The sequence below is a fragment of the Aquimarina mytili genome, from assembly GCF_016735115.1.
Lineage (GTDB): Bacteria > Bacteroidota > Bacteroidia > Flavobacteriales > Flavobacteriaceae > Aquimarina > Aquimarina mytili.
The window spans coordinates 1-57,671 of record NZ_JAERQJ010000002.1 but is presented as its reverse complement, the minus strand read 5'-3'; the positions used below and the strand labels follow the sequence as shown (position 1 = coordinate 57,671).

At 33.7% G+C, this 57,671-nt stretch carries 62 protein-coding genes and 1 pseudogene; 42 read left to right on the top strand and 21 right to left on the bottom strand.

From position 1 onward, the window contains the following. Positions 1-402 precede the first annotated feature (402 nt). The 9 genes from JJQ60_RS05055 to JJQ60_RS05015 all read left to right on the top strand — a co-directional run bounded on the left by JJQ60_RS05055 (position 403) and on the right by JJQ60_RS05015 (position 12,038). The gene (locus JJQ60_RS05055) at positions 403-969 is read left to right on the top strand and encodes an RNA polymerase sigma factor (RefSeq protein WP_201917353.1); all 567 of its coding nucleotides are present in this window, start codon (positions 403-405) and stop codon (positions 967-969) included. After that, positions 966-1,652 (top strand): tetratricopeptide repeat protein, encoded by a 687-nt coding sequence (locus JJQ60_RS05050; protein ID WP_201917351.1) that lies wholly within the window; start codon positions 966-968, stop codon positions 1,650-1,652. The genes JJQ60_RS05055 and JJQ60_RS05050 overlap by 4 nt, the downstream gene beginning before the upstream one ends. A gap of 71 nt (positions 1,653-1,723) precedes the next feature. Further along, positions 1,724-3,331 (top strand): S8/S53 family peptidase, encoded by a 1,608-nt coding sequence (locus JJQ60_RS05045; RefSeq protein WP_201917349.1) that lies wholly within the window; start codon positions 1,724-1,726, stop codon positions 3,329-3,331. A 161-nt stretch (positions 3,332-3,492) separates the two neighbouring features. Next, positions 3,493-6,348: a CHAT domain-containing protein gene (locus JJQ60_RS05040; RefSeq protein WP_201917347.1), complete on the top strand. Its 2,856-nt coding sequence runs from the start codon at positions 3,493-3,495 to the stop codon at positions 6,346-6,348. Between the two features lie 139 nt (positions 6,349-6,487). Then, on the top strand, positions 6,488-7,327 hold the full coding sequence (locus JJQ60_RS05035; protein ID WP_201917345.1) for a DUF2490 domain-containing protein: 840 nt from the start codon (positions 6,488-6,490) through the stop codon (positions 7,325-7,327). 42 nt (positions 7,328-7,369) lie between these two features. Then, on the top strand, positions 7,370-8,413 hold the full coding sequence (locus JJQ60_RS05030) for a P-loop NTPase family protein (RefSeq protein WP_201917343.1): 1,044 nt from the start codon (positions 7,370-7,372) through the stop codon (positions 8,411-8,413). A 44-nt stretch (positions 8,414-8,457) separates the two neighbouring features. Continuing rightward, on the top strand, positions 8,458-8,916 hold the full coding sequence (locus tag JJQ60_RS05025) for a hypothetical protein (protein ID WP_201917341.1): 459 nt from the start codon (positions 8,458-8,460) through the stop codon (positions 8,914-8,916). Continuing rightward, complete coding sequence (locus JJQ60_RS05020; protein WP_201917340.1) at positions 8,916-10,253, top strand: DCC1-like thiol-disulfide oxidoreductase family protein; 1,338 nt, start codon at positions 8,916-8,918, stop codon at positions 10,251-10,253. Before JJQ60_RS05025 ends, JJQ60_RS05020 begins: the two co-directional genes overlap by 1 nt. A gap of 108 nt (positions 10,254-10,361) precedes the next feature. Beyond that, positions 10,362-12,038, top strand: a complete 1,677-nt coding sequence (locus JJQ60_RS05015) for an ABC transporter transmembrane domain-containing protein (RefSeq protein ID WP_201917338.1) — start codon at positions 10,362-10,364, stop codon at positions 12,036-12,038. 14 nt (positions 12,039-12,052) lie between these two features. Here JJQ60_RS05015 and JJQ60_RS05010 read toward each other — a convergent pair whose 3' ends face one another. From JJQ60_RS05010 to JJQ60_RS04990, 5 genes are all read right to left on the bottom strand, one after another. Next, positions 12,053-12,547: a GTP-binding protein gene (locus tag JJQ60_RS05010; protein ID WP_201917336.1), complete on the bottom strand. Its 495-nt coding sequence runs from the start codon at positions 12,545-12,547 to the stop codon at positions 12,053-12,055. A 119-nt stretch (positions 12,548-12,666) separates the two neighbouring features. Next, complete coding sequence (locus tag JJQ60_RS05005; protein ID WP_201917334.1) at positions 12,667-13,377, bottom strand: hypothetical protein; 711 nt, start codon at positions 13,375-13,377, stop codon at positions 12,667-12,669. A 182-nt stretch (positions 13,378-13,559) separates the two neighbouring features. Next, positions 13,560-14,468, bottom strand: a complete 909-nt coding sequence (locus JJQ60_RS05000; protein ID WP_201917332.1) for a DUF5777 family beta-barrel protein — start codon at positions 14,466-14,468, stop codon at positions 13,560-13,562. After that, on the bottom strand, positions 14,458-15,006 hold the full coding sequence (locus JJQ60_RS04995) for a YceI family protein (protein WP_201917330.1): 549 nt from the start codon (positions 15,004-15,006) through the stop codon (positions 14,458-14,460). The genes JJQ60_RS05000 and JJQ60_RS04995 overlap by 11 nt, the downstream gene beginning before the upstream one ends. Beyond that, positions 14,999-15,436: an OB-fold protein gene (locus JJQ60_RS04990; RefSeq protein WP_201917328.1), complete on the bottom strand. Its 438-nt coding sequence runs from the start codon at positions 15,434-15,436 to the stop codon at positions 14,999-15,001. Before JJQ60_RS04990 ends, JJQ60_RS04995 begins: the two co-directional genes overlap by 8 nt. Before the next feature lie 435 nt (positions 15,437-15,871). Here JJQ60_RS04990 and JJQ60_RS04985 point away from each other — a divergent pair, with 435 nt between their 5' ends. From JJQ60_RS04985 to JJQ60_RS04970, 4 genes are all read left to right on the top strand, one after another. Then, the gene (locus JJQ60_RS04985) at positions 15,872-16,978 is read left to right on the top strand and encodes a LytR/AlgR family response regulator transcription factor (protein ID WP_201917326.1); all 1,107 of its coding nucleotides are present in this window, start codon (positions 15,872-15,874) and stop codon (positions 16,976-16,978) included. Between the two features lie 256 nt (positions 16,979-17,234). After that, a complete protein-coding gene (locus JJQ60_RS04980; protein ID WP_201917324.1) occupies positions 17,235-17,927 on the top strand; it encodes a hypothetical protein in 693 nt (230 codons plus the stop codon). Between the two features lie 19 nt (positions 17,928-17,946). Further along, positions 17,947-18,663, top strand: a complete 717-nt coding sequence (locus JJQ60_RS04975) for a hypothetical protein (RefSeq protein ID WP_201917322.1) — start codon at positions 17,947-17,949, stop codon at positions 18,661-18,663. Positions 18,664-18,693: 30 nt separating this feature from the next. Further along, entirely contained in the window at positions 18,694-19,419 is a 726-nt protein-coding gene (locus JJQ60_RS04970) for a hypothetical protein (protein ID WP_201917320.1), read from the top strand. Positions 19,420-19,539: 120 nt separating this feature from the next. Here the strand turns inward: JJQ60_RS04970 and JJQ60_RS04965 are convergent, their stop codons facing one another. Further along, positions 19,540-19,833 carry a hypothetical protein gene (locus JJQ60_RS04965; RefSeq protein ID WP_201917318.1) on the bottom strand — a complete coding sequence of 98 codons (294 nt, stop codon included), beginning with the start codon at positions 19,831-19,833 and terminating at the stop codon, positions 19,540-19,542. A 118-nt stretch (positions 19,834-19,951) separates the two neighbouring features. Here JJQ60_RS04965 and JJQ60_RS04960 point away from each other — a divergent pair, with 118 nt between their 5' ends. The 6 genes from JJQ60_RS04960 (at position 19,952) to JJQ60_RS04935 (ending at position 23,635) form a co-directional block, all read left to right on the top strand. Further along, on the top strand, positions 19,952-20,803 hold the full coding sequence (locus JJQ60_RS04960; protein ID WP_201917316.1) for a hypothetical protein: 852 nt from the start codon (positions 19,952-19,954) through the stop codon (positions 20,801-20,803). 148 nt (positions 20,804-20,951) lie between these two features. Next, complete coding sequence (locus tag JJQ60_RS04955; protein ID WP_201917314.1) at positions 20,952-21,305, top strand: c-type cytochrome; 354 nt, start codon at positions 20,952-20,954, stop codon at positions 21,303-21,305. 4 nt (positions 21,306-21,309) lie between these two features. Further along, positions 21,310-21,735: an OB-fold protein gene (locus tag JJQ60_RS04950; RefSeq protein ID WP_201917312.1), complete on the top strand. Its 426-nt coding sequence runs from the start codon at positions 21,310-21,312 to the stop codon at positions 21,733-21,735. A 35-nt stretch (positions 21,736-21,770) separates the two neighbouring features. Then, a complete protein-coding gene (locus JJQ60_RS04945; RefSeq protein ID WP_201917310.1) occupies positions 21,771-22,313 on the top strand; it encodes a YceI family protein in 543 nt (180 codons plus the stop codon). A gap of 1 nt (position 22,314) precedes the next feature. Continuing rightward, positions 22,315-23,220, top strand: a complete 906-nt coding sequence (locus JJQ60_RS04940; RefSeq protein ID WP_201917308.1) for a DUF5777 family beta-barrel protein — start codon at positions 22,315-22,317, stop codon at positions 23,218-23,220. A gap of 70 nt (positions 23,221-23,290) precedes the next feature. Further along, positions 23,291-23,635 carry a hotdog family protein gene (locus tag JJQ60_RS04935; protein ID WP_201917306.1) on the top strand — a complete coding sequence of 115 codons (345 nt, stop codon included), beginning with the start codon at positions 23,291-23,293 and terminating at the stop codon, positions 23,633-23,635. 174 nt (positions 23,636-23,809) lie between these two features. On the opposite strand, the gene JJQ60_RS04930 is transcribed toward JJQ60_RS04935, so the two are convergent. From JJQ60_RS04930 to JJQ60_RS04910, 5 genes are all read right to left on the bottom strand, one after another. Continuing rightward, complete coding sequence (locus tag JJQ60_RS04930; RefSeq protein ID WP_201917304.1) at positions 23,810-24,850, bottom strand: alkane 1-monooxygenase; 1,041 nt, start codon at positions 24,848-24,850, stop codon at positions 23,810-23,812. A gap of 25 nt (positions 24,851-24,875) precedes the next feature. Further along, complete coding sequence (locus JJQ60_RS04925; protein ID WP_201917302.1) at positions 24,876-25,454, bottom strand: TetR/AcrR family transcriptional regulator; 579 nt, start codon at positions 25,452-25,454, stop codon at positions 24,876-24,878. A 251-nt stretch (positions 25,455-25,705) separates the two neighbouring features. Beyond that, entirely contained in the window at positions 25,706-26,398 is a 693-nt protein-coding gene (locus JJQ60_RS04920; RefSeq protein ID WP_201917300.1) for a protein-L-isoaspartate(D-aspartate) O-methyltransferase, read from the bottom strand. Between the two features lie 99 nt (positions 26,399-26,497). Then, the gene (locus JJQ60_RS04915) at positions 26,498-27,073 is read right to left on the bottom strand and encodes a hypothetical protein (protein WP_201917298.1); all 576 of its coding nucleotides are present in this window, start codon (positions 27,071-27,073) and stop codon (positions 26,498-26,500) included. Positions 27,074-27,393: 320 nt separating this feature from the next. Then, positions 27,394-28,311 (bottom strand): DUF6268 family outer membrane beta-barrel protein, encoded by a 918-nt coding sequence (locus JJQ60_RS04910; RefSeq protein WP_201917296.1) that lies wholly within the window; start codon positions 28,309-28,311, stop codon positions 27,394-27,396. 282 nt (positions 28,312-28,593) lie between these two features. Between JJQ60_RS04910 and JJQ60_RS04905 the strand changes: the two genes are divergently transcribed. Beyond that, positions 28,594-29,352 (top strand): hypothetical protein, encoded by a 759-nt coding sequence (locus JJQ60_RS04905; RefSeq protein ID WP_201917294.1) that lies wholly within the window; start codon positions 28,594-28,596, stop codon positions 29,350-29,352. Between the two features lie 68 nt (positions 29,353-29,420). On the opposite strand, the gene sthA is transcribed toward JJQ60_RS04905, so the two are convergent. Together sthA and JJQ60_RS04895 are read right to left on the bottom strand one after the other, a co-directional pair. After that, a complete protein-coding gene (sthA, locus tag JJQ60_RS04900; protein WP_201917292.1) occupies positions 29,421-30,845 on the bottom strand; it encodes a Si-specific NAD(P)(+) transhydrogenase in 1,425 nt (474 codons plus the stop codon). A gap of 14 nt (positions 30,846-30,859) precedes the next feature. Continuing rightward, positions 30,860-32,830 (bottom strand): adenylate/guanylate cyclase domain-containing protein, encoded by a 1,971-nt coding sequence (locus JJQ60_RS04895; RefSeq protein ID WP_201917290.1) that lies wholly within the window; start codon positions 32,828-32,830, stop codon positions 30,860-30,862. Positions 32,831-33,040: 210 nt separating this feature from the next. Here JJQ60_RS04895 and JJQ60_RS04890 point away from each other — a divergent pair, with 210 nt between their 5' ends. Together JJQ60_RS04890 and JJQ60_RS04885 are read left to right on the top strand one after the other, a co-directional pair. Then, a complete protein-coding gene (locus JJQ60_RS04890) occupies positions 33,041-33,394 on the top strand; it encodes a DUF3307 domain-containing protein (protein ID WP_201917288.1) in 354 nt (117 codons plus the stop codon). A gap of 135 nt (positions 33,395-33,529) precedes the next feature. Continuing rightward, on the top strand, positions 33,530-36,796 hold the full coding sequence (locus JJQ60_RS04885) for a P-loop NTPase fold protein (RefSeq protein ID WP_201917286.1): 3,267 nt from the start codon (positions 33,530-33,532) through the stop codon (positions 36,794-36,796). On the opposite strand, the gene JJQ60_RS04880 is transcribed toward JJQ60_RS04885, so the two are convergent. Then, positions 36,793-37,011, bottom strand: coding sequence for a (4Fe-4S)-binding protein (locus tag JJQ60_RS04880; protein ID WP_201917284.1), 219 nt, complete (start codon positions 37,009-37,011; stop codon positions 36,793-36,795). The two genes, JJQ60_RS04885 and JJQ60_RS04880, sit on opposite strands and share 4 nt — an antisense overlap. Positions 37,012-37,071: 60 nt before the next feature. After that, positions 37,072-37,650, bottom strand: a complete 579-nt coding sequence (locus JJQ60_RS04875; RefSeq protein ID WP_201917282.1) for a carboxymuconolactone decarboxylase family protein — start codon at positions 37,648-37,650, stop codon at positions 37,072-37,074. 253 nt (positions 37,651-37,903) lie between these two features. Between JJQ60_RS04875 and JJQ60_RS04870 the strand changes: the two genes are divergently transcribed. The 5 genes and pseudogenes from JJQ60_RS04870 (at position 37,904) to JJQ60_RS04850 (ending at position 43,351) form a co-directional block, all read left to right on the top strand. Next, positions 37,904-38,782, top strand: coding sequence for a LamG-like jellyroll fold domain-containing protein (locus JJQ60_RS04870; RefSeq protein ID WP_201917280.1), 879 nt, complete (start codon positions 37,904-37,906; stop codon positions 38,780-38,782). 26 nt (positions 38,783-38,808) lie between these two features. Further along, on the top strand, positions 38,809-39,891 hold the full coding sequence (locus JJQ60_RS04865) for an adenylate/guanylate cyclase domain-containing protein (RefSeq protein WP_201917278.1): 1,083 nt from the start codon (positions 38,809-38,811) through the stop codon (positions 39,889-39,891). A 255-nt stretch (positions 39,892-40,146) separates the two neighbouring features. Continuing rightward, positions 40,147-40,680: pseudogene (locus JJQ60_RS04860) on the top strand (DUF4494 domain-containing protein); the annotation flags it as partial. A gap of 330 nt (positions 40,681-41,010) precedes the next feature. Continuing rightward, on the top strand, positions 41,011-42,945 hold the full coding sequence (locus tag JJQ60_RS04855) for an eCIS core domain-containing protein (protein ID WP_201917274.1): 1,935 nt from the start codon (positions 41,011-41,013) through the stop codon (positions 42,943-42,945). 100 nt (positions 42,946-43,045) lie between these two features. Further along, the gene (locus tag JJQ60_RS04850) at positions 43,046-43,351 is read left to right on the top strand and encodes a hypothetical protein (RefSeq protein WP_201917272.1); all 306 of its coding nucleotides are present in this window, start codon (positions 43,046-43,048) and stop codon (positions 43,349-43,351) included. A 79-nt stretch (positions 43,352-43,430) separates the two neighbouring features. Here JJQ60_RS04850 and JJQ60_RS04845 read toward each other — a convergent pair whose 3' ends face one another. The 5 genes from JJQ60_RS04845 to JJQ60_RS04825 form a co-directional block, all read right to left on the bottom strand. Then, positions 43,431-43,823 carry a YchJ family protein gene (locus tag JJQ60_RS04845; protein WP_201917270.1) on the bottom strand — a complete coding sequence of 131 codons (393 nt, stop codon included), beginning with the start codon at positions 43,821-43,823 and terminating at the stop codon, positions 43,431-43,433. After that, positions 43,816-43,986: a hypothetical protein gene (locus JJQ60_RS04840; protein WP_201917268.1), complete on the bottom strand. Its 171-nt coding sequence runs from the start codon at positions 43,984-43,986 to the stop codon at positions 43,816-43,818. The genes JJQ60_RS04845 and JJQ60_RS04840 overlap by 8 nt, the downstream gene beginning before the upstream one ends. Positions 43,987-44,201: 215 nt before the next feature. Next, entirely contained in the window at positions 44,202-44,381 is a 180-nt protein-coding gene (locus JJQ60_RS04835) for a hypothetical protein (RefSeq protein WP_201917266.1), read from the bottom strand. 148 nt (positions 44,382-44,529) lie between these two features. Next, positions 44,530-45,984 carry a glycosyltransferase gene (locus JJQ60_RS04830; protein ID WP_201917264.1) on the bottom strand — a complete coding sequence of 485 codons (1,455 nt, stop codon included), beginning with the start codon at positions 45,982-45,984 and terminating at the stop codon, positions 44,530-44,532. A 180-nt stretch (positions 45,985-46,164) separates the two neighbouring features. Further along, positions 46,165-46,812, bottom strand: a complete 648-nt coding sequence (locus JJQ60_RS04825; RefSeq protein WP_201917262.1) for a hypothetical protein — start codon at positions 46,810-46,812, stop codon at positions 46,165-46,167. Between the two features lie 404 nt (positions 46,813-47,216). Between JJQ60_RS04825 and JJQ60_RS04820 the strand changes: the two genes are divergently transcribed. The 15 genes from JJQ60_RS04820 to JJQ60_RS04750 all read left to right on the top strand — a co-directional run bounded on the left by JJQ60_RS04820 (position 47,217) and on the right by JJQ60_RS04750 (position 55,703). Then, positions 47,217-47,369, top strand: a complete 153-nt coding sequence (locus JJQ60_RS04820) for a hypothetical protein (protein ID WP_201917260.1) — start codon at positions 47,217-47,219, stop codon at positions 47,367-47,369. Between the two features lie 74 nt (positions 47,370-47,443). After that, positions 47,444-49,402 carry a tetratricopeptide repeat-containing sensor histidine kinase gene (locus JJQ60_RS04815; RefSeq protein WP_201917258.1) on the top strand — a complete coding sequence of 653 codons (1,959 nt, stop codon included), beginning with the start codon at positions 47,444-47,446 and terminating at the stop codon, positions 49,400-49,402. Positions 49,403-49,414: 12 nt separating this feature from the next. Beyond that, a complete protein-coding gene (locus JJQ60_RS04810; RefSeq protein WP_201917256.1) occupies positions 49,415-50,083 on the top strand; it encodes a response regulator transcription factor in 669 nt (222 codons plus the stop codon). A gap of 105 nt (positions 50,084-50,188) precedes the next feature. Beyond that, positions 50,189-50,359: a hypothetical protein gene (locus JJQ60_RS04805; protein ID WP_201917254.1), complete on the top strand. Its 171-nt coding sequence runs from the start codon at positions 50,189-50,191 to the stop codon at positions 50,357-50,359. 190 nt (positions 50,360-50,549) lie between these two features. Then, the gene (locus JJQ60_RS04800) at positions 50,550-50,777 is read left to right on the top strand and encodes a DUF4177 domain-containing protein (protein ID WP_201917252.1); all 228 of its coding nucleotides are present in this window, start codon (positions 50,550-50,552) and stop codon (positions 50,775-50,777) included. A gap of 9 nt (positions 50,778-50,786) precedes the next feature. Further along, on the top strand, positions 50,787-51,074 hold the full coding sequence (gene yidD, locus JJQ60_RS04795; protein WP_201917250.1) for a membrane protein insertion efficiency factor YidD: 288 nt from the start codon (positions 50,787-50,789) through the stop codon (positions 51,072-51,074). Positions 51,075-51,078: 4 nt separating this feature from the next. Continuing rightward, entirely contained in the window at positions 51,079-51,216 is a 138-nt protein-coding gene (locus JJQ60_RS04790; protein ID WP_201917248.1) for a hypothetical protein, read from the top strand. Positions 51,217-51,223: 7 nt separating this feature from the next. Next, on the top strand, positions 51,224-51,481 hold the full coding sequence (locus tag JJQ60_RS22370) for a DUF4236 domain-containing protein (protein ID WP_201917246.1): 258 nt from the start codon (positions 51,224-51,226) through the stop codon (positions 51,479-51,481). Positions 51,482-51,483: 2 nt separating this feature from the next. Continuing rightward, positions 51,484-51,846, top strand: a complete 363-nt coding sequence (locus JJQ60_RS04780; RefSeq protein WP_201917244.1) for an excalibur calcium-binding domain-containing protein — start codon at positions 51,484-51,486, stop codon at positions 51,844-51,846. A gap of 79 nt (positions 51,847-51,925) precedes the next feature. Then, positions 51,926-52,276 (top strand): hypothetical protein, encoded by a 351-nt coding sequence (locus tag JJQ60_RS04775; protein WP_236669045.1) that lies wholly within the window; start codon positions 51,926-51,928, stop codon positions 52,274-52,276. A 3-nt stretch (positions 52,277-52,279) separates the two neighbouring features. Further along, on the top strand, positions 52,280-53,545 hold the full coding sequence (locus JJQ60_RS04770; RefSeq protein WP_201917240.1) for an ABC transporter permease: 1,266 nt from the start codon (positions 52,280-52,282) through the stop codon (positions 53,543-53,545). A 4-nt stretch (positions 53,546-53,549) separates the two neighbouring features. Continuing rightward, on the top strand, positions 53,550-54,464 hold the full coding sequence (locus tag JJQ60_RS04765; protein WP_201917238.1) for a hypothetical protein: 915 nt from the start codon (positions 53,550-53,552) through the stop codon (positions 54,462-54,464). After that, entirely contained in the window at positions 54,461-54,844 is a 384-nt protein-coding gene (locus JJQ60_RS04760; RefSeq protein ID WP_201917236.1) for a hypothetical protein, read from the top strand. The genes JJQ60_RS04765 and JJQ60_RS04760 overlap by 4 nt, the downstream gene beginning before the upstream one ends. Positions 54,845-54,886: 42 nt before the next feature. After that, complete coding sequence (locus JJQ60_RS04755; RefSeq protein ID WP_201917234.1) at positions 54,887-55,396, top strand: thermonuclease family protein; 510 nt, start codon at positions 54,887-54,889, stop codon at positions 55,394-55,396. 34 nt (positions 55,397-55,430) lie between these two features. Next, entirely contained in the window at positions 55,431-55,703 is a 273-nt protein-coding gene (locus JJQ60_RS04750; RefSeq protein ID WP_201917232.1) for a hypothetical protein, read from the top strand. A 503-nt stretch (positions 55,704-56,206) separates the two neighbouring features. Here JJQ60_RS04750 and JJQ60_RS04745 read toward each other — a convergent pair. Continuing rightward, the gene (locus tag JJQ60_RS04745; RefSeq protein ID WP_201917230.1) at positions 56,207-56,908 is read right to left on the bottom strand and encodes a hypothetical protein; all 702 of its coding nucleotides are present in this window, start codon (positions 56,906-56,908) and stop codon (positions 56,207-56,209) included. Between the last annotated feature and the right edge of the window lie 763 nt (positions 56,909-57,671).

Sequence of the window (57,671 nt, the reverse complement as noted above, 5' to 3'; positions counted from 1 at the left end):
AAATTAGGTTAGAATCAATACATATTTATCAATAGGTTTACTTTATAAATATAATACATTTACTATTAATATATAATAGTTTAACTTTTGGTTAATAAAATTATAACATGTTTACTAGGATTTCTACAAAGTGTTAATCTCTTCTAAAAATGATACATATTATTCCATCTGTGGTAGGGTAATTTCTTTTTTAGCTGTTCATTTATAAATCAAAAAATAATAGTACTAAGTGTAACAAAAACAGAGGATAAAAAGCATAACATTTTTTTTTAGTTTAAATATGTCACGTTTTTCTTTTTATGACCTTATAGTGATAAATGAATAAACAATTGAACTGTTTTTTTCTTAGTCATTATAGTTTTAATAACTCTATATCCTTTGTAGGTAAACACCAAACTAAGAATGGAACATAAAAACTTTGGATTAACTCAAGCATCATTCGAAAAGCTCATAGCTGATCTAAAAAGGAATGATACTTATTTTTTTGAACAGGTATTTCTTAAACAGTATAAAGAAACTATGAATTATCTATGTCGAGAATATAAATCTAGCCATGAGGATGCATATGATGCAACTATGGATGCTCTGATTGAATTTAGAACACGATTTGTTGACGGAAAGTTACAGTATGGAAACTTACGTTTTCTATTTACCAAGATAGCTTCTCAAATGCTATTTAGAAACCTTAAAAAAAATAATACAACAATAGATGGTACAATATTACTTGCTGCAGAAGAAGATATTGAACCAACAACATCTATTGAAGAATTAGGTCGACTTAATAAAGCATGGCAGATACTAGGAGACTCTTGCAAACAATTACTAACATGGCATTTCTATGGAAAAATGAAATTGTCTGAAATTGCCGAAGAAGCTCAAAAAAGCCCCGCAACGATAAGAAAACAAAAAGAACGTTGTATCAAAAAACTTAAAGACCAATTTGGTCTAAAAACAATATTAAAGTCATGAAGAATAAATTAAAAAGACTTTTAGACCCAAATATCTCAAAAGAAGAAGAGGATCAAATTTTTGAGGAGGTTCTAAAAAGAAAACACGATGAAGATTTAAGAACAAAGTGGCAAAAAATGCTTTCTAATGATTACGGCATCACAAGAAACAGTATTAACTTAAAAAGGAAAAAAGATACTTCTAAGTACATAAAAGTAGTTTTAGCTGCAGCTGCTTGTATTGCATTAATAGTTACTCTACAATTATTTACCTCTGTAGAATCTGACCCTTACGTAATAGCCCAACAATATCTAAATGATCAAGAAATACTTCATCCTGGTGCTTCTAAGGGCATTACCGATGAAAATCATAATAGAATATTAGCTATACAGGCTTTTAATACTAAACAATATTCATTATCAATCAAATATTTTCAAAGTATCAAAGCAGAAACTAAGGAGGATAAATATTATCATGGGTTGGCATTTTTATTAAATGATCAATATATCGAAGCGATACAACTATTTGAGATGATTAACAGTAACAAAGGTCCATTTAGGCAAGAAATAAATTGGTATCAATCCTTAGCTTACGTATTAAACAAAGAAAATACTAAAGCCGGGATACTATTGAAACGAATTAAGAACTCTGATTGGAATCATATAAAAGCTCAGGAATTACTAAAAAATATAAATAAAGAGTAAGTAACAAACAATTTCTAGTTCATGTCAAACCTTACTCCTATCTAAATTAAAACCGCGATATCTTTAAAATTATGAAAAAATTGAAGTTTTTTTTAATCGTTATTTTAGTATTAATAGTTATATCACCGATTTTAGGTCAACAAAATAATAGTATTTTTAATACTATAGTTGAACCAGTTAATCAATATAGAGATGATGACGACGATGATGATGACGATGACGACGATGAGGATGAAGACATCATCAAACATCCTTCATTATATTTTGTAACACTATCCCCTACTATTAGTCAAGCGGAAGTCGATATTTTATTAGATGAGTTAAATTCTGAAGAAATTTGGTACCGACCAGAAATTAATCTTAGATTGTGGAACACCGTAAGTTTTCCGTATATCTCTGCACAGGGACAAACAGTAACAAATATAGATGGACAAGTACAGGGAGCCGAAGGAAAGACTGAGATCGATGGTGCTACGTTTAATATTGGACATATTATTCCCGCGCAACCTTTAGATATCCCTGGCTTTTGTTTCGATACTATACTTCCTCAATATGCTACTGGAACCAACCCTATTAAAATTTCAATTTTTGATACTGGTATTGTTCAAGCCTCTGGAAGCTTTCCTGGATACTCATTCTCAATCCCCCAATATACTGGATATGACTATATAGATGATGATAAAATCCCAGAAGATCTTAATGGTCATGGCACTCATATCGCGGGTCTTATACATCATTTATTAAGCGCCCAGGGACCTGCTTCTGTAGTATCATTTGATATACGAAAAACTCATGATAATCTAGGACGTGGATTTATCTCTAATCTTATTCCGGCCATCTTGGATGCTGTAAACGAGGGGGCAAATATTTTAAATTTCAGCTTTAGCTACCAAAATAAAAATGTAAACCCAACAGGTAGACCTCTAAAATTAGCAGTAGATTATGCAGAACAAATGGGCGCTATGGTAATCGCAGCGGCTGGTAATACAAATGAAAACAATGATACCGATCCAATTATATCATTTCCTGCCTCTTATCCCAATGCTAACATCTTGTCTGTAGCCTCAATAAGTTGTAAAGACAATAAGCTAAGTAACTTTAGTAGCTATGGCCAATATTCTGTGGATGTAGCATTACTAGGCGAAAATATTCCCGGTCCTGGGTTAAACGGAAATGTAGCTTATCAATCGGGAACTTCATTCGCTTCAGCAAATGTAACAGCTTTGGCAACAATACTGGCTACACATCAAACCACATTTGATTATCAAAAAATTAAATGTAGTTTGATCAATACCTCCACAACATCATCAGATTTTTTTGAAAAAGTGGTAGCTAATGGGATTATTAATTTCCCAGCTGCATTTAATCAACTAAGTAATGGTTGTACAACAAGAATTAATACATCCAATGGAGCTGTCGTCCCAAAACCTAAATTTATGTTTTACCCTAATCCTTTTAATGAAACATTACAACTAGAGATAGATAAAAATATAGAAAAAAAGGCAACTGTTTCAATTTTTAACCAAACGGGGATATTAGTATCAAAAAACCGATATATTCTAGAGCGAGCAAGCAACATAATTAATATTGCGCAAACTCAACAACTACCTCCTGGGACATATTTTGTAAAGGTAGTTACCGGGAATAATGCACTCACCCAAATTGTTGTAAAAAGATAAAACCTCAATATTTTTTTATTAAAAAGGGATATACAATATAAAGTATATCCCTTTTTAAATATTTAATAATTTACGGATAATCGCAAAAAATTAACGTTTCACTATATTAGTAGTTCAAAATTTAGTATTGTAAATAAGCAGTGCCTACTTAATTCTTGATTATGATTTTGAAACCTTGTATGGTTATTACAGTTGGTTGTTTTTTTCTCGTTTCTTTATCATGGGCAACACTCCCCGATGATGATTATTTCAGAAAACACTATGAAATCATAAATCAAAATATTGTAGAAGGACGCTACCAAGATAATCTTGAGTTGATTGAAGAACTAATTAAGCAGCATGAATATCAAGAATTGGACTGCTATTATAAAGGAAAAATTTTACATAAAATTGGTGTGTCTTATTATCAACTCAATCAAGAATTAAAGGCCATACAACATTTTAAAGATCAGGTGTTAAGTATTTGGGGAAGTTGCCCTCAAGTTCCTCCAGCAGAAAAAGCAAATACCATATATAATATTGGTATTTCTTACCAATACCTTAATAAGATGGAATCTGCTAAGCTTTATTTAGATAAGGCACTCTATATCTTCGAGAATGATCCGCAATACCCTCATTCTAAACTAGCACGTAAGTATCATGGTATAGGTAAATTTTATAAAAATCTAAATGACATTTTTCGTGCAGAATTGTATTATAAAAATGCAATCAATTTATATAAACAACAGCAGCAAACCGAGATAAAACAATTTGAAGTATTAAACGATCTTATTGTGATGAATAATAATTTTAAAGAATATGGAAAAGCAAAAGAATCTCTTTTAAATGCACTATCTATTCATAAAAAATTCCCTGATTTAATACCGGAACTCAATCTGGCATGGGTATATCTAAATGCTGGTACTACGCATCTTGAATTAAAAGAGTATAAAGAAGCAGAGCAAATGGCTCAAAAAGCTATTGCAATATTAGATAATGATAAAGAACCATATTATCATGCGATTGGACTAGAGTTAATTGCCATGATACAATTAGAAGAAAAAAAGTATGATCATGCTGAAGAAAACCTTTTAAAATCACTTAGTTTAAGAAGAATAATGGTTCAAAAAGGAGAGAGTGAACAATCTCTTGTTCATGCCTTTGAAAATCTTAGTGATGTATTAATTACTAAAGGGGATCATGAAAAAGCTAGTGCATATCTTTCTGAAGCCTTTAACATCATACTTCCTGCGGGTCATTTTGATGAAAATCAATTGCCAATCATTAGTAAATCAAAAGCGCTTGATGATTCTCATTTAATTCGATTGATAGCATTAAAAGTAAAAATATTTAAGACTAAGTTTGAAGCATCTGGTGACATTGCATTTCTAAAAAAAGGTCTTATTGCGAAGCATAAAATCGATTCTGTAATCAACCGTAACTTGTTTTCATTTCAATTCGAACAATCTAAATTAGATTTTTTGAATCTAAAGTTTGAACATTATGGGAAAGCTGTTGAGGACGCTTTAACGCTGCATCGAATTACTGGAGATCGTTTTTATCTTGAAGAAGCTTATTATTTTTCTTCAAAGACAAAAGCTATTGTATTACAATATGAGTTAAACCAAGCCAATGCTTTTCAATCTAATGTATCTCCAGAAGTTGCGAAAAAAGAAAAAGCCCTACGTGAAGAAATGCACATTCAACAGGCATTATTAACAGAAGCAACTATTAAAGATCAGGATTCTCTTCTTCAAACATACACCAAAGCGCAATCTGCTTTGGACAGCTATCTCAATGAAATCGAACAAAAAGAGCCAGCTTATTTTAAAGAAAAATATGCATTTATTCATCCGCCTAAATTAAATGAGGTCCAAAAAGACTTGCCTAAGGATATGGCTGTGATCGAATATTTCGTCTCAGAGAATAAGATTTATGGATTCTGGTTAACACGAAATAGTTTTTTTCCTGTTAGTATACCTTATACTCAAGAGATTAAAACCGCTTTAAATAATTTTATTAATCAGTGTCATGATCCTAATACTAAGGTTTCGCAAAAGATTTCTGAAATGATCTATGAGAAGTGCCTCAAAAAGGGACTTAAAGAAATCGATAAGGATATAAAACGACTATGTATTATACCCGATGGGCAATTACATAAATTACCATTCGAAGCCTTAATCAACGGTAGTAATCCTGCTAAAAAATATGTGATAGAGGATTATGCAATCTCCTACTCCTACTCTATAGCTTTATTATTTCGTGAACATCAAGACGTTGCACTACAAAACTATATCGGTTTTGGTGCCAAATATAGTAATCAACTCAATAAAAAATTGAAAGAGAGCAAGCAGTTTTTTGGGAACGAAAGCCTGATGCAGCTTGCATTATCTCATGAAGAAATAAAGAGAGGCGCTGCTATTTTTGACGGAAAAACATTTATCGATAATGAAGCTTCTTTAAAAAACTTTTTAAAGCATAGTCCTAAGGCCGATATTATTCATCTTTCATTGCACGGCCTGGTTGACATTAATGATCCGGGAAGATCTTGCATTATTTTTGATGATCATCAAGAAGACTTTATACTTTCTTCGCAGGATTTGTATGGAAATCGGTTACAAGCAGATTTAGTACTCCTAAGTGCTTGTCATTCTGCAAGTGGAAAAATCTATAGCGGTGAAGGGGTACAGGGAATGAGTAAATCTTTTCTTTTAGGTGGAGCCCGAAATATTTTATCTAGTTTATGGAATGCTTCCGAGGCAAGTTCTTTGGCTATTACTACTTCATTCTTAGAATATGTACATGAAGGTAAGCCAATAGATCTGGCATTACATCAATCCAAGTTAGATTATCTTTCAAAAATAGAACCCAACAAAAAACATCCTTACTACTGGGCTAATTTCATACTTTTAGGCGAAGTTGGTACTTCACAAGATCCTACAAATCCCATTATTTGGGTTCTCATTGTTGGTATTTTTCTACTTATCTTTTTTATACTAAATACTCCAGAAACCTGGATTAAAAGATTAAAACTCTAGGTTAACACTTCTTCTAACAACTTATTTTTAGTGGTATTTCAGCTTTTACAATAAAAAGTTGAACAAAGTTTGTCACGCTTTACCTTTTTATCTCTTATAGCTATACATAGAAAAGTTTAACTATTAAGATATTATTGCAGTGACTACACTAAAAACAACAATTGTATTATCCTTATTCTTCTTTGTTCAAACCATAATTGCACAAGAAGATCTAAAATTATGGACAGGACATAGTGCACAGGCCAAACTTACAAAAGAATGGAGATTAACAGTTGGCCAATTATTATTATTTAGCCAAGAACCATTTGAACTATCTTCACTACAAAATAGTGCAAGTATTTCTTATAGGATTAGTAAAAGAACACGAGTTGGTTTGGGATATATAAGATCATCAGATCCTTTTGACCCAGATCAGGAGGCTAGAAATAGAATAACAGGCCGTTATAGAAAAGATTTTAGATTAGGTAAACTACGTATTGCAAATAGCTTTAGAGCAGAATGGCATTTTCCCGAAAGAAGCAAATTCGAATATCGTTTGCGTTATGGGTTTCGTATTCATCGTGGTAACTGGGGTTTACCCCTTAAAACTACTCCATTCATCACGAATGAATTCCATTATTACCTTTCGGGGAGACCATTCCAATATCGAGATGAATTAGGAGACAAAGTAATAAAACAATCCCCCAACGGACTCCATGCACACAGAATTACTTTGGGAGTACGTTTTAAGCCTTTTAGAAGAGCAAATGCTAGCTTAAGTTACATGAGGCAAACCGAGTTTAACATTGGTAACAAATATAGAAGAATCAATGTAGTAGATCCTAGAAATGGTAGAGTTAAAAGGGCATTTAGTAATTTTTCTGTAGTGATGTTTCGATTTTCATATCAATTAGATTTAAGAGAGAAATTTTCTAAGCTTACCTCTATAGGAAGTAAAGCTTCAAAACGTCGTCGCAACAATAAAATGACATCAATATAAAATGATCAGAAATTAATTTTAAACCAATTTAAATATTTATTTATGAAAACTATCAAGAGATCTAACATCTGTAAGAATGTAATAAAATATCAGGTTGATGAAAAAATAATTAAAAAGTATCAACCAACTGCAGGAGATGTAGCAATTTTTGAAGTAATAAGTATTGGATCTTTAAATGCGATCCAAGACTTCGAGGGTAGAAACTGTTACATTTTTGAAGGAGACAAAATCATGCTGGCATTTGGCAATCGATATGCAAGTAATCAATTTGAAGGATATGTATCCAAAGAGTATCAAGAAGAGTATGACTTACTAGGAAAAGGTGGTGTCGCAGGCACAGTGGTTTCGATGTTTTATAAGCTTGAATTAAAAGGACCTACAAAACTAAAACTAGTAGGGTATGCAACCCATAAAGAAGGTGCAGTAATCAATACCATCTATGATCATAGAAAACCTGTAAAATTCAACCCAACTAAAATAAGAAATTATAAAACGATTTTATCAATCGGATCTAGTATGGATAGTGGTAAAACCACAACAGCGGCTTATTTATGTAGAGGGTTAAAAACATCAGGATATAAAGTCGCTTATATAAAACTTACAGGTACGGTTTTTAATAAAGACAGGATGTTGGCTTATGATTGCGGAGCTGATTTTGTCAGTGATTTTTCAGAATTTGGTTTTCCATCGACTTATTTATGCTCTACAGAAACCATTATGGATTTATATGAAGCCTTATTATCTGATGTTTCGAAAACAGAACCAGATTATGTAGTTATTGAAGTTGCCGATGGATTATATCAAAAAGAGACACGTGCACTACTCAACCATTCTTTCTTTACAGAAACTATAGATCATGTTATTTTATCATGCTGTGATAGTTTAGCTGTAAATAGTGGTGTACAGTTGTTATCTCCTATTTTTGGTGATCGTTTGTTTGCTTTAGCCGGATTATTTACCGGTAGTCCCTTATTAGTTGATGAAGTTCAAAACTTACATTCTACTCCAATTCTTACCTTAAGTAAACTATTACAATCTGATCTTTTGGTTAATTTGTTGTCGCAGGATGTAGATGTGGCAGTGTAAATGCAATATTTCTTTAAAATAGTAACGCACAAAAAGGCCTCATCATGATATATTCACAAAAACAAGCTATATTAATAAGCGTATTGATTATACTATTGATTCTGTCTCCAGTAGTAGAAAATTGGGCTAGTAAACCAAAAGATAATTTTCCATTATCCTACTACCCTATGTTTTCTAAAAAACGAAAAGCTACTTATGGGTTATATTACTTTGTTGGATATGATTCTGTTCAAAATCGCTATAAAATACCCTACAAAATATCAGGCACAGGAGGTTTTAATCAAGTACGAAGACAAATCAAAAAAGCAGCACGATCAGGCAGAGCAGATGTAATCACACAAGAAGTAGCAGAACGAGTTGCCCTAAAAAAGGGATATCCATATTCTAAATTAAAAAGAATTGAATTGGTTAAAGGGTATTATCATTTAGAAAGATACTTCTCTAAACAAGATACATTACCTGTACATGAGAGAAAATTGGCTTGTTATAAAATCGAAAAATGATGAATGCATACTTAAAAAAGATACAAAATCACTGGTTTATTAAAGTAACTCCACAACGACTTGCATTGTTGCGTATTGCTACTGGTTTATTCAGTTTATGGTATATAGTTTCGCGTTTTGGAATGCTACAAAGAATGGCTAAAAGTAAAGAAGCTTTTGATCCCATTGGAATATTAAGCTGGATGCGTGACCCTCTCTCTCCAGAAGTATTTTGGTGGATAAGCATAGGAGTAATTCTATTAAACATAGGTTACATCATAGGATGGAAATTTAAATACACTGGTCCTGCATTTGCAATTGTAGTGTTATTGTTTTTTACCTATCGAAATTCGTGGTCTATGATTTACCATAATCGAAATGCACTTATAATACATATTGTTATACTTGGATTTGTGGCTTCTGCAGATGCATTATCCTGGGATTCCTTTAATAGGGTTAAAAGAGGTTTTAAGTTACCCAGAGCGCATTGGCAGTATGGATGGCCCATTCAACTTATTTGTGCTGTTACTGTTGGGGCTTATTTATTGGCAGGAATAGCTAAACTTGCAGGTGACCTTGCTTGGGATTGGGCCACAGGTAGTGCTATGAGGTCTCAAGTAGCCGTAGATGCCATACGTAAAGAAATGTTAGGTTCTGAAGCCGCTCCCCTATTCGACTTTTTATTTGAGCATACCTGGTTATTTCTTGGAATGGGTATTTTAACCTTTATTCTTGAGCTGGGAGCACCACTGGCTCTTGTTAAAAGAAGATGGGGAATGATCTGGGCAACACTAACCTGGATGATGCATTGGGGGATCTTTTTTATCATGGGTATACGTTTTCGTTATCAAATGACTGGGTTAATTTTTCTTTCATTTTTTGATGTCGAAAAGTTATGGAAACCATCTGATAGAAGGGCTATAATAACCTCTTTAAAAGAGGATGCGCCCCAAAGTACCCCAAAACCGATAATCCTGTTTGATGGAGTTTGTAATTTATGTAATGGTTGGATTCAATTTATTCTCAAAAGAGAGCGAGATCCCTTATATCTGTTTGCATCTCTACAATCGGAAAGTGCAAGAGTAGTGTTAGGAAACAGAAACCCTGTGCCTCAGAGCCTTTCATCTATTGTGCTCATAGAAAATGGTATAGTGTATCAAAAGAGTGATGCAATATTACGCATCTGTAGCAATTTAAAGCTTCCATGGCCTTTGGCAAAAGCTTTATATATTATTCCGAGGGTCTTTAGAGATCAAATCTATAACATTATTGCTGCAAACCGCTATCGATGGTTTGGAAAGAAGAATCAATGTGTGTTACTACAACCTGATCAGCAATATAGATTCTTAGACACATAGTTATTGTTTGTTATGTAAGTAGGTGGGCCAAACTAAATGGTTTTAGAATGTCTTTTTAAAGGTTTGGCCTTCCTCACAACATATTTTAAGAATTTTTAAATACATGTTATGTCATATACTAAATGGAGCATCATTAATACCTTTGCCGCTAAAAACATAATTTTAGTCACATTAACCCTGTTTACTGGTCTTTTATACAATGTACTAACCATTCTTATCCCAATTAGTATTGGTAAGTTTTATGAGCTTAGTTTTGGGTTTTCTTCACATCGATTGGCTGCATTTAAATTTATTCCTTTTATGGATGCTCCAGATTTTAACTCATTTCTAGTTTTTTTCTTCTCGCTTGTGATATTACGACTACTTTTTGAGTATTTAAATCGTTTTGGTATTGGACTAATTGGTGAACGTTTTAGCAAAACCTTAAGGGAACAACTTTTTACGAATCAGTTACAAATATCAATGGATGTATACGATAAAAAAGGAATTGGAAAATACTTGTTACGATATAGTGGAGATTTAAAGAGTATTCAAAATTATATGAAAAATGGATTGATTCGGTTTGCTCAAGATGTAGTTTTGCTAGGTATTGTTGTAGTTGCAATTGGGTACTTTGATACACTTTTGGGAGTCATTATTGCTTGTTGTATTCTTATTTCATCACTGGTGCTTTGGGGTATCAACAAAGCGTTATATACGGTTTCTTTAGAGAGACGTAATAAACGTTCTGGGATGTTAAGCTTTGTAAATACACGTTTACGAGGTATTATGGCTTTGAAAGCTTTTAATAAATATCGCCCTGAAGAAAAACGGTATCAAAAAAGGTCTGATAACCTTTACAATATAGGTAAACGTTATGTCAAGATTGTAGCATTTTTGCAAGCTATTATTCCAGCGATTACTTACGGTATGCTTGGGATTATTATGGTGTATGTATTTTCATCTACACATGACGACATTACCAAAAGTTTTCAAGGTGCTTCTTTATTGGTCTTAATTTTATTAATTATTTCTATTCTTCCTGTACTTCGCCGTAGTTTACGTGTGAGTATTATCTGGAAATTAGGAGATATTTCATTTAGTAAGTTGATAGCCATTTTTAGTTTACCTAAAGAAAATCAGCTACCATTTGAGGAGATTGCCTTAGGACATAAAGAGATTATTTTTAAAGATGTGATTTTTGGTTATCCAGATACTAATAAACCAGTATTTAAAGATTTAAAACTCTCTATACCTCCTCAAAATACAATATTGTTTCAGGGCAAATCAGGATCAGGAAAATCCACATTCATCCGTTTGTTATTAAAACTAATGTCGCCTAGCAAAGGTCAGATTTTGTATGGGGATCATTGTTGTAGTGAGCTTTCAGAAAAAACCATAAGAAAAAATGTTGCCATAGTATCCAAGGATTTTCCATTATATGGAAGAGATGTTTATGAAGCCATTGTATATAATAGAAAAGAACATAATAAGGAAAAAGCAAAATTTCTATTAGAGCACCTGCAGCAGCACGAAGATGCCAAAAATCAATTACAACTAGGTAGTAAAATTGGTGACATGGGGTGCAATCTTACTTCTGGACAACAAAAAATATTGATGTATTGTAGAGCTTTGCTTACCAGAAAACCAATTTTAATTCTTGAAGAACCTTTAAAAGAACTTAATACCAAAACTCAAAAGCTTTTATTGCATATGCTTAAGAGTATTCAAGACCAAAAAACATTGATTTTACTAGATGATCATAAGGTTCAAGGATTTGATATTGATAAGGTACATTATTTCTAAGGATTCATTTTTTTTTAGATGTCCAAAGTATCTTCCATAAAATTATATAATGCATACATTTCTTTTTTACCGGCCTCTCTTCCTAAACGACCAGCAAAATAAAGTACAAACCAAATAATAAAAAGAGAGATCATAGAAACTATTGGAAATATTATGGGGTTGCCTAAACTTAAGCTAACATATAACCATATTCCGGCAGTCGTAAATAATCCGGCTACAATGAAGTGTAGAAACATAAAGAGTGTCCAAACGGTTGGACTAGGTCCAAAAAGTCCTTTTAGCGTTGGTTTATCTTTATCTGTATCATAAATTTCTAAATGTAATTGTGGAGACCAAAAATGTTGTTCTTTTTTTGGGAAACGTATAAATACATGGTGATCTATACGACTAATTTTAAACTCTCGACAAGTTTTACCTTTTCTTTCGAAAGCCTCCAGAGCTCTTTCTGAAGATATATCTAAATCTTGAAAAAATCGGGGGCGTAAAACAATATCTTTTGAGATTTTCATAAGTGTAGTTATACACCAATTTTAATCTCTTTTTTATTGGTAATCAATGACTTTTATCAGTTTTGATAAAACTACTTAGGTCATAGTTTTTTCATTAGTTAAAATAAAAGAAGAAAACATCATTCTAATCCCGAATTGAACCAAAAATTAATGGGTTTAAAAGGTTTTTGATTTTTTAGTTCTATTGATCGTAATTCGGGTCTAGGTCTTCTGTCTCTGCGAGGAGCTTCACTACTTGGTCTACTCCCATCACCACCTCTTTGTACTTTATCTATACGGCCATTGCCAAGAGAAGGTTTTTCAAGCTTTCCGGATACGACTCCTATGGATAATTTTGATACATCAAAAGGTTCTTCTGAAATTCGATTTTTTGGGATCTCGATTGTCAATTCTATTGTTATATTATCGTTTTGACGTAACGAAGCATTAATATTCAAATTATTCAATAAGATATGGAACTGCTGTACTTGATCAAAGTTTCCATACGTTGCTTGTTGAGGTATTTTTTCTAGTATTGACTGCAAATTTATTTCTTCCGCCTGCTCTTTTTGAACATGTATATGGTTAACGTTCGACTTCTCCATTTTTAAAGGATAATTAACATACACATCTCTATTTTCTTTTCCGTTTATGTCAAAGTATACCGTTGTACCAAGAAAAAGTAACTTTTTAATTGTTTCTTCATGAGAAGTACTAAGCTTCAAGTAAATTGTAGTTTCATCTTGTGTTACTTCATGAGAAATAAATTCGTTATAATCATTTGAATTTAGTCTTATAGTTGCTCCTGCAAGACTATAGATCATGAATAGACATAAGAAGATTGGTTTCATTAGATTCATGTTATTATGATTAAGTATACCAAAGACGAAAACAAAAGAAAACTATTACAATATTAATCCATAACGATATAGATTTCATGTTATACAATATACCAAATTCGTGTACATAATCGTACCGGGTAACTCATTGATCTCCAGGTGCTTTTAAAAAAGATAATGAAACTAAAAAATGCTTAGGGTTGCTTTTGATTTAGATGCAAAACAAAAATAGCATTAAACCCAAATACCAAGTTACCATCTTTGAAGTTAAAGTTATTTGGGGTTTGCATAATGAATGCATCTTCTGCCATTGCCCGTGTATTGGTAAGATGAAATTGCAACATCACATCACTGAGCTCCCAATTTACTCCTAATGAAAATGCATCATAGGTATCAATAGATTCTAATGGATTAATGACATAATAGTATTCTGATGCAATGGATACATGACCGCCTAATTTATAACGTCCTCCTATTCCTATTGCAAATTGATTATTAGGATCTTCAGAAAAAGCTGAAGAACTTCTATGCGTGTACGTTGGTGAAATTTGCATAGAAAATTGTGGTGTAAACTTACGGGCGATAAGCAATTGACTTGTAAACGCTAATTTATCGCTAAACTCATCAAATCTATTAACATCAGGAAAAGGTCGATTACGCTTACTTCGATAAGATCCATTCTGAAAAAGTGTAACACTCAAAGGAGATCCCTTACCATCACTTCGTTGTCGTATGAGTCTATATTTTAGAAACCCATCAAAGATTCCATCGAGGGTACTCCCTCCTGCTCCAAAGGTTAATCGGTTTGAAATTCCGTACTCAAGAGCCAATCTGGCACTAAGTTTATCAGCTACAAAGCTTTGCCCTCCATAATTTGGGATATTCCAAAACCTGTTAAATGCTTGAATTTCTAAAATGCCTTTCTTTCTTGTTTCTATTGAATGTCCTATCGAAATTCTACTCGCCTTAAACGTTGCAAATTCATATTGCGGTGTGTCTGGATACTCTTTTTCTAAGGTTTCTAATAAATCTTGCGCATTGATAGATATACCACATCCTATCAAGATAAAAAAGCATACTAAAAGATGTGTTTTATTTTTCATATGGCTGATATTCAAATCTAAAAGTTATTGATATGGTTTTTGCAATATTTGGAGCTAAAATTGGTGGTATTTTGATGTCAAAATCTTTAACGGTTGCTTCAAAATCGCCCGTTAACAAATAATTGCCATTGTTGTTTTCAATCGTTGTTTTTATTTCAACTTCCTTGGTAATACCATGTATAGTAAGGTCGCCTTTAATGATTTTAATTTGTGTACCTGTGGCTAACGGGTCAAAATCAATAATCTTCCCTTCAAAAGTGGCTTTTGGGTATAAATCAGACTCAATATAACTTTCGTTAAAATGTTCATGCATTAATGATTTTTTAAAAACAAAAGCATTCATGAGCATGCTCACGGCAATTTTATGTTTTGATAAATCTATAATACTCAACACCTGATTGTTTTTTGCTTCAATATTCTCAACAGAGGTGTAAGAGAAAAAAGAAGTTTGTCCCTGGCGTGTGATAATTTGATCAGACTTTACTTCTAATTCCGTAAAACCTGTCAAAATAAATAGCAGAACAATAATTTTATTCATTGATTTGTGTGTTAATCAGCATACAGTTTAATAATATCGCATCTTTAAGAAACCCTTTACATATCCCTTTAATTCTTATCTTCTGACCGGCTTTAAGCTTTTTGACTTCTTCGATTTGATCAGATTGCATATCGCATATTACGCTAGAATATTTGTCATTGCCATGCAATAATACAGTATTTCGGTTATTTAAAAAAGAGACTTCTTTTACAATACCATCCACTTCAATAACCTTACCTCTATATATAGAATTTGCATTTTTTTCATTAAGCATATATGTCGATGTAAGTTTTCTTGAACTAATACTAATATCTGTTGCAACATTATCTATTGTTTCATATGAACGATTATAAAAGCCAAAATATAAATATAGACCCGCTGCGAATACAAGGCAAAAAAGAAAGGTTATAATTTTATTTTTCCTATTCATATTGTGCTTTGGAAGAACTATGGTATTCTGTAATACTTCAATTATGGAATTTATAAAATTTAATTTAAATAGTAAATACCCGGTTTTTAAAATATGCTAGTGGGTTAGGTTGTGATTAAAAATGTGATTTGTAACATTATAATAACCGCTACAATTGAAAATAAGTATAAAAGCATTTTATTTTTAGATGTTTTCATCATTAATATTTTTTGAATTTTTATTGGATCAAATAAACAATGATTATAGTGAACCCCCTTAATAAATGTGTGTAAGGCTGAAAACAAACCGTTAAAAGGGAAAAAAATCCAGTGAAAAGAATTGCAATTGTTTTGTGATTAAACGAAATAGTAAAAAAAAATATTATTTTCGTTTTAACATTATAATTATACCTAACAAGATGCGTTTTGCAATCACAAAGATTCATGTAACGGCTTAATGAGAAAAGACAAATTATACTTTTTGACCTTTATTTCTATATCTATAATTTTTTTGATTATAGCATCTCTGGGTGTCAAATATTTTATCAAAGTAAGTGCTAATCAATTAATTGAAATACAATTAGAATCCAGTAAGCGAGAAGCCAATGAAATAGCAAAACTTATCAGCAATCAATTGGTAGGTGGTATTGAAAAAAAGACAGTAATACATAATATTCAGAATACAATTGAGAATACACATAGCGGAGCTTCTTTTATTTGCGTATTCGACTGGTCGGGTAAAGAAGTTTGTCATCCCGATATTACAAAAGTTGGTCAAAAAGTAAACTCTAATCAATTACTTTTAAAATCGCTGAGCGAAGAAAATAGTTCTGACAAACTCTATGATTTATTGATGAATCGCAAAAAGGAAAAGGAAAACGATACTCTTGATACAGAGTCAGAAATCATATATATCTCTCCCGTGCAAGATTCTGATTTAATTGTTGCTGCACATGCAAATTTAGATAAGATATCAGCTCAAACTCGAAAACTTAAGACCAGTTTTTATACCATATTTGCTCTAATGGGTGGGCTAATTATCCTATCTTCATTTTTTGCAGTTCGTATCATAGGTAGTTATTATGAAAAACAGCTCGAACAAAAAAACATAAGCCTAGAAAGTGAACTAGTAAACCTTTCAAAACTAAATACTGATCTTGTTGCATATCAGCAAAGAGTGGTTGAAAATACGACTACAAATGAACCCACAGAGCAATCATTAGATCCTGGAAAGAAGAGAATTCTCACCTATATTAGAAACGAGTTAATCCCAATAAACATTGATGAAATAGCTTATATCCATACAGAAAACACCATTACGTATGTGATTTGTTCTGATGGAAAAAGATCTACAAGTAATGTAAGCTTAGATGATATGTTTTCGAGTCTTGATTCTTCTTTGTTTTTTAGAGCCAATCGCCAATTTATTATTAGCATAGCCGCTATCGAAAAAATTATCAAATACGGTAATAGTCAGCTCAAAATACTAATCCGCAATGCCGATGTAGAAATTATCATTAGCAAAAACAAAGCTGCAGAGTTTAGACAGTGGTTAAGTATCTAATTAGTGTAGTGAAATCTATATTTTTTCAGGTATTTTCATTTTATTTTCTTGACTAGAAAGCATTGTAGTTTGTCAAGAATTTTGGACTATTTATGTTCTCTATTTTAGACAAAGAGTATGGTGTTTTCAAGTCTTTTTTTTCCTTTTTAAACATTATTTTTTCCTTTTCATAAACTTTAATTTCGTTTGAAACGCCCTATTCATGGTTATTTGCACCATCATTCAAACCATAAATTAATTTTTTAAAATGAAAACAATGAAAAACTTTTTTTTACGAACAATTGTAATTGGCGTATTGGGGCTTTTATCCGTCAATTGTGAAGATGGTGATATCGGTCCTGCCGGACAGGATGGAATCATCGGAACAGATGGAATTGATGGTACCAATGGTATCAATGGAGTTAATGGCCAAAATGGTGTTGGTTTTGACGAACTAACCCAATTTGGAAGTATCACACTTACCCTGGAAGGAACACGACCAGATAATATTCCTTTTACTAAGACCGACGAATTTAAGTTTACTGCAGTAGAAGATATCGATTTTAATAACGATGTTGATATTAGAGATGATCAGTTAAATTTCAATATAGAACGAACTCTAAGTGTCCCAGATGATGATTTTCAAGGTTCAGAAATAGAAGTTAATCTAGATTTTACGAATCCGGGAGAAACTGAGGAAACTATTGAATTCAACTTAGACATTGATAATTATACTATGATTTTTGATGATCTCACCTACTTTGGGTTTACTGGTGAATTTATTAATGATCAAACAGGGGTTACTAATTTTAGTATAACCAACTTCAATTTTAATAATGAGACCAACGCGGTTACATTCTCATTCTCATTTACTGTCGATGCCGCTAATAATGATACGGGTAATGACCTTACTATTTCTGGAGAAGTAGATGTTATCGTTGTAGAAGATATAGATGGTTTAGTAGAATAAATAATTAAAAATATAAGACATGAAAATATTTAATCATATAAACATATATAAAACACTTTTTATTTGCTGCTTTGCAGTATTATGTGCCAATTGTGAAGGAGAAGATGGTGACATTGGACCAGCAGGACAAGATGCCACTAATGGAATTGATGGAGTTGATGGAACTAACGGAACAGACGGAACCGATGGATTAGGTTTTGACGAACTTACACAGTTTGGAAGTATAACACTTACTATAGAAGGTACAAGGCCAGACGATGTAGCTTTTACAGATAGTAAGATATTTAGATTCACTCCTTTGTCTCCAGAAATTTTACCACAATCAAATTCTGTTATTGTAGAGGAGTCTTCAGCACAGTTCGATTTTGGAAGGCTTCTTAGCGCTCCTGGTGGCGAAGATTTCCAAAGTGTTGGCACTACATTTAGTTTAGAAGTCACCAATCCCGAATCAGATACCCCAGAGTTTAACGAATCTCGTTTTACCATATTTCAATATCCTATTATCTCAGAAGATCTTACTGTGTTTAATCTAACAACTTTCGTAGGTAGTGATGCTGATTTAGAGAATTTTAACATCACAAATTTCAACTTTAATAGTGAAACGAATGCACTTACTTTTTCTTTTACATTGGATATACCAGCAGATAGAAATACTACCGGTAACCAATTATCGGTATCTGGAGAAGTAGATGTGATTGTATTAAGAGAACTACAAGGAGAACGAATTGAATTGTAATACACTAAAAATTATCAAAATAAACATAAAATGAAGCATATACATTTAACAACAATATATAAAATCCTTTTCATTGGTTTTCTAGGGATGTCTTTAGTCAATTGTGAAGGTGAAGATGGTGCAGCAGGACCTGATGGCTTGGATGGAATTAATGGAATTGACGGGGTAAATGGTACTGATGGAGTTAACGGACAAGATGGTGTTGGTTTCGCAGAGCTTACTCAATTTGGAAGTATTAACTTAACGCTTACCGGAACCAGACCTGATAACGACGAAGCGTTTACAGATACTAAAGTCTTGGAATTTACAGCTATAGATGCAAATTCGCTTATTAATTTTAATTCGTTTACTACAGATACTGATTCTAATAGTATCACATTTAATCTATTGCGATTTTTAAATACTCCTGATGAAGACTCTCAAGAGTTTACAGCTGGAATTACACTTAATGTTATCAATCCAGGGAACGACACTCAAGAGTTTGAATTTACACTAGACCTTAATGAATATAATATGGTTTTTGAAGATCTGGTGGTATTACAACTTAACGATGATTTTGATAATCTAGGGGTTAAATCGCCTACGTCTAATTTAAGCATCACTAATTTTAACTTTAACGAGGATACACATAATCTTAGGTTCTCATTCTCTTTTGATGTCGATGCAGACAATAACGGTAGTGATAATGATTTATCAATATCTGGAGAAGTAGATGTTATTGTATTAGAAAATATTCCGGGAATTGATATACTGTAAAGGAATATAAAAAGGGGTTTTATTTTCCTCAATACCCAAATCCTGTTGGTTATGAATGAGACCAGCAGGATTTTTTTTGTTTATAAACCTTATTAGAATAAAGGGGGTTTCTCTCCTATCTTACACAATATTAATAAAAACATCGACCATCTTGTCGAAAACATCAGCTACATTAAGGAAACCTTCAACTACCGTGTCGAAAACATCAACTACATTGGAGAAATCTTCAGCTGCATTGGAGAAATCTTCAGCTACATTGGAGAAATCTTCAGCTACATTAAGGGAACCTTCAACTACCGTGTCGAAAACATCAACTACATTGGAGAAATCTTCAGCTGCCATGTCGAGAACATCAACAGTATTCTGGAAACTCTTGAGATTAGTTTTCAGTTGTTGTAAATCAATATTACTCATTTTTTTCAACTCATTTTTTTCCTTTTTAACGCCATTTTTTCCCTCTCACACATATTAATTTGATTCTAAGGGCAGTATTGACGGTACTTTGCTTCATAAATCATAAAAACTCAAAAAAATGAAAAAGTCAATTTTCTTAGTATTCACTTTAGTCGGTATCCTCTATAGTTGTAGTAGTGACGACGATGCCCAACCTACTCCACCAGTAACAGCGGTTAACACTGTACAATTAGCTACAGATGCAACATTTGGTAGTATTCTAACCGATGCTAATGGTATGTCTTTATATTTCTTTTCCAGAGATACAAAAGGAGTTTCAGAATGTGCAGATGGATGTAAGGCTGCCTGGCCAATATTTTATACTGCCGATTTAACCTTAGATGAAGGTTTACTAGCATCAGATTTTGGAGTTATTACTCGGGCAGATGGAGAAAAACAAAACACCTATAAAGGATGGCCTCTGTATTATTTTGCCAATGACAATGCTGCTGGGGACACTAATGGTGATAAAGTAGGTAATAACTGGTATATCGCAAAACCAGATTATTCTTTGATGTATGCTGAAGCTCAATTGATAGGTAAAGATGCAGAAGGAAATCCTATAAACTTTAAAAGTGATTATACAGAAGGTGATGAACTTACATTCTACATTGTGAATGGAAATACAGGAAGAACACTGTATACGTTCCAGAATGACACAAAAGATACGAATAACTTTACAGCAGCAGATTTCTCAAATGATGCAGTTTGGCCAGTATTCCATATCGATATTGATAAGTTGCCAAGTATTCTTGATGCCAGCGATTTTGGAACCATAGATGTTTTTGGTAGACAACAATTAACCTTTAAAGGATGGCCATTGTACTACTTTGGGCAGGATGTAGAACGCGGAGATAACTTTGGAATTAATTTCCCTGCACCAGGGGTTTGGCCAATAGCTAATGTTGATACTCCTGGAGCACCAGAGTAAAACAAAAAACTTTAAACAATTGTTTTTAAATACTTTATAATACTTTACCTAAATATATAGTTTAATTCAATTTCATATTTAAGTAGTTAGTTGATCATAAGAGGAAGGTTGGCTTTGCTCCTTCCTCTTATACCTTAATTCAATACCAATGGATACAATCTCAAAAATTAAATACGCATACATACTGATGATGTTAAGTATTACTTTTTTTTCATGTGATAATAATGTCGAAGAAGAAATTCCAATACCTATCGGAAGTGAAATATGTAGTACAGATATTTCATTTATCGATGATGTTAAACCTATCATTGATTCTAATTGTATTAGATGTCATGGTGGTAATCAAGCTCCTGATTTAAGAACTTTTGACGGAATCAAAAACAACGCCAATAGAGTAAGAACACAAGTGGTGACCAGAAGAATGCCTTTAGGAGGGACTTTAACCAATGAAGAAATAGAGCGAATTAGATGCTGGATTGATAATGGAGCATTAAACAATTAAAGTTATGATTAGAAAAACTAAAATTATACTCATAAACGCTGTACTCATTATCATTTTAGCAGTAATTTTTATTAGTGTCACAGTATTTAATAAACCACATACCGACGTTTCTGAAAATACTCCGAATTTCTATTTAGAAGCAACTAATGTTCTTGAAGAGTTTCAGGATAATGAGACTCAGGCAAACACAAAATACCTGGAGCAAGTACTTCAAATTACCGGCACTATATCTGAATTGAACATAACAGATGAAAAAGGGGTAATAAGTCTAAGTGATAACGATTCATTTGGAAGTGTTATGTGCCATATTGATGCAAAAGAAAATAGCAAGCTAACCACACTAAAAGTTGGACAAATGATTACAATCAAAGGAATATGCACTGGTTATCTAATGGACGTTGTCCTGGTAAAATGTATCATTCTTAATTAGTTAACACATCTATCAAAAATAAAAATATCTAAAAAATGAAACTACACATATTACTTTTCAGTTTCTTGTTTACTATCGTTGTATCGGGACAAGAACGGTTCTTAACAAAGCAGGGATATACCTCTTTTTTTTCTAGTGCACCAGTTGAAGATATTAAGGCTGATAATAATCAAGTATTAAGCATTATCGACACATCTACAGGTACAATTGCCATCGCCATACTTATGAAGTCATTTATGTTCGAGAAATCATTAATGCAAGAACATTTTAACGAAAATTATGTAGAATCCGATAAGTATCCCAAAGCTAAGTTTAAGGGACAGATTTTGAATTTTAACAGCTTAGATCAAAATGAGCAAGAAGTAACTATTGATGGTAATATAACTATTCATGGTGTTACCCAAAAACTAGAAACATTAGCTAAAATTACTCGAACCACAGACCATATATCGGTACAAGGAAGCTTTCCTTTAAAAATTGCAGACTTCAATATTAAAATACCTTCAGTAGTAGTCAATAATATCGCTGAAATTGTAGAGGTAAGTTTTGCTTTAGACCATAAACCATATAAAAAGTAGCATGAAAAATTTATTTATTATAATTACTCTATTGGGTATTCAGACACAGATACTAGCACAAGATGATCTTTTTGAAATCCTTGACAATGAAGCGTCTCAAGATAAAAACTATGTAACTTCTACCTTTAAAGGTACAAGGATACTTAATGGTCATTCTATAGAAAACAGAAATAAAGGAATATTAGAGTTTGTGATATCTCATCGCTTTGGAAGAGTAAATCTTGGTCCGGATGAATTATATGGGTTAGATCAATCAAATATTCGTTTTGCTTTTGAGTATGGTTTATCAGATGATATCATGATAGGTCTTGGGCGAAGTAGTTTTGAAAAAACCTATGATGGTTTTGTAAAATATAGAGCATTAAAACAAAGTTCTGGTGCAAAGTCTTTGCCCATTTCCGTTTCTCTTTTTGCTAGTGCTGCATATCGTAGTATTAATGATTTTGAACCCGGAAGAGAGCCCAGCGACAGTGATCGTTTATCGTATACAACACAAGTATTATTGGCTAGAAAATTTAGTCCAGGTTTCTCACTACAAATTACACCTAGTTATATACACAGAAATTCTGTAGAACTACTAAAAGATCCTCACGACATTTTTGCTATTGGTATGGGAGGTAGAGTGAAGTTAACAAAAAGAATTTCGATAAATGGAGAGTATCATTATACCATTAACCCATTAGAGTCTATAGATGCTAAAAATTCTCTGGCATTCGGAATCGATATTGAAACTGGTGGACATGTGTTTCAAATTATCCTTTCTAATTCGATTACAATGATCGAGAAAAGTTTTATCACAGAGTCTACAGATAATTTCTTTGAGGGTGATGTCCATTTAGGATTCAATATTTCGAGAGCTTTTCAGTTTGGAAAGCATAAAAAATCAAAAGCGCGTAAGATTAAATAGAATCTACAACATGATATATATCATTGATTTTTAAATCATTAAAACTGATTATGCAAACTAAAAATTTAATATGATTTTTCAAGAAACATACAAGGTAAAAGGAGAAGATGTAGATGATTTTATGGTAATGCAAGATCATGCATATCGTACATACATACAATCTACATTAGCAGCTTTTTTATTGCAAAAAGGGTACTCCAAAGAAGAACGAAACACTTTCAATATGGCTTTACAAAGTTGTGAGGAAGAATTAAAATATAGAAAGAATTTAATGTTTACTCAGCACTTCTTTATAAACCTAGAACCTCTTGATGAGATCAGTAATAAACAAAAAATTAAATTGAAGAGTCGTTTTTTTAATGCTAATAATGAATTATGTGTAACAGCCACACATACAATTCTATTCGAATGCTGATCATTACGCTCTTCTTGAATCAATATTGGGAGTTCACGAATATGAATATATTTTTGCCCCTTAACCAGATACGCAATAAGTCATTGATTTGTTAATGTTAGTGAAGTGAAATACTTATTCGTATCTAAAAAAAGCCTCAATTTGTAATTGAGGCTTTTGTAGTATATGTTTTTCTTACGATTCTTGTAACGTTTTTAATTTTCTATTCATTAGTATGAACCATAACGGTTGAAATAAAGCCAATACCATCATTCCGGGATAACCTGTTGGCATTTGTGGACTTTGCGGCAATGATTTTAATACAGCATACTTTTTACTCCCATTATAATGATGATCAGAATGTCTAGAAAGGTTAAATAATAATAAACGACCTATAGGATGATCAGAGTTCCATGAATGATGGTGTTTTACACGCTCGTAGGTTCCTGTTTCTGTTTTTTTCCTCATTAGACCATAGTGCTCTATATAGTTAACGGTTTCTAATAGCATAATCCCTAGTATTGCTGCAGCAATAAAGGCAATCAATACATGTGTCCCAAAAAAATAAAAAATCAATCCTAAAAGTGCAATATTGGCAAAAGAGTATACAATCATTCTGTTTTGTATAGAAAATGGTGATTTGCCTTGCTGTTGTAATCGTTCATTTTCTAATCTCCAGGCCTTAAAATAACTTCCAAAATGAGAAGTTATCCAAAAAGTGAATAAAATTTGGTTCTTTTTTGCCGTAGCTGCATCATTTGGTGTTGCAACATCTTTATGATGACCCCCATTATGATATGGCAAAAAATGGGTATCTAGTGATGTTAACAATAATATTTCTCCTATCAATTGTTCTCTCCTACTTCGTCGATGCCCAAGCTCATGACCAACATTAATTCCTAAAACTCCACACATCAATCCCATGGCAGAAACTCTTCCAAAAAACTCTGTAGTGCCAAATGGAGTTTCCTGTATTACAAAAAGAAAATACACCAGCATACCTAATTGTACAGGTAATGATAAATACATCACCCAATCATAAACAGGGTTATTTTTTTCTGCGGTGGCAGTTTCTTTATCAAAATTTGATGCATCTGGCTTTAGGAATAATTCTAATAGCGGAACAAAACCAAAAAATATAATAAATGGAATAAAGGTCATTGCCCCTGTGCTATTAAAAGAAAAATAAACTGTAATTGGTAGTGTATATACTAAGAGATATTTTAGCCTTTTCATTCTTCTGGGTATTAGGATTCAACAATTATACTTTAGAGATGCCTTTAGTTAGTATTCCAATAAGGTTATCAAAATTAGAGATCAATCTTTCGTATTGCCCTTTTAAGAATAAAGGAGTTTCTAAACCTTTAAGAAAAATCAATAACATTTCTGCATATACTTCAATATTTCCTGGTAGATCTAACTCTTCTTTAACTACTCCTCTATTTAGAATTTCTGTGATTTGCTGTTTCTCCCATTGATCCATCTCTAAAATCACGTCATTTAAGAATTCATAAAACTCGTAAAATTCTGGTCGCAGGGTTTCCTGATAGTTTATAGAGATATTCATAACCTCCATACGTTTAATCATATAGGCCCTTATGATTTCTCTACTATCAGCATCATGATTTTCAAAAATTAATGTGAGCTCTTCTTTTAAAAAAGTAAGCTCTGATAATACAACTTCACGAAAAAGTAACTCTTTGCTGTTAAAGTGATAATATAAAGACCCTTTTGCTTTTCTGGCAGATTTTGCAATCTCATCCATAGAAGTCTTATAGAATCCATACTTACTAAATGTTTTACTCGCAGTCGAGAGTAATTTTTGTTTTGTCGGGCTCATTTATAATTTTTGACTATTTTCGTTTATTAGTCAAATATAATACTTATTTTTTACTAAATCAAGGCGTATTTAGCTCTTAATTGGTGTGATTTTCTATTTTTGAATCAAAATATAATTTTACTTCTATGATTGGTATATGGCAAATTATCTTACTTCTCATTGTTTTCACAATGTTAATAACACCAATTGCTTTAATAATTTATATACTTCGAAAACGAAATAAAAATAAAGAGTAGTTTAATATAATTTGATTAATTCCTTCCTCTTACAAAAGGTACAAATCGTACAGGTAATCGTTTTTTGGTTCGTACTTTCCCGTTATTCTTGGTAACTAGTAGTAAATGCATGGCGTTGCGGGGTCCTGCAGGAATTATCATTCGGCCTCCTTCTGCAAGCTGATCCAATAATGGCTTGGGTATGCTGTCAATCCCTGCGGTGACAATTATAGCATCAAAAGGAGCCTTTTCTTTCCATCCATGATACCCATCTCCTATTCGTACTTCAACATTTTGATATCCCAATGTATCTAGTTGTTCCTTTGCTCTTTTTCCTAAAGATTCAATAATTTCAATGGTGTATACCTCTTTTGCGATTTCTGCCAGTACAGCTGCCTGATATCCAGAACCTGTACCTATTTCTAACACCTTATGCTCTGATTGTAATCGCAACTCCTGGGTCATAAAGGCAACAATATATGGTTGAGAAATAGTTTGCCCTTTACCAATAGACAAAGGTCGATCTTCATAAGCATATTTTTGAGCATTTTCAGGAACAAAAACATGTCTGGGAACAGCACGCATAGCATTTATAGTAGCTAAATCTACTATTCCTCTTATTTTTAATTGATTATTGACCATGTCTTGTCTTTGGGTAATATAGGTATCCTGACTAAACCCAAAAGTGATAGCGAAAATAAAGCATGATATGAATACTAAAATATTCATGAAATAAAACACTAATTATCAGCACTATAAAGATCTTAAATAATCGTAACTATATCAATGTTTTATCCAATTAATATTTTACCCAATGTACAACTTGATCTAATATTCTTCGACTAATTCTCTGCGCAACTCGTTAAGGGAAAGATTACTATTTATGAGGCGTGTAACTACATCTTCTCGAAATTCGTCAAGGTCATCATAATCGTAGTATTTGGCCCACTTGTGTGTTTCTAAAAGGTTTTTGATTTGCTTGATAAGTTTGCGCGTAGCATCTGCAGATCGTAAAACCGCAATTTCATTATAATTGGGGTTGTCTTTGTGCATATAGCTCACTTTTTTGGTTTCAAAGTCTACAGAAATGTAATATGCATCAACATCTGGGTCAAGGTTTTCTCTAAAATCCACCCAATCTGCGTACCCTAGGCGTAAATCATCTATTTCTGCCGGAAAATCAGATACCAATCTCCATTGGCATTTTGCTGCTCTTCCCCAGTGATTTGATAGTCTATATACACCATGTTTTGTATAATAGTATGTGCTTCCTGATTCGCTTCTATAATTAGGCTTTCTTCTTGAGATTTCACGTAAGGGCACCCCTCTAAAGACACAATACGTTTTATTAAAAAAGTTGTACCGTGTGTATACCTTACTTTGTTCTTTTACCTGCTCTTCCAATTGTGTTATTTTTTCCCAACAGCAAAGAAATCACAATTTAATGAAAAAGTAAAAACAAGTTTTTAACATTTCATTATAAAACTCAACATAATTAGTTAAACAACTGATAAAGGGGTTTTTAACCTTTAAAAATAGGCTATATCCCTCTTTTGTTTATACATATAATACGATACATTTGAATCAAAATTATCACTTCTTAAAACCAAAAAAGAGATAGTTAGTTATAGAGGAGATAGTATTTGAATTAGCCAAATTCTAAAAAAACACCTTGCATCATTCTGTAAGGTGTTTTTTAGTTAGTGTAATACTATGTTTGAGAATTACTCTTCTTTTTTCTCTTTCAAATGAAAACGATACGTAGCTCCTACTCTAACAAAAACATTACCAGTCATCTCAGGGTTAAGTAGATTACGATTATCTCCAAACTCAAATGCCGAAACTCGAATAGGGAGTGTATCCCCTTCTTCAAATACTTCGTATGATGCTGTTGAGTATCCGGCTTGTAGACGAACCAAGATACTCTGATCTAAAAAACTGTGTTGCACATAAGGGCCAAACTCTATATTAGACATTTGTGTGTATAATTCTGGAGTATTTTCGTCACGCTCCATGCTAAATGAACGCACAAAAGCTTGAAATCCTAAACCTACTGCTACGGCATTATTAAAACGATGATTTACATCTGCATTGATGGGTAAACTTGCAGAAATCTCCCAATCTTTATTTTCGCTGATATAGTATAGTCCAAGAATTGGAGTCATAAAAGTTCCAAAACCTTCGCTAGATGCATAAACCCCAAATCGATATTGCATGCGCTCGCTTTTTTGATACTTTAATAAAGCTACCCCACCAAAAAATAAATGATCTCCATCGGTATGCAAATCTTGACTTGCAATTTTTGGTAAAAACAAGTACGTACCAGACCATTTTGATCCATGCTTAATATTTAATCCAGCCTTAATCGTGATATTATTGAGATTAATTGTTTCTGAATTTGGAAAAAGATCTAATGAATGTTGAATATAATCGATTCCAGTTATAATTGCAGTGTTCTCATTAAGTCTTATAGGATACGTGACTCCAACATCCAGTAAGTTTACATTCGTTTGGGTATCGCTGCCCTCAAATCCGGCATCTAAAATAGAACCATAATTGATTTTAACAAGATCAATATAATCCTGAGCATGAATGGATGGTGTGATTACAAGTATAAAGAGAAAAAGAATTCTAAGAATCATTTATAAAATATTTCAAGGGTTATATATAAAAAGGAACAAGTATACGAATATTATTCTGTATTGAAATAGGTGCAAATTTCTACAATAAATATCGAGAATTACTGATGGGGAAATAACCCCTTCACAAAAGGGTTTAAACAACTAATAAACAGGGATATACGACTCTTATTTTATTTACACAAAGCTAATACATTTGTATCAGGTTGTACGAATATTTTTCTTGCCGGCAGATGAAGGGGCTACAACTAACTAATTAAATTATTAATAATAAAATTAAAACGAATGAAAAAAATTCATAATCTTAAAACCGTGGCTTTATTAATTGGGGTATTTTGGATAGTATCCTGCGAAAAGTCAGATCTTGTAAACGAGACCAACCAATCTCTGGAGATCGAAGAAGTTGAAAAAAACAACTTAAATCAAAAAAATGAAGGGTTTAAAAGTACCACTGGTAATGATGGGGAAATACTAAAGGATTTTAAAGAAACCGTTAGTCCTGTATTAAAAGTACATTTTGATGATGATGTACCATTGCAGGAAGCGATGCTAAAATTCGATAAAGAAGTTAAGAACTATTTAAGCAACCAATCCAAACAAATAAACAAAGATTTTAGTACAGAATGGTATTACAGAGTTTGGGTAAAAACGGGTACACAGACCTATAATGAAACCGATGGTCCTGTTGGCGCGTATATTAGATTTACCACAAGTGCTGGTGGATATACTCCTGCCTTTAATTGGATGAATGGAGCTGGTAACAGTCTTGATGGCGGATATGATGGATATTTATTTAGAGGAGCTATTCCAGGAGCTGCAGTAGAATGGGTTGAAGTGGACTACGGGCATTTATATTTAAAAGGTATGAATGGATGGTTTGTAAAAGAATTTATCTGTCAATTATGGCAGAGTGATCAAACGATCCCTGCAACTGGATTTTCTCAATTTTGGTCTTATCCTAACGTATGGTTAGATAATGATACGGCTGATGCCTGGGATTATTACTATAGCGGTAATATAGGAACCGGAAGAATAAATTTTTAGTGTTGATTTTTTAAAATTGAATTGTTCGAAAAAACGGGTTGTTATACCACATAACAGCCCGTTTTTGTTTATATCAACTCTCCCGCTTTTTTTACCTTTTTTCCTGCAAGATTTCCTAGCCCATCATAACTGGCATACTTGTACAAATCATGTAATGTTGGGTAATTAAAAACGGTAGCAATTAGATGATCTAAAGTCTTTTTCTCTTGTACAAGCTGCATACCATAATGAATTAATTCAGTCGCAGAATATCCCATAATATGTACTCCTAAAACAACTTTAGTCTTTTTGTCAAAAATTAATTTCAGATACCCATTATCGGTATCTCCCATAATCATTCCGCGGGCAGTATCTCTGTAATAACTATAACCAACTCCAAAATCAATTTTAGCCTCATTGGCTTGCTCTTCTGTTATTCCGACCATAGACACCTCTGGAACAGTATAGATCCCATAGGGAAAAATATCAGCTAAAGACTCTAAATCTGCTGTATTAAACATATGTGTTATAGCAATTCTACCTTGTTCCATACTCGTACTGGCCAATGCCGGAAACCCAATAACATCACCCACAGCATAAATATTGGGAATATTAGTCTGAAATTTATCATTTACCAAAACCGTCTCGCGCTTTCCGGTTTTCAAACCGATTCCATCACAATTTAAGCCTTTAATATGACCACTGCGACCAGCAGCAAACAAGAACATATCTACATTTAGTATTTGCCCTGATCGCAACTCTAGTTTTAGAGGTTTTTCGTCATTTTCGGGGATTTCAAAACTAGTAACCGAGTTGTTGAACAATATCTTTATTTCATTTTTCTTCATTTGTTTTACCAAGGCTTCAGAAACCTCGGTATCCAAAAACCCGAGAATTTTATCATGATCATTAACCACAAAGGTTTTTACGCCCATTGCACCAAAAATAGTTGCATATTCACAACCAATAACCCCTGCTCCCAACACGCATATTGATTTGGGAAACTTTGTGATGCTTAGAATAGTGTCAGAGTCCAGTATTCGCTTATTATCAAAAGGAATATGTTCTGGATGATATGGATAAGATCCTGTAGCGATAAGAATAAATCTGCCTTCAATGGTTTGTTCTAACTCACCCGATATTTTGATATGATTTTTGTTAATAAAACTGGCAAAACCTTCATATAATTCAATCCCATGCTTTTCGAGGTTGTATTTCACCATCTTATTCATGTGATTGGTAACCACATTTTTTCTATATAAAAAGTCATGAACCCCAGTCTCTCTACCAATCTCTTTATCTACACCAAACACCCCTTTTTGATATACTCCAGACAGGTATAAAGCTGTTTCCTTTAAGGTTTTTGAGGGTAAAGTTCCTGTTTGCACCCCTGCTCCACCAAATGTACGTTCCTTTTCTACAAGTGCTACTTTATACCCAAAATATGCTGCTTTTGCAGCTGCTTTTTCTCCGGCAGGCCCTGAGCCTATAACAATTAGATCGTACTTTTTCACAGATATATGTTTTATTATTTATTAATCATATGGGTTATTTCATCCCAAGAGGATGCTTTTCTTTCTATATAATTATGACATCGATCCAAAAAAATCTCTACTGCTCTGTCATTGGGGTGTTTTGAATGCAATCCGGAAAAAACTTTGGTTGCTTCAGCTACATTTTCTTTTTTAATATAATCTACCGCTTTATTATACATATCAAGGTACGCTAATTTTACTTTTTCTTTAGGAGATAAAAATTCGTACACCGAAAGCGTTTTGGTTTTTCCTTTCACCTTAACCCTATCCAAAAAACGATACTTAAAAGACGCTTCATTTTTTAGCTTAGAAAGTGTCGCTTCTGTACAAATGGTTCTTGCCTTATAATACTTGGTCAACCCTTCCACTCTTGAAGATGTATTTACTGCATCCGATATTACGGTCGTTTCTAATCGATGCTCATGCCCAATGGTGCCTAAAATTAAGTTTCCGGTATGTATACCCGTACCTAGTTCTATGGGGCGTCTGTTATTTTTCTTCAATTTATGATTAAATCCTTCCAAAAAATCTTCAAACTCAAAAACCGTACGTATAGCTGCATCAGGTTCTTTAGGAAACAAGGCCATAACCGAATCCCCTATAAACTTATCTATAAACCCACCATTACGTTTTATAATAGGTACGATACCGCTTAGGTATTCGTTTAGAAAATCAAAATTTTCTTGAGGACTTAAAGATTCAGACAATTTTGTAAACTCTCGAATATCACAAAAAATTACAGTCATCTCACGTTCTACCTGATCTCCTAATGCTACTTGTTCAATACTTTCTCTTCCTAAGTTTTGCAAAAACTCTATAGGTACAAATCGACTATTGGCTTCACTCAAACGAAGTAATCTCTTATTCGCATTAGCCAATTCTTCGGTGCGTTCATCAACCTTTTGTTTAAAAAATTTAAGTCTGGAGATAACTTCATCTTTTAAAAAGGAAAAATTCCGGGTAAGACTTCCGATTTCATCATGTGTTCTCACTACGGGATGTTCTGTCTCTAATGTAAAATTACTATCAACAAAACGTGTGATGTGCATGGTTAATTCTGTGAGTGGTTTGGTGATTTTTTTAGAAATCATAGAACTTATCCATATACTTATGATCATTAATGCAAGAGCGACAAGTCCAAAATAAATGGTCAACTTTTTAAATTCTGCTTTTGACCATTCTTTGGCTTGGAATATAGCATCACTAAAACCAGTTTCGCAAATCGTAATAACACGATCTAACACTTCTTTTAAACCTGTATTATCTTTAAGTCCAATACGCTCATCCAACTCAACCAATTGCATAAACTTATTGTTATATCCTTCAAGGTAATAGAGAATTCTTTTTTTTCGCTTATTCGAAATTGCATTGTTACTCTGTACATGGTCTGTAATCAAATCTATGCGCTTTTTGAACCTGGTTACATAGCTTTTCTCATTTCTTATAATATAATCTTTCTCATAACGTCTTAGTCTTAGGATATCTTCTGTTGGAATTTCGGTAATATTCTCAAGCCAATGTGCATCTTTACGCATACTACCCTCTAGATTATAATTTTTATATCCTCTTGCCTGAATATTTTCTATTAATTCTAAGAAAATGCCATCAATTTCTGTAATATCAAGTCGTATAGATTCTATACTTGTATAGAGTTCAGTTTTTTTACTAAAATCAATATGCATTAAATGAAATCGTGTACTATCTAGTAATGTAAGATAATTATCAAGGTATGCATTGTCTCCAGTACTGAAGAACTTTTGATCTTTGGTTGCATAACTAAAAAAATCCTGTTGTGCTTTTACTGTTTTTAAAAGCATTACATAAGATTGTTCTATAGCCTCTGTACGCTGTAAGATATGTTCACGCTTATCAAGATAAGCAAAAGAGAGCATGATAATCACAAAGCTAAAGCTAATGAAAACCAAAAACCAAAATAACAATCGATGACGAAACGTGCGAAACATCTGATAGTTTTAAAATTGGATATATCCTGACTGTATCTAAATACAGGTTTTACCTTAAAAAAAGTAGGTTCGAGGTCAAATTTGGCGCAAAGACGAATTTATACTACAATATACTTAAGTTTCCTCTTTATTTTTAAGTTTTTGAATACTATTATAAAAACTTTATGTTAACAATTAGGTTATAACCCACTGAATTGATATCTTTTAGGTATGAACTTTGTTTGGATTCTTTTAGCACATTGGGTTGGGGATTATGCTTTTCAGACCTCAAAAATGGCAGTGGGCAAAAGTCACCATTTTAAATGGCTCATCCTACATGTACTTACCTATTCTGGAGTTTTGTTGTTGTGCAGTCTTATTTTATTCCCCATTAAAGTGGCTATTTCTTTTTTATTAATCAATTGTATACTTCACGGTATTACTGATTTCTTTACCAGCAAGTTGACTTCAAAATATCGAAAAAAACCTCGTATTTTCTTTCCTATAATGGGATTTGATCAATTAATCCATACTGCAACCCTATACCTTACTTTTCTGAATAGAGAAACGCTAGTGTTTTTCTAACGGATAAACTTAGAGTGCCCAAAAATAGGTAACGCCTCTTTGCTAACTTATACATTAGTTCTATCTTTAACTTAGATTGCATGTAGCTGTCAATAATTTGACAAAAATCTTAAGACCATTCAAAAGTAATCGTTCATGAAACAGGAAACTTCAAGTGTGCCATATGACATTATTTTAAATGCTTCTCCAAACGAAGCGGATATTGCTATTACTTCTGTTGATATATATGGTAATACCGGAAACTTAAATGTTCTAGTGCTTACTGCTTATGGATATGATCCCAAGGTTCTTAAAAGTTTGGATCTTGAAAAAGGATTTGACCTGCTGGTACAAAAGGGTAAAAAACCTATTTTACTGATTGTGACGTATGGTGGAGAGCATAACAATGAAACCGCTCTAAGAAATAATCTAACCTATGCCATACAAAACTATCTTGGGCGTTTATCATCAAAAACTATATGGATTCCGTTATTAGGTACAGGAGAATCTGGTTTATCGTTTGAGAAAAGCCTTAGTATAACTCAATTTGTTATTGAAGGTGTTGCAAAAGAGCTTAATCAATCAGGTGCCAGATTTATTATTTCATTACCGAAGAGCCGAAGAGGTAGTGCGTTTTTTAAAGAAATAAAGCGCAAGACAGAAGACATTACTCAACAATCCAATACGCAAGAAAAGCATATAAAAGTAGAGGCTGAAATCTCTTCTGATAAAAACCTTCTATCAGATGCAAAACACTTTATAGACAACTTTCCTGGTAAATTATACTTGGTTAACCTCTTTAAAGGAAAAGTAAATCTAAAAAATCATTTTTTCGCTGACGGTGTTTGTGAAAATCATGACCCGACTTCCAATTCAGATGAAGCTTTTAAAATGGTTAAACCTGGGGATATAATCGTTTTAAAAAAAACAGATACTAAACAACCAACCCATTTGATCATATTAGGATTTGGTATTGTTACTAAAAATCCGAATGATGGGAAGACATTAGAAGTTGATTGGAAAATTACTGATGCTACTTATAATGTAGCTACTACTGGGGATTATCTTGGGAATGCAATAGCCGTTCCTGAAATGAATGACACCTTAACAATACTAGCATTAGTAAAAGACAGATGGAAAGATTTATTACCAGAATTTAATGTTGATAATACTATTACTACAGTCACAAAAATCAATACCATTGCAGGGTTGATTAGTGATTCAGACTTGAGTATTGATCACCTTAATATTTCTAAAGATGTATCTGCTTTTGCCCGTGTAGTGGCAGCAAAGAGCTTTACACCTCCCCTGGCCATTGCGTTATTTGGTAAGTGGGGATCTGGTAAAAGTTTTTTTATGAAGAAATTGAAAGAGCGTATCCAGTTATTATCGCTTAAAAATCCGGAAAATGGGTTTTGTGAAGGTATTGCTCATGTGCATTTCAATGCTTGGTCGTATATGGATACAAATCTATGGGCAGGTATTATTACCAAAATTTTTGATGGATTAAATCTATATATTCAGAATAATACCGCTGGTGATGAGTACAAAAACAAAATCGAAAAAGTACTTACCAAAAAACTTAATATTACTCATAATGAACTCGAAGAACTTGAAAAGAAAAAAGGAGTTATTGATGCTAAACTCAAAAGCTTAAATGAAAAGAAGAAAAGTATTGAAGAGCTTCTTAATAAAAAAGTAAAGGAGATAAAGAGTAAATCCATGCTTCAAATCATAGAGCAGGTCGATAAAGAATTTAAAGTACAACAAACTGTTGAAAAGGCGATCACTAGTAATATTACGTTCATAAAAAACAAAGAGCAGTTTGCTACCATTGTTCCGAAAGCATATTGGCACACACCTGATGAGTTGTACAATCAAACCAAATCGGCATTCACCTTCTTAAAAACCTTTTTTAGAGCAGGGAAATGGTATATCAATATTTTATGGTTTGTAGGCATTTTAGCCATAGTAATAGCAATACCAAAATTGCTACATTATGTCGCTACTGTAACCAAATGGTCAAATCTGTGGATCGATAACCCCAATATTTGGTATTTCATTTCGGTTGCTGGGGCATTATATATTAGAGGTGTCAAAACCTACCGACAATTACAACCTATCGTTGCGTCATTTTGGAGTATCAAAAAAGAATACGAACTAAAAAAGGAAGATGCTTTGTTCAAATTTGCTCAAGAAGAAAAAGCATTAACCCTGGAGATCGAACAAATTAAAGGTCAAATCACCACTATTAATCAACAAATTAATCAAACAACCGAACAAAAAGCCGAGATTGAGTTTAGATTAAAAAACACCCTGTCTACAGAAGCATTGCATTCGTTCATAGAAAAACGGTCTTCTAGCAAAGAATACGAAAAGCATCTTGGGTTGATCTCAATTATCAGAAAAGATTTTGAAATTTTAAGTAACCTGTTTACCGATCATCATAAAGAGCTACAAAACATTGAAGAAACCGAAGAAACAGAAAAATTTAGAGATAATTTTGACCCTCCGTTGCAAAGAATTATACTTTATATCGATGATCTGGATCGCTGTCCCGAAGAACGTGTTGTCGAAGTATTAGAAGCTGTGAATTTATTGATGGCCTATCCCCTATTTGTTGTGGTTGTTGGTGTTGATCCGCGTTGGGTAAAAAATGCATTGATCAAAAAACATCAAATGCACTTTGTTGAAAATGTTCAAAGCGAAGAAGTAGAAATGATTGACCCGTCTAGTTATCTTGAGAAAATATTTCAGGTCCCGTTTAACTTAAAGGCGGCTGAGGATGAAAGTATAAAGCATATGCTAAAACAGCTAGCCGAAACAAAACCAATACAATCAGAAGAAATATTAGATACTGCAATATCGACTGAGGTAACAAATCTAATCACAGAAACCGAAACATCCCACCAAACAGAACCATTACCGGTCAATAATTCATATGAAAATGATGATCGTGAAGTTATCGAAACCACAGAAACCATTGCTTCATTAGAACTATCTGCCCAAGAAATCGAGTTTCTGCAAGAAATGTCTGTGATTATTGGTTCTAGTCCAAGAGCGATTAAGCGATTTGTTAATATTTATCGCATAGTAAAAGCCCATGAAGATTTTGGGTATAAAGAACAGCATAATACTTTAGAGATTAAGGCTGTATTGTTATTGCTAGCCTTACCTATTGGCAAGTTTAAAAAATTGAACTTTTGGATCGAAGAATATATTATAGATACACCTGCAGATCATAGCATAGCCGATTTATTCAAAAATGATCATATGCAAGGACTTGATGCCGAGGATAAGGAACTGAGTGTAGACTTTCAAGAAGTATTACATCAAAACATGAACGATCTTCTTCAGCAATCCATAGAAATCTTTCAGCACCACTTACCTTTTATCAAAAGGTTTACCTATAACGGGGATTAATTTCTATAATAACTTAATGCGCCCGAAGGACATTTATCGATCTGTTTTATTAATGCTTCAGTAGATGCATTTTCAGGTTTTATCCAAGGTTTCCCATTGGGGTCATATACATTGGGCAATGTTTTAACGCAAATTCCCGCATGAATACATTTACCAGGTTTCCAAACAACCGTGATTTCTTGGTTACTGTATTCTTTTTTAATGTCGTTAGCCATAGTATTAAATTTAAAAGGAATGAACTAAATAAAAACGTATTTGTTATCAAATATAATTTTCTAAGTAGTTTCTGTATTTGAAAGCGCAGCTTTAAAGCCTTCATCTATAGTAATTTTTGTAGCATCGGCTAAATGACTATAAAAAACAGCCATCCCCGACATCGCAATCACCTCAAGAATTTCAGCTTTAGAAAATCCAAGTGCTTGTAACTTTTCAAAATCCTCTTTACTTGATGTATTAGGGTGTTTAGATAATCGCACTGCAAAATCAATCGCTGCTTTATCTTTTGGATCATCAGAATCTGGTAACGTATGACTATTTACTAAATATTCTATTTGCTCTGGCAATGCCCCCATACTAAAACAAAATACTTGATGAGCAGTTTCACAATAGTTGCATTTTTTCAAAGACGATATTGCAATCATAATCATCTCTTTTAACCTGCGATCCAATACACCACTACCTAGTATATATTTCATAGCAGGTACTATGCCTTGAAGCGCCGTAGCGTTATATCCCCATATCTGAAAAAAGTGAGGAACAAAAGGAGCCCCTAGTTCTTCTTTAATGGTTTCGAATGTAGTTTTTAATTCTGGTGTAATTGTCGGATTATCAATAAGTGTACTGATCGTTTTCATAGCAAATCAATTTCGGTTGGCTTCTTTATAAAGGTACTAAATGATTTAATAGCGTATAGCCGTCTAAAGTGGAAAGTTTTTACGGTAAAAGCCTTGTAATCCCTTGGTTTTTGACAATCAAATCCAGCACAAAAGTATGTATTACTATGCTTTGAAAATACCTTATGATATCCAATAAATGATGCTAAATTTTAATAAATTATATTTATTACCAAAAGGATAATCTTATATTTAATGTTTAAAAACCAACATCATGTCATATTACAAAACAACATTATTTCGTTTATTATTGGGGAGTGCGACATTACTATTCTTTAATTCGTGTAAGACAGATACTGGCTATGCCGATTTAAAAGCTGCACTAACCCTGTATGCATCTTTTGATCAAGGAGTTGATGCTGATTTTGCCTTAGGGGATAAACATTTATATACGGTGCCTAATCGCAAAGCCAGAGATTCTGCGCAAGTAGGTTTGCACAAACCGGATATACAAATCAATAAAGGTAAAGGACGTTTTGGTGATGGATTGTTATTTACAGAGCGTAGCAAAGGGTATATTTATTATCCTAGTAAAGACAATATTAGTTACAACACTACAGATTGGAGCGGTGCCATATCATTTTGGTTACAGTTAGATCCTGCCACCGATCTAGAACCGGGTTATTGCGACCCCATACAGATCACTGATGTAAGTTACAATGATGCCGCAATATGGGTAGATTTCACCAAAGAAAACCCTAGAGATTTTAGATTAGGAGTTATCGGTGATCGTAATGTTTGGAACCCCAATCCAAAAGGACCCGACAATGAAAACCCCATCTTTAATAAAAAACTAACAGGAGTTAAAAATCCTCCTTTTGGTAGCGACGTTTGGACTCATATCCTGATTAATTTTTCAAACCTTAATACCCCACAAGGAAAAGCTTCATTATATATGAATGGTGAACTCAAAGGAACACGATCCAACATCACTACCCCATTTACTTGGGATCTAGAATTATCAAACATTTATCTTGGATTAGGATATATAGGGATGATGGATGAACTTTCTATTTTTAATCGAAGTCTAACCGATCCAGAGATTAAAACACTCTATACTTTAGAAAATGGAGTGCATAGCATCTTAAACTAAAAAAAATATTTAATTAGATTGTAGTCATGAATCGTGATCTGAAAACATACCTACAACTTCTATGGCAATCTATTCTTTTTTGGGCGGTTGTCATGGCAGTATTTTCAATATTCAGATATTATGGGCTAGATGAAGAAGTTGGCTTTACTGTAATTGAAAAATATAGTGGAACTCAAGGAACCATTCGAGCTTTGATAGGGTTTACAAGTATTGGGATTTTGATTGGCTTTATATATGCCACCATAGATTTCTTTTTTGAAAAATTTGTATCGACCAGGCTATTACTGGTTTATAACCTAATGATTAGAACATTCCTGTATTTTACAATGACTATAGGTGTATTTACAATAGTTATGGAGTTTTTTTCTGGTATCTACGATTTAGACCTAGATACAGGTCGGGGATGGTGGAAAGAGAACAAATCCTTTTGGGCAACAATCTTATACATTGTAATGGTCTCTTTTGTGTTTTCGTTTATTAAAATTGCTACCGAAAAATTTGGGAAAGGCGTTTTTCTAAAAATGCTTTTAGGTAAATATAAAAACCCGCAAGAAGAGAGACGTATTTTTATGTTTTTAGACCTAAAAGACTCGACTACAATTGCCGAAAACCTTGGGCATTTTAAGTATAGTCAGTTTATTCAGGATTGTTTTTATGACCTTAATGAAGTTGTGCCAAAATATGATGCAGAAATCTATCAATATGTTGGTGATGAAGCGGTGCTAAGCTGGCCCTATAAAAAAGGATTGGCCAATAACAATTGCATCGATTTATTCTTTGCCTTTCAGCAGAAGAAACAAAGTAAATCGCAATATTATCTTGATAAATACGGAATTGTTCCAGAGTTTAAAGCAGGTTTGCATGGTGGCACCCTGATGGTGACTGAAGTGGGCGTAATTAAAAAAGAAATAGCATATCACGGGGATGTGATCAACACTTCTGCTCGCATCCAGGCCGAATGTAATAAGCATCATGTATTGCTTCTTATTTCAGAAAAGTTATTAAAAGACCTAAAAATCAGTAAACACCTATCTTCAACATTTTTGGGGAGTGTCTTACTAAAAGGAAAACAAGAAAAAGTAAATATCCATACGATAAATATGGTGTAATATTTCAGGCTTCAAGAACCTCACCGTTCACATTGCAGGGGCTGAAGTTCTCGAAGCCCTGTTCTATTCTTGCTACACTTCTCCTAAAGTCGAAGCATCAGAATTGCGGTTTTAAAACCAATTACATTTCTTAATAAAATACTGACGATCAAACACCTAATAATCACCTTCAAAAATTGTGAATATCTATTTCTTGAAGCCGACCTCTAGCCTATTCGTATCGCATATATTTGCCCTCCTAAAATAAAACAAAATATGAGCGCAATTTGGTACGAATGTAAAGTAAAGTATAGAAAAACTGATGATTCTGGAGTACAACGAATGACTACAGAACCTTATTTAGTAGATGCAATATCATATACAGAAGCCGAAAGCAGAATTAACGAAGAGATGTCGGCCTATATTAGCGACGAGTTTAAAATCACAAATATAAAGGTTGCAAATTATGCAGAAATTCATCCTTTCGAAAATTCGGATCGTTGGTTCAAATCCAAAGTTTCTTTGATCGCCTATGATGAAGAAAGCGGAAAAGAAAGAAAATCGAATATGTATCTTTTAGTACAAGCTAACGATGTCAAAGAAGCTTTTGATAACACCAATCAAATGATGAGTGGTACCATGGGAGACTATACCATACCCGCTATTGCCGAATCTCCAATCATGGATGTATTTCCTTATTTTTCTGGTGAAGAAGGAGATGTTGAAAGAATAGAACGATTTAATACCCTTAAAGACTCTGTTCCTGTTCAAGAGACTGAAGAGATTCAAGAAGTTGAAGAGGTTACCGAAGTACTGGAAGCTACAGAAGATGATGTTATAGAGGAAACAGCGACAGAAACTGAAGAAACGGTGGAAACACCTGAAACCTTTGATCTCATCGAAGAAGATACATCGTATGCTCAGGTGCATTATGAGGAAGAGGAATAATATCCCTTCTGTGCACAACGGCAAATAACAATAAAAAAGAGAGCTTATGCATGAGCTCTCTTTTTTATTTGGGATATGTTATAAAAGGGGCATTTACCGGTCAAAAAAAAGGGATAAACCCATGGTAATGCGGTTATTATGTGTTATTTTTAGTAGACCGTAAAATGGCATTTCTAATCAAAGAAAATCCTTATGAGAAGTACTACTACTAAAAATCATAAGACTACGCATCCGGAAACTTCTAAGACATTCTTTAATAAGAGTTCTGAAAAAAGCTTTTTTTCTAAATCTAAAGAAGCTGAATCTCCTTTTTTTGGCACTTCAAAAATTCAGGCAAAGCTAAAGGTTGGACAACCCAATGATAGATATGAAAAAGAAGCCGATGCTGTTGCAGATCAGGTTGTAAACCGAAGTAGTCCTAAAAATGGGATTTCCAAAACAATTCAAAGAAAATGTGACACCTGTGATAATGAAGAACAGATCCAGGAAAAGAAAGAAACATACCCTGTTATTCATAGAAAACCCATTTTTGAAAGCGATTCTGAATCAAAAGAAGGGGCAATACAAGCCCAACCAATACATGATCAAATACAATTGAGCCAGGATCTGGAAAGCAAGCTCCAAAGTACACATGGAAAAGGAACACCTTTATCCAAGGAAACTCGTGCCGAAATGGAAACAGGATTTGGAGCCAATTTTAGCAATGTACGAATCCATAACGATGCACATGCGGCTCAAATGAATAAGGAGCTTGGTGCTCGGGCTTTTACGCATGGATCTGATATTTATTTCAATCAAGGACAATTTAATAGTTCTAGCAAAGAAGGAAAAAAACTATTGGCTCATGAGTTGACTCATACCATTCAACAAGGTAGCGTAGCTACGAATCACCCAACGGTGATGAAATCTAATGGTCTTTCGGGTACAAATGTAATCCAAAAAAATGATGCTGCTTTTGAAGCAGGTACAGGATTAAGTACCGCACTCACTTCGGGCACGATGACGGCAGATACCATTATGGGTACTACCGTAACAGCAGATAACTGCCGTGGCCTGTTTGGTTGTAATGTTGGATTTAACTTTGCTAAAGCCTATAAAGGAACGTATCCCTATGCAGCAGCCGGTAGGGATGTTAGAGGGATTTATGTGAAGATACAAAGTGTATATGACCATAATATTTGTGGCAGTTGTGATCAAATTCGATTTATTCAAGTCTTGCGATATTTTAAAAAAGGAACTACAGGTGAAATCATAACAGATGAGCCAACAACTCCTACAAGAAAAGAAAGGGCGGGATGGGACGATCCGGATGCACCATCAAGAGGATGGGCCATAGACAGAGTAGGATCTGCAAAAAGACCTTTTTATGGAGAATCAGACTCTGGAACTACAGGATCAAGTACTCAAATTGGCTCCCCTTCTCAACCAGCGATACTTCGCGATGCTCCAGGTCACTGGACAAGCATACGAAACCATGGAAAAGAGTTTCAAACATTTTTAGTTTGTGAAACATCTGGAGGAAATCGAAAAACCATTGCCGGAGTAACTTGGGGATATTATATTGATAATTCAGGAACAATAAACTTTAGACCAGCAACCCCAATAGCGACTTGTGGGGCTACTCAAGAATTACAAGATTCAGCTACAAGATGGGATGCTATTGCAGGGAATCAAGCCACAGGAATTGATTTTGCCACAGAATCTCCTGTAGATCATGAAGGCACTCGCAGTATTCTTTGGTTTGATAATGACTCTGTAAGTCTTAGAAATGATAGTACTATTAATTCGAATACACATTATGATATAGCCAATAGAAGAATAAGACAGCATATACTAGCTACGATGCCATATTCTCAAATTATTATTCATGGATACTCGAGTCAAGATGGAAACCGAAGATATAATATGGATTTATCAGAAAGAAGGGCAAACGCCATCAGAGCTCGATTAATTAGTGAGGGTATCCCCGCGCATATGATCGTTGTTCAAAAACATGGAGAAGATAATAGTTATTCACCTGAAGATCTTAACAGACGTGTAGAAATTGAAACGACCCGATTCTTGGGCCCCTTACTACCACCCCACCTTCAACCTGGCGGTGGAATGTTAGGACCGCTAGGACCATGAATATGATTCATATGTAAATGCCCCTAAGATGAAATATGTCGTAATTTCTTTAATTTCTCTTTTTCTGATTCAGAAAAGATGTATAAATTCAGAAAAAATAATGGATTCAACTTTGATCGATCAATTACATAATGCTATTAACGCCAAAACTATGGCTTGTGATATTAATGAAGTGATTGATATCAAACCCTTAATAAATACGTGTGATAAAAAAGATCGCTTGAGTCTAGAACATGCAGACTTTGCTCCAGATCCAGATGATCAGGATTTATATACCGATATAAAACAGGCTTCAGAAGTAGCCTATTGGAAGGTTAAACACCCTACCGAAGCAAAAATAATTGGACTTTGCTGGTATACCGATGGTACTATCAAACTTTTTAAGGCTATTGTTTTACCGCCTTGATATTAGATCTCACCCTTCCCTTCGACTACACTCAGGGTTCGGCTTTGATATATGATGTGGGCTTCGAGAGCCTCAGCCCTCACTGTACTTCTCCTACATATACCCAATAGCCGTGTTCTTTGGTAAACATAGAATGTTCATGGATCACTTGCAACGCACCCTGCTCATAATAAAATGCTTTAAACGCTACAGTGCCTTTGGTATCTTTTGGCATACCTTCAGAAGTATGCAGTACTTCTAGTTTTACCCACTGTACAGATTTAGCCCAGCATACTATAGATTTCTTTTCTTTAGATGAGGGTCTGGTGGTACTATGATGGCTTTTCTGTAAATAATCGCCTTTAGCCAATACAAAGGCGCTATACCGCGATCGCATTAGGTCTTCGGCAGTAGCTACAGAAGTAATATCCTCATGAATTTTGCCACAACAAGATGCATACGATATCGCTCTTCCACAATAGCAACTAGTCATGAGCGGTATCGGTATTATTTTGTTGATTCATTTTTTGTACTAAAGCTTTCAAACGTGCTGCCCGGGCTTCTTTCTCTTTTCTGATTTTATTCTTTTTGCGATTCATCAGTTTGGCATGCTTCGCTTTATTTTGTGTATTCTTTTCTTTCCCTTTTTTTGCCATAGGTTATGTTATTAGTAGTATACGACACCTACTTATTTTGCCCTTAGATATACTAAACCCCTTGTGCACTTAAAAAAGCTATTCTCGATAGCTCTACTGGGCCTGTCGAAGTACATTTTGTTTTCATTGCATTACAACAAAGCACACGAATTGATGCTTTTCTTCGTCGTATTAACAGGTATAATGACTATTATTTTGTTATCAAATTGATCTTTCTAGTGCCTAAAAGACATAAGATGAAGTTTTACATCTTCCATGGTTTCTTTGGTAACCATATAATCCTGACCCATTAGATTAATTTTGCATTTGCCTTCTACAGCGCAGAGTCCGGAGATGTGACTGGGATTGATATAATGCAAGGTGCCTTTGTTATCCATTATTTCCATAAATTCCATAATTGACAAATTTTAAGAGTTATACATATTCATAGTATAAGATAAGAAATCCTCTTGAAAAATTCTCTATGATCAATTCGAAAAATGGACTATATGTTTAGTCTTAACAAAAAAGGACTAGGGTCAAATACATTTAACCCAGATCGTACTACTCTAAAACAGAAACGGAGACAGGCACTACCTCTACCTGCTGTTCTTGTTCTTTGAGTTGCTCTTTAGGTAAATCACGTGTTAACCACCCGCTTCTGCCCGCAGTTGCAATCGCATAAGGAGTAATCCAAAACAAGGTAAACGCATAAAAAACACTATATGGGTACGCCCATAATGACTCAGCTACATTGTGTTTTTTGGCATAAAAGAATGCTTGAATACTCGAAAACACCAGTATACTCAATAATGTAGAGCTAAAAAACAACAACGGATAGGTGCTGATAAAAAAGATCATTAACAGCATTGCCGGATAAGCCATTATCATTTTCAACCATTGGTTTAAAAGCAGTACTCTGGTCCCGGTTTTAGATCCTTTTCTAAAGTTGGTAAAGGCAAATCTACTCATAGCGATATTCTCGCGGATATTGCTGCGCTCCCAACGGATAAACATTTTGTATAGGTTTTTATAACGCTCAGGGATATTGGTATAGACATAGGCCTTGCGCTGAAACAACACCTTATAGCCTTGTTTTAAAATCATATTGGTCATGGCGCGGTCCTCTCCTATTTTTGAGACTTGCCCCATAAAAGTTTGATTGATCCATGCTTCTCGACATTTAAAAACAGCCGTTCTACGATATGCCGACAACGCTCCTGGTGTACACAATACAGAACCTAAGGCACTTTGTGCAGAACGTATAAATTCAAAACTAAAAGCAAAACTTACATTAAGCATACGTGGGATCAATGCTTTTTCGCGATTTAGAACACGTACATTACCGGCTACAGCCCCACAATCCTTGTTAACTACAAATGGCGAAGCCATAATACGCAGTGTATCTGTTTTTACGATAGAATCACTATCTACAGTGATCAGCACCTCTCCGGTTGCCAGATTAAACCCACGGTATAAGGCATGACGTTTTCCTCTGTTTTCGGGTTGTTGGTATATCGATACACGATCCCCCAACTCTGCTTTGGCGCGTTGCATCCATTGCCAGGTATCATCCTGGCTACCATCATCAATAGATATAATTTGTAATTTTTCTTGTGGATAATCACTTTCGGCAAGGCTATGCAAGGTTTTGTACACCAACTCTCCCTCGTTATAGGCCGGTACGATTACGGTGCATAGTGGTAACTCTTGATCAGATACCGGTGCAATGGTTTTATATCGTAGATATAGCGCGAGTATATAAATGATAAAACTGATCTTTACTGCTAATAGTAGGATCCCTGTGGTCATTAGAGCAATACCCCAGGAGGTATTCATACGTTCGAGGTGAATTTCTTCAAAATAGGGTTGTAAAAAATAAAACAGCGATGCGGCACCAAATAGCAGTAGAAAAGTTGCTATTAAAATAAACGATGATGAAGCATTTGCAATGAATTTTTCTAAACGATCAATAGATATTGATGTTGTGGTCGCCTTACTAGATGTTGATCCTTTCATGAAAGTTTTCTTAATTCCTTCTCAGAACCACCAATATTGATACCATTTTTAAAACGCTATGAATAACAAGGGGTTATCAAAAACCCTCAAAAACAAAAGTGTGTATAATATCCACACTTGAGGGTAATTTCCCCACTTTTTTGTGTGGATTTTTAATAGTAATTGCTATTAATACATTTATTAATCTTCTCCAAAAACATATTTACGAACAATAGTTTGAGTAATAGGTTTTAGCTTATTTCCATTTGTTGGGTGTATTCCTTTTGAATTAAAAAACTCAATCTTCCCTTCTGTTTTATCATACCAAACCTTGGCTTTCCCATTATTATCAAAGAAAATAGAATTCGTATCTACTTCAATCTTTTCAAATTCATTTAATAAAACTGTATCTAATGGGATAATCTTAGGATTATGGCTTTGTGGACAAACTACTAGTATATAATTGTATTTGGACCATGTCATACAATCTTTTTGTTGTGTATTAAAACTAAAGACTATTATTACCATAATTAATGAAATAACTCCAAAACCAAGTAACAATTTTATTATCAGTTTGATTTTATTCTTTCTTACAAAATCTTCATATCCTTCATATCCTAAATATTGACATAAATATTCAATAATATCAGGTTGGGGTTCATCAATAACACCCATTTTTTCTTCAATGTATTTTTCATAATATCTCGTAAAAGTTCTATAGCTGATAACCCTATCAGGGTAATCTTTTTCAATTCTTTTGGAAATATGTGTTGCTAAACCAGTCTTTGATCTATTAGAGGTTTCTTTTTTTGCTTTTTCGAAAGCCAATTTGACTACTTTGATAATCATATTATCAGTTATTTAGGTCTTAAAGTTACAAATTTAAGATGGACATGTATTCCCAAACCTACTATAAACAAAGGGTGTCTATACTTTGTGCGAAACAAGTCCATAGTGTGTCCACAGCATTTTCTCAAATCTTTATTTCATTTGTCTCATCGAATTGGTAATCATCCTTTTCTGTACAACTAGGATTAATGTACAATATCAATTCAAGACTGGAAATACAAGACAGGATCTGTGAATTGATCTGGGAAGTAAAATAAGCTCTTCTTGTCTAGTTGTTTCCAAACAACTTCCCAAAAGTGAAGAGGCGCCTCTTCACATTTCAAAGTAATGCTGTATGGCAATTTATCCTCTGGGGTTAAATCCCGGACAGCCACAGCTATGTCCAATTTTAAATTTTAGAAATTATGCGTAAAGCAATTATAATATTAGTAGTCGTTTTGTTTAACATGTCATTATTTTCTTGTACAACCTCAGATTTATCTGAAGAAATCGGTATCGAAGAATTAGCTACCGAGGGTGAAGAAGGAGTTGTTGTACCTGATGATGATGATGAATAAACAAATGTTCAATTCATAGAGATCAAAACCGCACCATATTAGTGCGGTTTTGATATTTTTAGTACTTTCAATATATGAAAGTAACCTGCCTTAAATATAGTGCTCTTGTCTTACTATTTTATTCATTATTCTTTACCTCTTGTTCGGATAGAAACAATTCTATTGTCGAGACAAAAAGCTCTAGAATTGATAGTATATCCGAATACTATCAAAATGCTAGGAACAAGTCCAAAACTCTACAGCAGCGCATAAAATCAATTGATTCGGCTTATGAATTATCTATAAATGTCAACATCGATTCGTTAGAAAAAAAATCCCTTTCCTATAAAATTACTTTGCACAACAAAGCTAAACAATACGACAGTGTTCTTTTTTATGGTAGAGTATTACTGGCAAAGGCATTAAATACAAAAGACACGATAATGCTTTCACGAGCTAATTTTAAAATTGGGAACTACTTCTATAAGGCATCAAAACTGGATAGTGCTTACTTTTACTTAAACCGTTCTAAAAATTATCACCTTTCAATAAAAGAATATTCTAATGCTGGTAAAAGATTATTAACAATGGCAACGATACAGCATAAAAAGGGAGACTTCATCGGTAGTGAGGTTACCTCAATTGAAGCGTTAGAGTATTTAGATCCAGAACTCGATAAAAAACATATAGCCTCTTTGTATAATACATTAGCCATTAGCTCAAATAGACAAAACAATTATAATGAATCTATCTACTGGTATAATAAGGCAATTTCAGAGACTAGAAATCAAACGGATAGGCTTATCTACAAGAATAATTTAGCAACTGTGTATTCAAAAAATAACAACTTTGAAAAAGCCATTGGCCTACTCTCTAAGTTATCTATTGACACATTAACCATTAATAGAAAAGAAAAAGCCAGAATCCATGATAACTTAGCGTACATTAAATGGTTGGAGAATAAAAATTACAATGCTCTGGACGAACTAAACCACAATCTTAAGATACGTTTGAGTGAAAATGATTTTTCTGGTCAATTTGCCAGTTATGTCCATTTAATAGAGTATCATAAAAACCTTAAACAAGATAAAATTGCTATTCAGTATGCTAATAATGCGTATGAAACAGCAAAAAAAATAAATGGTGCGAAATCCAAAGTAGAGGCCCTCTCCTATCTCATTCAATTGGAAAAAAATCCGAAGAAAGTTGCAATTGAATATCAAAGATTAACCGATAGTATTAATGTTGCTAGACTACAAGCAAAACACCAATTCGCTAAAATAAAATACGATACCGAAAAGAATCGAGAAAAAGTTCTTGAACTAAAGGCTCAAACGGCAGAACAAGATTTAAAACTTGCCAAAGAAACGTCTAGGAGAAACATTCTTATTCTTATCTCATCAATATTGATAATTATAGTAATATCGGTCTTCCTGATCTGGAAACAGCGAATTAAAACTGCTCGTTTAGAAGAACGTCATGACACCAACAATAGGTTATCAAAAAAGTTACATGATGAGGTAGGAAATAATCTTTATTATCTACTATTACAACTACAAAAGGTTTCTGGTTTTAAAAATGATCAGGAAAACCTTAAGATACTTAAGGGGTTTGATACCGTATATCATAAGATTAGAGATTTTTCTAGGGATAATAAGGTAGAAACCGGAGAAGAATACGGCGATGAACTACTAACATTGTTAGATTCTTACGGTGATGATCAAACCAAAATAATTACAAGTGAATTAGAAACAAGCTTTTGGACAGAGGTATCACCACTCAAAAAAGGAGAACTGTATTTGGTGCTAAAAGAGCTACTTACCAATATGAAAAGGCATAGCAAAGCAAGTATTGTAGCTATTACCTTTACAAAAGAAAAGAAAAAAATTAAAGTAAACTATATAGACAATGGTGTAGGCATGAATCTGAATAAATTAGTTTCAAAAAATGGACTAAAGAATGTGGAAAACCGCATAAAAGACATTAACGGAACCATTACTTTTGACTCAAAACCACAAGAAGGTTTTAAAGCAACTATTGTTTTTACGCCATAATTTGAATAAAATATGTTTACTAAAATTTTGATTGCCGAAGATGAGGATAGTGACAATTTAGGTATTGTTTCTGCTGTTAACGAATTTACCGAAGCCCATGTTGATACGGCTCAGTTCTGTGACAAAACACTGCTTAAAATAAAAGAAGCTAAACAAAAGGAGATCCCTTATGATTTGTTAATCACTGACCTCTCTTTTGCTCTAGATTATAAAAAACATCACATCACTACAGGAAAACAGCTTATCGAGGAAGTAAAAAAGGTACAACCTGATATTAAGATTATTGTCTTTACTGGAGAAAAGAAACCTGCGATCATCAAATCCTTTTTTACAAATCATAAAATCGATGGATATGTTTGTAAAGGCTTATATGGATTAACTCAACTTGTACAAGCTATTACGGCTGTAGATCAGAACAATATATACACCTGCCCGGTATCTAAAGATGCATTGCATCAAAAAAATGTATTACAACTGGAGCAATATGAAATACAGCTTCTAAAATTACTGACACAAGGATATAAACATGAAGAAATAAGTCAATATTTGGTAGAAAATAATATTGAGCCCAGTAGCAAACGATCTGTAGAAGATCGTATACGAAAATTAAGAGATGATTTTAACGCAAAAACTAATGTACAACTTGTATATACCGTAAATCAATTAGGTCTAATAGATTAAACTATCGTTAAATAATCTTAAAACGCTATCCCTTGTGAGTTTCCACAAGGGATTCTTTTTGTGTAATAGTAAGTTTAGTCATTATTAATTTTAAAATTTTTAAAAATGTCAAAAAAACCAATCGGTACAACTGCAAGAACTGGACAAAATTGTCCAGAGTCAGGAATTTGGAAAGTGGTAGGCACTCCAACAACAACTGCACCAATAGCTAAAGGAAATAGAATGCCTCCATATGGTGGCAAAGCTGTTACCTGGAAACTTACTCAATATGCTTAATCAAATAATTTAAAGTTAGGATCAAAATAAAGTTTATTTTGGGATAACAAGCTATGTAGACCTGACAGGTTTTTAAAACCTGTCAGGTCTCTACTTTTTAAAACATTTTGATCCTATGTGGAAAACCACAAGGAATTGGTCTTTAAGGTTGGTAAGTTTGGATTGTATTAACCTTAAAACTTAGAAAACTATGGAATATAAAGTTGTGCCATTTGTCGCTTCAATTGGTAATAAAGGAACCTCTAATCAAGCTGCAAATCAATTAGAAGACCTAATTCAAAATCATGCAAATCAGGGTTGGAAATATGTTAGACTGGAAAGCTTAATAACTTTTGTGCAACCAGAAAGTGGATGTTTTGGCTTTGGGGCTAGACCTGGATATACTACATCAAGACAGATGATAGTATTTAGCAAATAGCAGTATATCATGAAATGGATCCTTGTAATTACTATTCAACTCTATTGGTACTTAATTCCAGAGTCAAAAAGAAGAAGGTGCATTTTTAGAAAGTCTTGTTCAATTTATGTATATGAGGAAACCTTAAAAAAAGGCTTGATATCAGGACTAAGTGCATTACGCTATAGATATCAGAATTGTAGAAGTGGTTTCATCGTTTTTGAAGATCCCATAAGTGATAAGAAACTTATGTTATTACCTAACCAACAAATTATAGAAGAAAAAGAAATCGCTGAAAGATTAATTCGTAAAAACTAATAAGATGACAAAGAAAACAGTACCAGTAAAACCTCATAGAAGGTCCACTCCTTCACCAACACCTAGACCTAATCCCAATAAGCCAAAACCTGGTCCAAAGACGGTTCCTGTAAAACCCCATAGAAGAAAACCTCCTAAGTAAAACCGAAATGGCATTCAAATACAACAAAAGAATAAAATTAGGCAAGGGATTTGGGTTAAATGTAAATAAATCTGGCATTACACCCAGTTATAGAACCAAACGAGGGTCTTTAAGTTCTAAAGGGTACTCCTTAAGAACAGGAATTCCGGGTTTGACCTATAGAAAATCTTTCAAGAAATCAAAAGGAAGTGGATGTCTTATCCTTCTATTGATACTGTCCTCAAGTACTTTCCTATTCATCATAATAATTAACCAATACAACTAAAAATGAAAAATATTTTAACCCTTATACTAATCGGGTTCGTATTAACCTTATTTAATGCATGTTCTAAAAGTGAAGATAATACTACTATAGAAGATATAAACACTGATTCATCGATAGGTTGTAGAGATACTAACTGTGCAAATTACACATCGGAAGCAGCCGCACAAGCAGCTTTTGACGCGGATCCAGAATGCAGAAACGATTTAGATCGAGATAACGATGGAATTGCCTGTGAAGAACCTGGTAATAGTGTAAAAAATTGTGCCTCAACATCTAATTGTGGTTGCTCAAATAAAAGAAAAGCTGAATGTGAAAACGATCCATGCTGTAGATGGGTTGTAGGTGAAGGTTGTAAATGCAGTTAAATACTAATTCTAAATCAATTATATGGAAAATTATACTATCTCAGCTGAACTAAAAAGTCATTTTTTAAGACTATATAAAATGGCATTATCCGATGACGATTTTGACGTCCTTGAACTAAATATGCTCTATCATTTTGCTGAAGAAAGAGGCATCCCCAAAGAAGAACTCGAAAAATTATTACTCAACCCAATAGATCATGAATCTGCCATTCCAGAAAGTTTAAGTGAACGTATTGAATATCTCTACGATTTATCACGAATGATCTGGGCTGATGAAAAAATAACAGAAGATGAACGGAATACACTTAAAAAGTATTGTAGAAAGTTTGAGTTTTTAGAAGAAAATATCGAAGAGCTTACTGAGTACCTTTTGGACTGTGCACAAAAAGGAATAAAAGTGGAGGAAATCATTAACCAAATAAATGCTTGACCTATGGAATCTATAAAAAAGTTATTTGCCCTTAAAAAATCAGAATTCAAAGCGAAGATTTCTGATAATGAAGATGAAGAAGACAGAGAACAAATAAGAATTACCTACTATCAAAGTGGTTATGGAGCATCAAAAAAAGCATCAGGTAATCCGGTCGTATTAAGAACGGGATTACATAACCTATACAATAGTTTCGAAGATCAATGCAGAAAACAATTGGCAGAACAGCAACGTTTAAAGCAACCTTATAAAGAAGAACAAGAACGACAAAGAACCGAACTCAAGAAAAGAGAAACTGCTATTTCTATCTATCATGAACAAGAAAAAAGTATAAATGCCAATATTGATACTAAAAAATTTGAAATGGTAGATGTAAAACAGAACCCTGACAATTATGGAATTGATGTAGATAAAAGACCCAAAGCCCAGTTCTATATTGGTTTATTATTATTAATCCCAATAACCATTTATCTGTTCGTATTTTACATATCTGCTTCTTATTCAGGTTTTTTTAAAGACTTTGAAACCGATAGTGTAGCTGCCGCCATTTTTGATGCAAATGCTTTTAGTAAAGCTATCTCACACGGTTTATTAGAAGCTATTTTTGTAGGAACCCTTCCTTTTGCCTTTATGGGACTTGGCTATTTGATACATATGTTCCAAAAAAATAAAGGTAAGTTATCGTTTATAAAGATCACCGCCTTGTTTCTATTAACCTTTGTTTTTGATGTTATTCTAGCATACTTAATAGAAAGAAAAATATTCTTGTATGATGCTGTACTTGGTGAAAAGTTCACTCCAGAATTAGCAATTAAAAGTGTCAACTTTTGGGGGATTATTTTTGCGGGATTCGTTGTATACATTATTTGGGGATTGGTGTTTGATTTTGTGATGCATGAGTATGAAAATTTAGATAAAATCAAAGCTTTCATTAGAGTAAAAAAAGAAGAGTTAAAAAACCTGCTATTAAAAAGAATAGAACTTCAAGAAAGCATGGATAAGATAAAACAGCAAATAACTTCTATTAAAGGAAAAATAGCAGAATTACAGTCAAAAATAGATGGGTTTGTTTTTCCAGTAAAAGAATACCTTCATTATCATTATCAATACAAAGAAGGTTGGTATCAAGCAATAAGTGCAGAACTGGCATTACCTCACAAAGAAAAAGACGAATTATTAAATAGATGTGAAGAAGTAGCAAAGATGCATTTATCAGAACACAATATGAATGAAATGGATTTTCAACACTTGTTATTTACAAAAAATTAGAATCATGAAATATATCTATAATTGCATAGTACTCATAGTCCTTTCAGTTCTATTGCTATCCAGTGCATGTGAACAAAAGAGTGACAAAACGACTATTAAGAAGCCACAAGAAAGATTAGAGAAATCCGAAAAAGCCAACAATCTCAACATCAGTTTTCTGCTGGATCTTTCTGATCGAATAAATCCTCAAAAATATCCTAATCCGTCTATGGATTATTACAAAAGAGATGCAGCATATATAAAATCGGTTGCAGAGGCTTTTGAGGGTCATTTAAGAACAAAAAGAGTTAGAACCATGAACGATAAAATTCAACTTTTTTTTGATCCAGAACCTTTAAACCAAGAGATAAATGCCCTTTCAAATAACTTAAAATTCGAGGTGACTAAAGATAATGCTTCAACTCAATTACTTGAAAAAGTTCTAGATGCATATTCAACCAAACCAATTGAAGTTTATAGTCTGGCTATTAAAGATGACAAATACATTGGCTCAGATACATGGAAATTCTTCAAAAATAAAGCTATAGATTATTGTATTGAAGATGGTTTTAGAAATGTATTAGTGGTATTGACTGATGGTTATATTTATCACAATAATACAAAGATTAGAGAAGGTAATCTAACTACATATCTTACTCCACAGGATATTAGAAGTTTTAAGCTTACTTCATCGAACTGGAAGATCAGATTAGAAAAAGAAAAATTTGGATTTATTCCTGCTACAGATGACTTATCAAACTTAGAAGTTCTTGTTTTAGGTATTAATCCAGATCAAAAAAACCCTTTCGAAGAAGATATAATTATGACCTATTGGAGCAATTGGTTAAACGCCATGAAAGTAAAACGATTTGAACTCAAGAATGCTGACCTACCATCTAATATGGATAAACTAATTAAAGATTTTATACTTGACAAATGAATAAGTTAGTATTAATATTGTTATTAATCTCGGCATCTTATCAATGTAATTCTCAAAGTACAGAAACGAGTCTTTACCTTAGAGAAGAACTGGTAAGACAAAGAGATGATTTACTTAAACAAGCAAAAGAAATACAAGCAAGAATTGATGCTATAGATAAAAAGTTAGGTACAAAAACACAATCATCAAATACGGTTCAATATTTTACAAAAACTGCAAAGTACAATGATGGCAGCTATTCTAGATCAATAGAAAGTGAACGTAGCAGGCAATATAAAACAAAAACTACTAAAACATATCATCGTGGTCCAAGAGGTGGTTGTTACTATATAAATTCTAATGGTAATAAGACCTATGTTGCTAGAAGTATGTGTAACTAGTCAATTATAATCTATGACTTTAATCAACTGAAAACTAAACACATGATTATAAAATACACCAAGTACTTATTTATATCTTTTTGCTTTTTATCATTTGTTTCTGATCAAAAGGTTCCTAAGGAATTCTTTGCCAAAGTGATTGGGGTTAAAGATGGAGATACTATAGAGGTTTTATATAAAAAAGAACCCATTATTATTCGGTTAGAACATATCGACTGCCCAGAGAAAAAACAACCCTTTGGACAAAAAGCAAAACAATTTACGTCAGATTTTTGTTTTGGTAAAAAAGTAAAGGTTATCTCTAAAGGCAAATTTGATAGGTACCGCAGACTCATCGCTGTTATTGAGTATAAAAACAAAAGTTTAAACAAAGAATTAGTTTCAAATGGATATGCGTTACACTTTAAAAAATATTCAAAAGATTCTGCATATAGCGATTTAGAAGATCAAGCTAGACTTCATAAAAAAGGAATGTGGTCTCAAGAAAAATTAATAGAACCATGGCTATTTCGTAAAAGAAAGACAGTGAAGAAAAAGAAAATAACTCAATAGAGCATAACATATATGATTATAAAACTACCCAACCATGAAAAAAATAGTATTAATATCAATAGCACTTCTCTCCTATTCTGTCTATAGCCAAGAGGAAAAAAAAGAATACAAAAAAGATGAGAAACAGGTTTATATCTGTAATAGCATGAAAAGCGAACGCTATCATTACAAGAAAGATTGTAGAGCTATTCAAAAATGTCAAGATACGATTGTAAAAATTTTACTTAAAAAAGCCAGAAATATCTATGGAAGAACTGTTTGTGGATTTGAAACTCATGTGGAGAGCTCTTCTCGATCAAAAAATTAGTTATAATACCTCCCCCACCACATAAAATCGACCATCGGCACTCCACACCCGACCTGCGGTACTTTTTATCGACCTGCGGCACCCCTAACCTAGTCTGCGTGGGGTGGTGACCCGCCTGCGCGGTACTTTTATCGATCTGCGGTATACTGGCAGTGGCCTGCGCAGGGTGAAAAGAAACCCGCGGACTCAGGTGAGACGTCCGCGCGGTGCGGAAACCCCAACCCAGTGCGCGGGCCAGTTATAATGCAAGTTTTACTAAATTAGCTGGAGTTCGAATTAAGAAAAATGCCTGAAACAAACTAAATGTTCGATAATTAGCTCTTTTCAGTTTCCTCTCCCCCTGGGAGAGGACTAAGGTGAGGGTTTTGATGTGAAAACCCCCTCATCCTAACTCCACTGCTTGGTCTCGCTCATCGCTATCGCGCTGTCGTCCAAGGAGAAGGGACTCTAATACATCCTAAAAAACTTATAGCGGTAATTCTCATACCAAACTCAAGTTAAAACTACTTGCGTTTATATCGGCTGATATAGCCTTTATACCGCTCGGGATTTTTTCTAAACACATACTTACCCGTTTCTCTGATCTCATCGATCGCTTCTTTAAGGTGGGTATACGCCCGATCTCTAATGTCTTTGGCTTTAGAGTTGTCTAAGGTCGCACCATTGGCCTTGGCTAATAGTTCGGCCAGATCATCAGACTGCTGCGCGGCCAGATCCAAACGTGTAAGGTCGTAGTTGATCGCTTCGAGCTCTGGGATATTGGCTTTACCCAAAACACTAATATCCATAAGATCCTGGATCATATCGGCATCGCCTTCTCCATCGGTAATGGCACGTACACGAGCCAATAGGTCGGGGCGTTTACGAAACGCAAACCGCAGATCGGCCAGCAGGTCGTTTCTAAACTCGTAGGCTTTTGGGGATTCTTCGCGCCAGGCTTTGGCAGCCTCTTCCTTGCTGTAGCGTTCTTTCATCCATACTGCTTGTGCATATCGGCATGCCCCGGTACGAATGGGTAGATCCAGTACAAACTGTTTCCAGTTTAGTCCTTTACCCTTTAATTCTTTTTTGTCTTCCTGTGCCCAGATAAACAGATTTTCGGCCTCTTGCAACATGGTGTCTACAGGTGTTGTAGGTGCTTTTACTACATCCAATGGTACATTTTCGAGTACCGGTAACTTTGTGTCATAATTTTCTTTTGACATTTTTCTAAGGTTTTTTTAATCTGTAGAGGTATGTGTATAAAAGCTGTTCTCGATACATCCCGATTACCATCGGGACACTCGAACTGACGTTTTTATACACATTCTCCCACAGATATATGGTTTATAAATAATTGAACCGCAATGATAGTATATGCTAGTTTCATTTTTCGGGACTGGGGTTTATTATGGCATAGGTTGAGGCCCTCGAAACCGAAGGCCGTATACTCACCCTTCGACCCTTCGAGAGCCTCAGGGTACTCAGGGTACTCAGGGTACTCAGGGTACTCAGGGTACTCAGGGTTCGGAGGATCAATAAAATTTAAGCTTTCGTGGGGACTGAGGCTCTCGAAGTCCCAAGTACGCAATCTTGAATATAAAACCCGAATATGGTGATTTCGAGAACCTCAACCACCATATTCTAAATCCCGATACGCCATCGATAACCCAGGTAACGCTTCCAAATCCCCCCTCATCAACGCCTCTTTCTTTGCCCTACTCCATCCTTGTACTTGTTTTGTAATCCAAAAGCGTCAGTTCGAGTGCTTCGACGCAAGGAGAAGTGTATCGAGAACAATTTTTTGGTTTTTAAAACCTATTCTCGATACATCTCGATTATCATCGAGACACTCCTTTAGATTTGCATTTAAATTTTTTATATTTTAAAGAACGGAAAAGGTACACTATCTATACACTCTAAGTTTTTAAACTTATACATTCGATTCAGACCTTTTCCGTTCAGTTATAAACTCAAATAGAAATTAGG

Bases quoted from the DNA above. Each gene is read 5' to 3' on its own strand.
- JJQ60_RS04855 (WP_201917274.1), top strand. From the start codon at position 41,011: ATGAGAAGTACTACTACTAAAAATCATAAGACTACGCATCCGGAAACT.
- JJQ60_RS04985 (WP_201917326.1), top strand. From the start codon at position 15,872: ATGAGAAAAGACAAATTATACTTTTTGACCTTTATTTCTATATCTATA.
- JJQ60_RS04750 (WP_201917232.1), top strand. From the start codon at position 55,431: ATGAAAAAAATAGTATTAATATCAATAGCACTTCTCTCCTATTCTGTC.
- JJQ60_RS04800 (WP_201917252.1), top strand. From the start codon at position 50,550: ATGGAATATAAAGTTGTGCCATTTGTCGCTTCAATTGGTAATAAAGGA.
- JJQ60_RS04820 (WP_201917260.1), top strand. From the start codon at position 47,217: ATGCGTAAAGCAATTATAATATTAGTAGTCGTTTTGTTTAACATGTCA.
- JJQ60_RS04790 (WP_201917248.1), top strand. From the start codon at position 51,079: ATGACAAAGAAAACAGTACCAGTAAAACCTCATAGAAGGTCCACTCCT.
- JJQ60_RS04875 (WP_201917282.1), bottom strand. From the start codon at position 37,650: ATGAAAACGATCAGTACACTTATTGATAATCCGACAATTACACCAGAA.
- JJQ60_RS04810 (WP_201917256.1), top strand. From the start codon at position 49,415: ATGTTTACTAAAATTTTGATTGCCGAAGATGAGGATAGTGACAATTTA.
- JJQ60_RS05015 (WP_201917338.1), top strand. From the start codon at position 10,362: ATGTCATATACTAAATGGAGCATCATTAATACCTTTGCCGCTAAAAAC.
- JJQ60_RS04745 (WP_201917230.1), bottom strand. From the start codon at position 56,908: ATGTCAAAAGAAAATTATGACACAAAGTTACCGGTACTCGAAAATGTA.
- JJQ60_RS04960 (WP_201917316.1), top strand. From the start codon at position 19,952: ATGAAAAAGTCAATTTTCTTAGTATTCACTTTAGTCGGTATCCTCTAT.
- JJQ60_RS04975 (WP_201917322.1), top strand. From the start codon at position 17,947: ATGAAAATATTTAATCATATAAACATATATAAAACACTTTTTATTTGC.
- JJQ60_RS05005 (WP_201917334.1), bottom strand. From the start codon at position 13,377: ATGAAACCAATCTTCTTATGTCTATTCATGATCTATAGTCTTGCAGGA.
- JJQ60_RS05055 (WP_201917353.1), top strand. From the start codon at position 403: ATGGAACATAAAAACTTTGGATTAACTCAAGCATCATTCGAAAAGCTC.
- JJQ60_RS04930 (WP_201917304.1), bottom strand. From the start codon at position 24,850: ATGAAAAGGCTAAAATATCTCTTAGTATATACACTACCAATTACAGTT.
- JJQ60_RS04945 (WP_201917310.1), top strand. From the start codon at position 21,771: ATGAAACTACACATATTACTTTTCAGTTTCTTGTTTACTATCGTTGTA.
- JJQ60_RS04765 (WP_201917238.1), top strand. From the start codon at position 53,550: ATGAAATATATCTATAATTGCATAGTACTCATAGTCCTTTCAGTTCTA.
- JJQ60_RS04905 (WP_201917294.1), top strand. From the start codon at position 28,594: ATGAAAAAAATTCATAATCTTAAAACCGTGGCTTTATTAATTGGGGTA.
- JJQ60_RS04755 (WP_201917234.1), top strand. From the start codon at position 54,887: ATGATTATAAAATACACCAAGTACTTATTTATATCTTTTTGCTTTTTA.
- JJQ60_RS05000 (WP_201917332.1), bottom strand. From the start codon at position 14,468: ATGAAAAATAAAACACATCTTTTAGTATGCTTTTTTATCTTGATAGGA.
- JJQ60_RS04850 (WP_201917272.1), top strand. From the start codon at position 43,046: ATGGATTCAACTTTGATCGATCAATTACATAATGCTATTAACGCCAAA.
- JJQ60_RS04830 (WP_201917264.1), bottom strand. From the start codon at position 45,984: ATGAAAGGATCAACATCTAGTAAGGCGACCACAACATCAATATCTATT.
- JJQ60_RS04880 (WP_201917284.1), bottom strand. From the start codon at position 37,011: ATGGCTAACGACATTAAAAAAGAATACAGTAACCAAGAAATCACGGTT.
- JJQ60_RS04890 (WP_201917288.1), top strand. From the start codon at position 33,041: ATGAACTTTGTTTGGATTCTTTTAGCACATTGGGTTGGGGATTATGCT.
- JJQ60_RS04780 (WP_201917244.1), top strand. From the start codon at position 51,484: ATGAAAAATATTTTAACCCTTATACTAATCGGGTTCGTATTAACCTTA.
- JJQ60_RS04935 (WP_201917306.1), top strand. From the start codon at position 23,291: ATGATTTTTCAAGAAACATACAAGGTAAAAGGAGAAGATGTAGATGAT.
- JJQ60_RS04955 (WP_201917314.1), top strand. From the start codon at position 20,952: ATGGATACAATCTCAAAAATTAAATACGCATACATACTGATGATGTTA.
- JJQ60_RS04995 (WP_201917330.1), bottom strand. From the start codon at position 15,006: ATGAATAAAATTATTGTTCTGCTATTTATTTTGACAGGTTTTACGGAA.
- JJQ60_RS04925 (WP_201917302.1), bottom strand. From the start codon at position 25,454: ATGAGCCCGACAAAACAAAAATTACTCTCGACTGCGAGTAAAACATTT.
- JJQ60_RS04870 (WP_201917280.1), top strand. From the start codon at position 37,904: ATGTCATATTACAAAACAACATTATTTCGTTTATTATTGGGGAGTGCG.
- JJQ60_RS04965 (WP_201917318.1), bottom strand. From the start codon at position 19,833: ATGAGTAATATTGATTTACAACAACTGAAAACTAATCTCAAGAGTTTC.
- JJQ60_RS04760 (WP_201917236.1), top strand. From the start codon at position 54,461: ATGAATAAGTTAGTATTAATATTGTTATTAATCTCGGCATCTTATCAA.
- JJQ60_RS04865 (WP_201917278.1), top strand. From the start codon at position 38,809: ATGAATCGTGATCTGAAAACATACCTACAACTTCTATGGCAATCTATT.
- JJQ60_RS04920 (WP_201917300.1), bottom strand. From the start codon at position 26,398: ATGAATATTTTAGTATTCATATCATGCTTTATTTTCGCTATCACTTTT.
- JJQ60_RS05045 (WP_201917349.1), top strand. From the start codon at position 1,724: ATGAAAAAATTGAAGTTTTTTTTAATCGTTATTTTAGTATTAATAGTT.
- JJQ60_RS04885 (WP_201917286.1), top strand. From the start codon at position 33,530: ATGAAACAGGAAACTTCAAGTGTGCCATATGACATTATTTTAAATGCT.
- JJQ60_RS05010 (WP_201917336.1), bottom strand. From the start codon at position 12,547: ATGAAAATCTCAAAAGATATTGTTTTACGCCCCCGATTTTTTCAAGAT.
- JJQ60_RS05025 (WP_201917341.1), top strand. From the start codon at position 8,458: ATGATATATTCACAAAAACAAGCTATATTAATAAGCGTATTGATTATA.
- JJQ60_RS05050 (WP_201917351.1), top strand. From the start codon at position 966: ATGAAGAATAAATTAAAAAGACTTTTAGACCCAAATATCTCAAAAGAA.
- JJQ60_RS04845 (WP_201917270.1), bottom strand. From the start codon at position 43,823: ATGACTAGTTGCTATTGTGGAAGAGCGATATCGTATGCATCTTGTTGT.
- JJQ60_RS04980 (WP_201917324.1), top strand. From the start codon at position 17,235: ATGAAAAACTTTTTTTTACGAACAATTGTAATTGGCGTATTGGGGCTT.
- JJQ60_RS04950 (WP_201917312.1), top strand. From the start codon at position 21,310: ATGATTAGAAAAACTAAAATTATACTCATAAACGCTGTACTCATTATC.
- JJQ60_RS04970 (WP_201917320.1), top strand. From the start codon at position 18,694: ATGAAGCATATACATTTAACAACAATATATAAAATCCTTTTCATTGGT.
- JJQ60_RS04825 (WP_201917262.1), bottom strand. From the start codon at position 46,812: ATGATTATCAAAGTAGTCAAATTGGCTTTCGAAAAAGCAAAAAAAGAA.
- JJQ60_RS04910 (WP_201917296.1), bottom strand. From the start codon at position 28,311: ATGATTCTTAGAATTCTTTTTCTCTTTATACTTGTAATCACACCATCC.
- JJQ60_RS05020 (WP_201917340.1), top strand. From the start codon at position 8,916: ATGAATGCATACTTAAAAAAGATACAAAATCACTGGTTTATTAAAGTA.
- JJQ60_RS04835 (WP_201917266.1), bottom strand. From the start codon at position 44,381: ATGGAATTTATGGAAATAATGGATAACAAAGGCACCTTGCATTATATC.
- JJQ60_RS04815 (WP_201917258.1), top strand. From the start codon at position 47,444: ATGAAAGTAACCTGCCTTAAATATAGTGCTCTTGTCTTACTATTTTAT.
- yidD (WP_201917250.1), top strand. From the start codon at position 50,787: ATGAAATGGATCCTTGTAATTACTATTCAACTCTATTGGTACTTAATT.
- JJQ60_RS04805 (WP_201917254.1), top strand. From the start codon at position 50,189: ATGTCAAAAAAACCAATCGGTACAACTGCAAGAACTGGACAAAATTGT.
- JJQ60_RS05030 (WP_201917343.1), top strand. From the start codon at position 7,370: ATGAAAACTATCAAGAGATCTAACATCTGTAAGAATGTAATAAAATAT.
- JJQ60_RS04770 (WP_201917240.1), top strand. From the start codon at position 52,280: ATGGAATCTATAAAAAAGTTATTTGCCCTTAAAAAATCAGAATTCAAA.
- JJQ60_RS04990 (WP_201917328.1), bottom strand. From the start codon at position 15,436: ATGAATAGGAAAAATAAAATTATAACCTTTCTTTTTTGCCTTGTATTC.
- JJQ60_RS05040 (WP_201917347.1), top strand. From the start codon at position 3,493: ATGATTTTGAAACCTTGTATGGTTATTACAGTTGGTTGTTTTTTTCTC.
- JJQ60_RS22370 (WP_201917246.1), top strand. From the start codon at position 51,224: ATGGCATTCAAATACAACAAAAGAATAAAATTAGGCAAGGGATTTGGG.
- JJQ60_RS04940 (WP_201917308.1), top strand. From the start codon at position 22,315: ATGAAAAATTTATTTATTATAATTACTCTATTGGGTATTCAGACACAG.
- JJQ60_RS04775 (WP_236669045.1), top strand. From the start codon at position 51,926: ATGGCATTATCCGATGACGATTTTGACGTCCTTGAACTAAATATGCTC.
- JJQ60_RS04895 (WP_201917290.1), bottom strand. From the start codon at position 32,830: ATGTTTCGCACGTTTCGTCATCGATTGTTATTTTGGTTTTTGGTTTTC.
- JJQ60_RS04840 (WP_201917268.1), bottom strand. From the start codon at position 43,986: ATGGCAAAAAAAGGGAAAGAAAAGAATACACAAAATAAAGCGAAGCAT.